This is a genomic window from Thermocoleostomius sinensis A174, from assembly GCF_026802175.1.
Taxonomy (GTDB): domain Bacteria; phylum Cyanobacteriota; class Cyanobacteriia; order Elainellales; family Elainellaceae; genus Thermocoleostomius; species Thermocoleostomius sinensis.
Genome location: NZ_CP113797.1, coordinates 115,343 through 173,013 on the forward strand (window position 1 = coordinate 115,343; position 57,671 = coordinate 173,013).

The following is a 57,671-nucleotide window of genomic DNA, read 5'->3' on the forward strand; positions in this document are numbered from 1 at the left end:
GAGTGGTCGGTTCGGTTTCCATCCGCCTTGGCAATCACAGTATTAACTGGGTTTAGTTTCTATACGCTATATCAGTACGGGTTTCCCCGTCCCAGCGACGCATCGAACTCACCTCAAGGTTCTGACGCAATCGCATTGCCATCTGCTGGGTTTGAGGGAAGCCGATCTTCGCGTTGGTTCTCGGCTTTAATTGGGTCAGCGGCGATCGGACTAAATCCGCAAACGTTCCTCTGGAGCCGCACTGGTGTTTCCGATATGCTGCTAAGTGGCTGTATGGGAGCCGCCTTGCTATCGTTTTTCTGTGCCTATGCCCAACCAGAAAAACCACCTGTGCAAGCTCGATGGTATTGGGCTTTCTATGGCTTTAGCGCGCTGGCGGTTCTCACCAAAGGTCCAGTGGGTATTGTCTTACCTGGACTGATTATCTTGGTATTTCTGCTATACATGGGCAATTGGCGAGCGGTGCTGCGGGAAATGAACTGGGTGTGGGGCAGTGTTGTGTTTTTACTGATCACACTACCCTGGTACATTGCCGTGATTTGGATTAATGGCAGCGCCTTTACTGATTCATTCTTCGGGTATCACAACATTGAGCGCTTCACCAGCGTCGTCAATAATCACTGGGCCCCCTGGTACTTTTATTTCATCGTTGTACCTGTTAGTTTTTTGCCGTGGTCTGCCCACCTTCCTGTGGCGATGGCTCGGCTGCGCGTTTGGCAGCGACAGCATTGGCAACAGCAACCCCGATCGACTCACTTAGGAATATTTGCTTTGGTTTGGTTTGCGGTCATTTTTGTCTTTTTCACCATTGCTGTCACCAAACTGCCTAGCTATACCATTCCGCTGTTGCCAGCGGCAGGGATTTTGGTGGGACTATTTTGGGCGGATCAAATGACCCGATCGCGTTCGAGTCGGGTGGTTCGGGTCAGTCACTGGTTGAATCTAATCTTATTTGTGACCTTGGCCATTGCGGCTTGGTTGGCCCCGAATTGGCTGGGCAACGATCCAGAAATGCCCGATTTACCTACATTGGTGCAACAGTCAGGGGTGTTGCAATGGGCCACAATCATTTGGGCGATCGCAGCCATTACAGGGGGGCTTTTGCTGTGGCGACGGCAGGGGCAGTGGTTATGGAGTATCAATCTTTTGGGGTTGATTGCCTTCATGTTAATGACGTTGATTCCAACCGCTGTAATTGTCGATGCCCAACGGCAACTTCCCCTACGGCAACTCGCTGCTACGATCGTCCAAGTGCAGCGACCTAATGAACCCGTGGTCATGATTGGGTTTAGTAAACCTAGCCTCGTCTTTTATACCCAACGTTCCATTCTTTACTTTCCCGACATTGATCGGGTTCATCAACAGTTACGGCGCTTGGCTAGACAAACAACAGCCGCAGATTCCTTGTTATTAGTTGGGCGATCGCTGAAGCTTGAGGAAGCAGAGCTATCACCAGACAAATACCAAGTGATTGAGCAGGCTGGCGTGTATCAATTAGTTCGAATCAACCTAGCCGATAGAAGCGGATTGAGGGCTGAGGATTGAGCCGTGCTACATCGATTTTGCTGGAGTCGAGTCCTCTTTGATGCCAGAACACGCATTTTAGCCTGGTACGTGATTTTGATGGCTACATCGGCACTACTCTCGACGGTGGCCGTACGCAAAATTTTGCTGGTACGGATGGAGGAACGAGTGAGAGCTTCGATTGTTCTGGAAATTGAAGAATTTCGCCGGTTACAGCAGGGACGCAATCCTAGAACAGGAGAGCTATTTGGCAGTAATAGTAAAGCCTTGTTTGATGTATATCTCAGTCGTAATTTGACTGAAGAGAATGAGTTTTTTCTAACGTTGCTCGACGGACAGTTGTATCGATCCAGTCCCGAAGCATTGCCACCACTTTTGCAGCCTCAGTCTGAGTATGTCCAACGTTGGGGTCAGACGACTCAAACAGAAGAAGGCACACTTCAAACTCCATTTGGCAAAGTGCTATACCTGGCTGAACCCGTTGCTTCTACTCGCTTTGACTCAACTTCAACACCTGCTGTTTTTGTCATTGTCCGGTTTCTCACAAGCCAAGAGCAAGATGTCGTTGAAGCCGTTAACGTGTTGGTTAATGTATCCTTAGCGGTGCTGGGGATTGCATCAGTTTTGGCCTGGATTGCCGCTGGTCGAATTTTAGCTCCGCTCCGATCGCTGACAGAAACGGCTCGATCGATTAGCGATTCAGATTTATCGCAGCGCATTGCAGTACAAGGCAATGACGATATTGCTGAAATGGGTGCTACCTTCAACGAAATGTTAGAGCGGCTGCAAACGGCTTTCGTCAATCAGCGCAATTTTGTCAATGATGTTAGCCACGAACTTCGTACCCCGATCACAATTATTCGCGGGCATTTAGAGCTACTGGACGATGATCCGCTTGAGCGTCGTACCACCATTGACTTGGTGACGGACGAACTCGATCGCATGAGTCGATTTGTGGAAGATTTGCTGCTGTTAGCCAAAGCCGAGCAACCCAATTTCTTGAATCTGGAAACTGTAGACATTCAAGCGCTGACCGATGAGCTTTTTAGCAAAGCCACCGCTCTAGCCGATCGCCAGTGGCGCTTGGATAATAAGGGAATAGGGCGAATGGTGGCCGATCGTCAGCGGGTGACGCAGATGATGATGAACCTGACGCAAAATGCCACACAGCATACCCAACCCGGCGATGTGATTGCTCTAGGATCAGCCGTTGTTGGCAAAGAGGTACACTTTTGGGTACGGGATACCGGAGAAGGTATTGATCTAGATCAGCAAAAGCGCATTTTCGAGCGATTTGTGCGGCTGAATCGTGCCGATCGCTCCAGCAGCGGTACCGGGTTAGGACTATCGATTGTGAGTGCTATTGCTCGCGCTCATGGAGGACGAATTGAGTTGGTGAGTGCTCCAGGCCGTGGCTCTACCTTTACGATCGTGCTGCCGTTCGATCCGCCGTAGGAGTTGAGAATTAGGGGGTGGGGATTAAGGGATAGGAAGTAGAGAACGCAAGTTTGACAACCTCGTGAAGGGTATCTCGGGAAGGGGGGCAAAGGGGTGACTAGAATTGTCCTTATGCTGCCAAGCCGCGATCGAGCTTCACAAGCTAGAATTGTTCCTGGGTTGCTACAACCCCACCCTCAAAGCACTCTATTAGCCAATCGAAGCGGTTGGTTGGTTGGTTGTTACCGATCGTGCCAAATCTTTCAACATGGTGGCGGTGGTGTCAAAATCAACACAGGCATCGGTGATGCTCTGCCCATAAACCAGCTTGCTGAGGTCAGTTGGAACCGACTGCTTGCCAGCGACTAAATGGCTTTCAATCATAACCCCCATAATATGCCGCGATCCAGCCGTCAGTTGCCCAGCAATATCATGGAGGACGATCGACTGACGGGTGTAATCTTTGCGGGAATTGTCGTGGCTACAGTCGATCATGACGCGAGGATTTAGCCCCAACCTAGTCAGTTCTTGAGCCGCCTGCTGCACATGTTCGATATCGTAATTAGGTCCACGTTTCCCCCCCCGCAACACTAGATGTCCATCGGGATTGCCCGTCGTAGTGACAATGCTGGCTAAGCCGTCTAAGTTAATGCCCAAAAATCGATGCGGCTCGCTGGCGGCCAACATCGCATTAGCCGCCGCATGAAGACTGCCATCGGTATTGTTTTTGAAGCCGATCGGCATCGACAAGCCAGAAGCCATTTCCCGGTGGGTTTGACTTTCAGTCGTACGTGCCCCAATCGCTGTCCAGGAAATCACATCGGCGATGTACTGAGGAATGATTGGATCAAGTAGCTCAGTCGCAGCCGGCAGCCCCAGATGGGCCAAATCCAGCAGTAGTTTACGAGCCAGTCGCAGCCCGGTGTTGATGTCATAGCTGCCGTCCAGATGGGGATCGTTGATTAACCCTTTCCACCCGATCGTGGTGCGCGGCTTCTCGAAATACACACGCATCACAATTTCCAACTCGTCTGCCAGTTCCTGCCGCAGAGCCACCAGCTTTTTGCCATACTCATACGCTGCCTCTACATCGTGAACCGAACAGGGTCCTACAATCACTAGTAACCGCTGATCTTCGTTTTGCATAATGTTGCGAATGCGATCGCGGGTCTCTGAAACGAGGGTAGCTGCGGCTTCAGTAATAGGAAGCTCGTTGTGGATGGTTGCAGGACTGATGAGGGGACGAGTCTCTACAACGTGAAGATCATAGGTTTTGTGCATGATGTTGGAAAAAAGTAGATTTTACTACAGCAATAAACGAGCAAATAGGGATAAATGGGAGAGGGTGGCTGTAGGCACAATGCAGCTAGACCCAAGCAACCGAGCCGATGAGGTCATACATCAACGCCAGAAACGGCTCTCGATTGCCTCGTTGAGATCGTTGAGATCAGCGAGATAGTTATCCACTAACATTGTTTGCCTAGAACATTTTACCGAACTGCGTCCCCGCTCAGGTACCAAGATGTCATCGCTTTTTTACTGGTGGGTTTGACCTACGGCTCTGGGTGTGGCTGGATCGATCGTCCAGCCACGCTAATCCTGCCCCACCTGCCTCTGCCAAGGTACTGATCAACCGATAGAGTGTCACGCTGCCCAAAATCACAGCCGCAGAAAGCTGTCCATTCAGCAAAGTGATTGCTGTCGCTTCAAACACCCCAATGCCGCCCGGTGCACCCGGAATGATCAGTCCCAGCATCCAGGCAAAGGCAAAGGTACTGAGAATCATCGGCAGTTGAGCCAACTGAAGCGGTGCTAGAACCAGAACCGTCAGCACAAATCCACTTCCGCGCAGCACTACAAACAGCAACTCTCCCAAAAGTGGACGAAGGGGATAGTGTTTAATCTGTAGCCGATTGGACGTGGAAATTGCCCCAGAAGTGTTCTCCGCAGCGGTCACTGCTTGCGATTTTCCTTTGAGACGACTGGCAACCCCAAGCAGCGGATTGAGAAATCGAGGATGAATGACCGTCAGAATAGCCAGCAGGCTCAAGCCTTGCAGTAGCCAATGGTGCGATCGCAACCCTAGCAGCGCAATCGATAAGGCCGCCGCCGCCATTAGCAACGGTTCCAGCAGCACACTCAACGTTGCCGAGGTCGCCGGAAACCCTACATTCTTCGCTGCCACAATCCGCCCATACAGATGCCAAACATTCCCCGGCAAGTACTTGGCAATGTTCGTTTTTAGATATACCAACACACCCCACGTTCCAGTTGCAGGTTGATTGAGGTCGCGCAAAATCCAACTCCAGACCCAACCTGACCAAATGTGTGCCAGCAAGGTCACCCCCAGCGCCGTCGTCAAAATTGCCCAACCGCTGGCGTCAACTCGTAGCGCTGTTACTTCTGTCCAGTGAGACCGCAGCGCACTTGCAAGAAAAAATAATGTGCCACCCAAAATTACCCAGCGTAGATAGGGTTTGAAGCGGGAAAGCAGCCGTTTAGCGTGGGAAATGGGTAATCGGGACATTGGGGGGAGGACGTAAAGGCAGATTCAGTTGCAGCGTGCCACAAAGCTTAGGGGTTGATCAACTGATTGAATCGATCGTCGTTTCGCAATGGAGCAAAATCTGGATCAGTGCGCAGAATATCACGAAATTTAGGGTGAAGGTCAATCGATCGTTGCAGATGTTCGATCGCTTGATCGATTTGTTCCTGACTCATCAGCAAGTAGGCTTTGTTGTAATACACGCCGCCGGAAGTAGGGCTGAGTTGTTCGGCTTTTTCAAAACTGGTGAGCGCATCTGGGTAACGCCCTAATTTCGTTAGCACGTAGCTTCGATATTTCCAGGTGCTGCCCTTTTCAGGGGCTAATTTAATGGACTTGTTAAAGGCTTTTAAGGCTTCGCTGTAGCGTTGCATCTCCATTAAAACAGTAGCAAGTTCAAACCAAGCCGATGAGTCTTCCGGGGCAAGTTTTAGAGCTTGTTCGCTGGCTACCAATGCTTCGTCATAGCGCTTTAAGCGCCGCAGTGCCTTTTCTTTGCCAATCCAAGCTGACACCAAAGTAGGTTGCAGGGCGATCGCTTTCTCATAGGCGACAAGAGCATCTTCCGTTCTCTGCTCGATCAAAAACGCATCTCCTTGGTGGATGTAATCATCGGCTGTGAGATAAAGCTGAGGATTCTCTGATCTTAAGCGTTCTAGTTGATTCGTTAATTCTTGAATTCGGCGTTGAACTTCTGAATCGATGAATTCTTCTTGAATGTCGCTAGAAGTAATTTTTGCAAGTTCCTGAAAAATCTGATCTTTTTCCTGCTGTGTTGCTACAAATAATGTTTGTACTTGTTTGATAAATTCTGTTTTTTGTGTTTCTAACTCTTGTTTAAACGTTGCAATTTTAGCTTGTAATTCGACTACAACTTGTTGCTGTAACTGTTGCTTGACTTCATGTTCGGTCTCTTCGCGTAGTTGTTTTTTAGTTTCGTTGACGATTTGCAATAGAATGCTGCGACGCAATGTCCAAGCTACGATCGCCATCGCAATGGGAATCGCAATCAAAATAGCAATAAGCAAATTAATCAGAGTGATTGTCCAACCAAAGGTCTCTTTGACTTCTGCCCGAATTCGATCGTCTAAAGCTTGGTTCGCCTCGGTGTCTGCTAGTGCTTGCTGAATTAACTGCTGCACAGCTTCGCGTTGTTTGTCTGAAAGCGGTGGGACTGGATCGGGTGGCAGCAGCGGAACAGGCGTTTCTTGAGCAACTAATTTAGGGGTTATGAGGGCGAGCAACAGGGTAGAAAGGACGATCGTGGTTTTGGCAGAGAGCGGCATAGAATCAAGGGGCGGATGAAATCGGAAGTGGGTGCAGTTTGCACCTTAACACAGGTAGGCTGGCATTTATAACGTGGTTATAGGCGTATCTATAACAGTGTCTATAGCTTTGTCAATTGGGGCCGACGCCATGCCTTAAATTAAGGTTGGTTTTCACTAAATTATTTCCTGATCGAACTGGGTCATCAGGAACACGATGGATTCATCCTTCACACAGCTATAAGCTGATTGACGAACAACACTCGTTTCCCCTCACCCTCAATCCCTCTTCTCGAGCGAGCCGGAGCGGGAGGTTAATTAAAACCACTCCATCACTTCGACTCCCCGTCGTCCTATCTAGGAGGAGTTGGGGGATGAGGAGGCAAAGAGTTGTCAGTCAATCAGTAGCCATGAAACACGATCGCGCTAACGCAATCACCTATGGTTAAAAGCTACACAGGTTAAAAGCTACACAAAGCAGCCCTGTTCGAGCGTGCAATCAACCAACCTCTTGATGCCTCCTTACCCTCGAAGTTTCTCCTCAGGCGTGGAGCATAGGAGTTCAATAAGTTGCTGAGTAATTGGATATCCTGTTTGCTGTTCAAAATGCAAAAACATGGGGCTGGGGTTTGCCTCTAGAAACAGATAGTCACCCGCTGGAGAAACTCGCCAATCAATGGCTGTCCATTCCAAAAAGAAGGCTTTGGCGATAGCTTGACATTGTTGCTGAATTGCTTCTGGTAGGTCGATCGAAATTAATTGTGCTTGGGCATCCGCTCGAAAATCGATCGCTTGACTGCGAATTTCAGCAGCATAAATTGATTCACCAACAACATAGGTGCGAACATTAGTTCCTGGAATATAGGCTTGAATTGTAATAGGAGCTAGTCGCAATGCTTGTTGTAGCCGTTCTGGTTCTAAATGTTCGGGAGTCACAAACTGAGTGTGAGCGCCGCCACAAACGGGCTTGAAAATGACACGAGTATGGGAACGGTGCTGGGAACGCACAAACTCATCAATTTGCGCTGGGCTGTTGCTAATTAAGGTTGCTGGGATTTTAACGCCCAATCTTTGAGCCATTGCTAACTGTAATGGTTTGGTTTGATGAAATTGGTAGGCTTGCCATGAATTGACCCAATGGGCAGGGCAGGCTTGAACAATCGATCGCAGTGTACTTGTGGCATCACGGAAAGCAATGTGCTGCTGTGTTGCATCGGCTAACATCGGAACCGATACGCCCGAAAAGTTGCGCCAGAATACGCTTCGTATGTCCTGTAGATTGAGTTGCTGTCCAGTTGATAAGGTGAGACAACCCTGTTGAGTATTAGGGCACCAAGTAAGTTGTGTCTGTGTAGGAAAGCATTGAGTATCCCAGTACGCCACCGAGATACCCATATGCGTTAAAACTCGTTCTAGATGAGCGGCGTGAATGTCTAACTCATTGCCTAAAATCAGAATCATCATTTGATCCTTACCGTTCTTACCAATCGCCGCCTTCCTCTCCTAATGCCAGTGTTGTCGCTTTGCCGCCTTCTTCCCCCCAAGCAAGGGTTGTAATTGGGGGATCGATCGGCATAATTGGACTAGGTTTCGGGGAGGAACGACGAGGAAAACGAGGACGGCGATTAGGGTAAGGGGTAGGATAAAACTCATCTCCTCCTTCTTCACCAAGCGCTAAGGTGGTGTATACCGAGCCGCCGCCAATTTGGTTGGCTTCTGAATCAGATAATGCTTCCTCAAAATCAAGATTGGTGCTGAGATCAAGTTCGGAATCGATCGCCTTGAGTTCGTTTAAAGATAGATCAAAGGGATGACGCATAAGTTCTCCTAGTTAAACACTAATGATTGTTTGATCTTTTACCAAATAATAAGACAAAAAAAGAATCTGATTAAACACAGCTTTGACTATAGCTTTGACTGCTACTGTGATTAGAATTGACTCTCGTATTTACCATTTGTTCAACGTCGATCGGCGACGATGTGTCAGAGGAAGAGCAATTATTAGACGTGACAATAACGCTTGTTGCTTGAGCCACAGCCTTACCATCTGCTGAAACTGCCTGTTGAACTACAACTCTCTTCATGCGGATCATAAACTTGTCTCCAAATGTTTCAATGTCATTGTTTTAGTATCACTATTCAGGGTGATGAGGAATGATGCAACAAATAGTTCAATTCACTGTTCAACCATTCTTGAAAGAGGTTATTGAGAATATCTTTTCGTATCTCTTCTGTCAGTTCAGCCATTGTAAATTCCTCTACTAGCAGCAGATCATAACCTTGTTCACTCTTGCAAGGGCCAATAACTTCTCCCAATCTAGCTCCAAAAATGAGGGCAGCCAGTTCAGGTTTCAACTTCCATCGGTAAAATTGTCCTTCATAACCACAATACAAACGACGTTGTTCATCCACGTCATAAAGATGAGCCGCTTCATAAAAACTGATTTCATCTTCCTCAATTTGGTAGAGCAGTTCCTGAGCAAGCTGCTCATAGGGAACAGTGATTTTGTAAAAAGACACTTGTTCAAAATCAAGCCGATGTTCAACAAAATACTTTTCAACCTCTTGCTCAAATAAAGCTTCAGCAAGTTTTTGAGCTAAAAGATAGCGACGAATTCCCATCTCCCACTCTTCTACCGTAATCATTTGATCCTCTAGCCAAGCCAAGGTTGCTTCTGCGCTTTCTAGCCGTCTCTGGTATCGCTGGCGATCGGCTTCTGCTTGAATCTCTTCAGGTGTGATGGTTATGCCTTGCTCTTGAGCCACTCGCTGAATAATTCGCTGACATAACAGTTTGTGACAGATTTCTTTGAGATACAACTCCTGCTTCAAGTACTCTACTATTTCTTCTGATTCAATCGATATGCCCGATAACTCAACCATTGCTGTGCATAGCATTGTCCATTTCTATCCAACTATTATTGTGGCGCTTACCTGCCACACCAACCATCAGAATTCATTGCCCTTTTGCAAACACCAACTTTTATGGAAACCTTACGATTCAAATACAGTCGATGTAGAGTGGCTACTACTCCATGCTCGGTTCCGAGTACCGTCACTATAGGCACTGGCGCTTGCAGTTGCATCGGCCGACGAAATAGAGAACCCACTGCCCGCCCGAACGATCGTAGAGGTGCGAGTACGAGTAGAGGCATAATCACCCGTTGCCACTGCAATAGCTTCTGCTTCGCTAAAACGTGCTTCAGTTGCGGTTCTCGCTCTTGCACTTGCATATCCTCCCTCAACCTTTGCCTCTTGCTGAGGTGACAATTCCAGATAAGCTAAGTCTCTAATGACTAAAGTATGGCTCATCTTTTTTCTTCTCTTAGAAAGTGAGCATTTCAATTGCTTGAAGGCAAGCTTTACCATACAGTAAAAAACTTTTGACACTCACAGTTGTTCAATCTCGATCATTCAATCACTGAAAGTTACAAACGAACTTTCAGTGATTGCTTGATGGACTAGCCATCTAGTAACTCAAAGCTTCAGTGTAATTAGAAGCTGATTAGAGCAGCAGAAGAACTAGAGGAGAAAGAGTTGCCGTTATAGTCCACAACAGCAAGAGTATCCGCCTTGGTATAGGAGTAAGCATAACGGTTGCCAACATCTGCTACACCTTTAGCACCAGCAGCAGCAGAAACATTATGAACATCGCGTGGTGGATTGATAATCGTCGTAAACCTGTTCGTTGTGTCAAACGTTGTGGTTACCGAGTCAACTTGAGTAAAACCTCTACCCGAAGGGCGAGTACCACCTTGAACATTGTTAGCTTCCGAAACAACTTCCAAATGATTCAGATCGGAAATAATCATTGCTTTACTCCTTGAGAATTTAATGTATTCTTGAGTCAAACAACTTGATTTCAGTTGTTAATTAAACAATAGATCTTTTTAGAAGGTTGATGTTGCCAAGTTGGCAGTTTATTGTTTATTTGAATTTTCCCAATGTGTCCGTTATTAGGAGAATATAATTGAGCAGAAATTGAGCAGTAAATTTCGACTTTAGGCTGTTAGCTGGAACCAGGATACAACCCACTATAAGTTACAAAATAGAATAAGGCTGTAGCGTATTTTAAGCGCTCTACAACCTCATTGATAATTCTCCAATTTATAGTAGTTCACAACGACTTGTAAGCCTAGCCTTGCTTAGTTTCCAGGACTAGGTAGGCTATAGGTTACAATCGAGGATGAAGTAAAGTAACCGTTATGAAATCTGCCCACGATTGTAGTTACCGTCATTCTTGAGTTATTTCGATCGTACCTGCCTTGCAGGGTAATATTCAAGCCAGGAATGTCTGAGAATGAGTAATTAAATCTTGGAGATTTTGACAAATGAGTACTAACTAATTCAGTTTCATTGAGCTTGAGAGAAAGCCGATCGCCAACTAAATTCAGGAAAAGAATATTGCGAGTTGAAGCACCAACAACCAGCCCATGTCCTTCAACGATTTCAAAACAGTCTAAATCTGAAATCAACATAGAATAGCCCCCTCTACCTTTGCAGGTTAGGATGAAACACTACGGTAAATCGATCGCAATCACAAATCCTCGAGAAATCGTCATATCTCGGTTAGGAAAATAGTGAGACTTTGTTCTGCCAATTACCCTGTCACCTTCACCATAAACAGTTACTCCAGCGGTGGAATCTTCCCCAACTGCTACAGCAAATCCGCGTCCTCTAGCAATGCCAACACCGCTTGGTAGGAGCCTCACTGTAGCGTTTGTGTCTGTTAAGGTGTGAGACGGAATGCCGGTAGCCGATGCATAAGCATCTACAACTACACCCACTTCACCAGCAATGGGGAGGCTGTCTGAAATAGTTTCTAGATAACTTAAATCCGCAATCTGCATAAATGAACTAATCCCTAGGCTTTGGTTTAGACCATACCATGTGTTCTTTCAACCATTTGCCAATTTGGCAGCTTTTGTGCAAATATTTCAGTGTTTGTTTCAGCGTATATTTTCAATGCTTGGTTTCAGCATGTAGAGCAGATTTCTTTGTAACACTATCAATAGTTAGTGATACGATCGAAGAAGCTCCAAAATTGCATTGAGGCTAATAAAATCAGATGAACGATCGCCGCCGCGTACCTGCGAATATCGTTCGTCGAGTGGCTCTAGGTAACTTAAGTCAGCAATTTGATGAGAGGGCTTGTGAGGAGCTTGAGAGCTAGAATAATCACGACTAGTTCCCTTACTTTTAGTCATGGTAGAAGCATTCTCTTTCATCAAGCGATTGTAAGTGCGATACGGAATATAATGCAATGGGTTATAACCAGCAAATCGCAAAACCAGAACACAAGCCCAAGAATATTTTCCTGCTAAAATTGCATCCACTACTTGGGTAAATTGTTCAGTTGTCATGACTTTATCCAACCGATTGTGTGTGTTAGAATGCACAACTGTTTTCCTCCTAGAATTGTTTCCACTCGATCGCCAACGAACTACCCAACGCGAATTCAAATCTTACAAGTTGATTCCCTCTTGGAGTTTCTTAATTGGATCTAGCAACACGTCAGCAATACGGCGCTGACGTGTAATAATTTCGGCACTCGCCGTTTGCCCAGCCTTGAAAGTAATCGTTTGATTGGCAGGACGCATATTGCTTTGTTTCAAAGCAATCTCGACACGGTATACGGCTCCCCGAACCTCATCTATTTCCACATCCGGAGAAATCGAGACAACCTTGCCTGGGACAATGCCGTATTCTTGGTAGGGAAAGGCATCAAACTTAATTTGTGCAGGCATTCCTGTGTGGACAAAACCAGCCTCTCGATTTGGTAGTGTCGCAGCTAACACAAGAGGAGCATGGCTGGGGGCAATTTCGGCGATTGTCTGTCCTGGTTGAGCAACCTCGCCTATATTTCGTATGGCAAGTGACGATACCATTCCCGAAACAGGGGCGTACAGATACATCTGCTCTAGCTTTGTAGTCGCCGCTTTCAACAGATTATCAGTTTCGCTAATCTTGGCTCGCAGTTGAGTCATTTCCATGTGCAACTGCTGTAAGCGCTGCTGGGCTTCCAATTCGCTCTGTTGTCCCTGGGCCTTGCGTTGAGCCATTTCTGCTTGCAATCGTTGAACCTCTGCCAGAGCCTGTTGTAGTTCACCTTGATTGCGCACAGTTGTGATGTGTTGCTCCTGTAAAGCCTGTTCTGCTTCAAAAATAAATTCTTGAGTCACGGCGCCTGCTTCTGCTAGAGGTTGCAGGCGTGATAGACGTGATTCATAGGCAATGGTTCGCCTTTCAAATTGTTCCAAAATCTCGCGATTTATGGCTACTTTGATGGCGGTTTGATTGATTGCCATTTCTTGCGTTCGCAGTTCTGCTTTAGCGATCGCTCGACGAGTATCAAGCTCCGATTGTGTTCTCTCGATTAATTCTTGTGTTTCATGTAGTTGTAACTGATATGTCACAAGGCTTTGTTTGAGACGATCAATTTCTGCCTCGGCTAGGCGATCGTCCAATACAGCAATCACTTGACCAGCCTGAATTGATTCACCTTCTTCCACGGCAATTTGAGCGATTTCGCCTTGCACAACGGGTTGTACTTTGTAAACCTCACCTTGTGGCACGAGCCGCCCTTCCGCACGACTCACCTCTTGAATCCGTCCAAACCAGGCCCACGCTGCAAAAACGCCACTAAACAGCAGTCCTGCTAGAATCAATCGACTTGGTAAGTTAGAAGGCGGTTGGTCTAGAACATCTTGTAATGTGGGACTCCACACGGCGTTTGTCGTAGCAGGCTGGATTGTCTCTAACTTACGACGTAGTGGCTTTGCAGAAGGCGGAGATGATGGGTCTGGGGGCTTTTCGAGTGGAGAAGCACTCCCACCAGAGATTACCTCTGCTTCAGAAACAGATAAAAGTTCTAGCTTCGTCTCATGAGATGAATCGAAAAGTGAACAAGAAATGACTGAAGAATCAATGACGACAGATGATTGGGAAATTAGTTTTGGGTCAGCAGATAATAAAGAATTAAAGTTTTTGAGGTAATAATGATTTGACATGAGAACAGTACAAAAAAGTCAACGTTCAGGAAAATGAAAACAATCGAGCTAACCTGAAGCTAAAGACAAGCATCAGGTAAGTTATAGAATTTGTTGATACATATGTGAAAAACCATGATTTGAAGTAGATGCATCCGAGGTCAATTGAACTTGATGAACGGATTAATAGTTAAATTCTGGGTGAATTCAGTCAAAGCCAAACAATCAACTAATCAAACAATAAAGTTTCTGGGAGCAAGCGCAAAACTGTTAGTTTCAATCAGTGAAGCCTCAATACTAGAGATCGATCGCATACGGCAACGCAGACAATGCCATGAATGATGATTGCTTAATATCCCTTGGTAAATATGCTAGGTTCGATGCATTTTGTGTTCTGCCAAATTGGCAAGTTTTTCATAGATCGATGTATTTGTTTACAAAATCTTGTTTCGTGCAAAACTTTCTCAATACGTTTCTCTAGATTCAAATCAAGTGAACAGCAAGCATTAACTTAGGTGTTGGTTCAAGTATTAGCTGTATTAGCTATAGATCAAGCTGCTGCTGGGCCAGATGATAATAAAGCCCTTGCAGTGATAAAAGATCGTTATGCGATCCCTGCTCAACTAATACACCTCGATCGAGCACTAGAATCGTGTCGGCATGGCGCACCGTTGAGAGACGATGGGCAATAATAAACGTCGTGCGATCGCGCCGAATCTGAGCCAGATTGCGCTGAAACCGTCGCTCCGATTCTGTATCTAGTGAACTGGTTGCTTCATCCAGAATTAGGATTCTGGGATCGCCCAGCAAGGCGCGGGCAATGGCAATCCGTTGTCGTTGTCCGCCTGATAGGGAACTGCCTCGTTCACCTACTTTCGTGTTGTAACCTAATGGCATCGCTTGAATAAAAGCATGGGCTTCGGCCAGCTTTGCCACTTCTACAACTTGCTCCAGTCTAAATTCCGATCGGTAGAGGGTGATGTTGTCTAAAATGGTTCCGGAAAACAGAAAACACTCCTGGGGCACAACGCCCAATTGCGATCGTAGCGATGCCGGAGAAACATGGCGAATATCATGTCCATCGACTATCACCCGCCCGTGATTAGGATGATATAGCCCCTCCAGCAGCTTCACTAGCGTGGTTTTGCCAGAGCCGCTGCGCCCCACGATCGCCACTGTTTGTCCAGGTTTGACATGAAATGAAATATTTTGCAGGGTGTTTTGCTCTTCATCTTCGCTATAGCGAAAAGTAACATCTTCAAACTGTACTTCCCCGTTCAAAGACGGCAACACTAAAAGTGGCTGCTGCACCGATTCTTCTGGAGCAGCTTCAAACACATCATTGAGTCGTTCAACGGAAATTAACACTTCCTGCAACTCGTCCCACAGTCCTGCTAGTGCTAAGACTGGGCTAATGACATAGCCAATCATCATATTGAACGCCACAAACTGACCGATCGTTAGCTGATCTTGAATCACTAACGCCGCGCCGAACCACAGCAACGCTGTGCCACCGATTGAATTAATCAACCCGCTGACAGCCTGTAAGCGGATTGCCAACTTTTGACCGCGAAATTGTGTGTTAATTTGCCGAGTTAAATGATCTTCCCAGCGCCACCGCGCTTCTTTTTCCGCTGCCACAGATTTGATGGTGGTAACGCCAGTCAGCATTTCAACCAATACCGAATTTTGATCGGAAACTTCTTTAAAGATTTCCCGCGAGATTTTTCGCAGCAACGGTGTTGCACCCAGCGTCAACAGTAAGATCGGCACAATTAGCAATAACACCAGCAGGGTAAGTTGCCAATTGTAATAAAGCATTAACCCTAAATAGACAAAGCCAGTGAGAAAATTGAGCCAAGCGAGAACCACCTGTTGAATCAAAAACCGTTGAATCTTTTGATTCTCTTGTACTCGTGTGATGATATCTCCTACTCGACGAGTTTCAAAGAACTTGAGTGGTAACATTAACGTATAGTTAACAAATCCACTAATGAGAGTTAAATCCAATCGATTGGAAAAATAGGCTAATAGATACTGACGAACAGAAGATAGAAAAATACTCCAAATACCAAACACCAGTAATCCCACCGCGAAGACATTGAGGGTAGTCAAACTTCTTTGTACGACTACCCTATCTAAGATAATTTGAGTGAATAGTGGTGTGACTAATCCAAATATCTGAATTAGAATCGAAAACAAAATATTTTGTAGGGCCGTCGATCGATAAGGCAGCAATGCATTGAAGTATCGCCCCAGAGAAGCCTGCTGAATATCAGTAGACTGCAATTGCTCTGTGGGATCTAGCAATAGCCCATAGCCAGTCCAATGCTTTTGAAATTCACCATAGGACAGCGATCGGTGACCAAGGGCGGGGTCGGCAATCACAACTCGTTTAGCGCCAACTTGATAAACCACGACGTAATGCTCGCCCTGCCAGTGCGCAATCCAAGGATTGGTTTGTTCAGCCATACGACTGAAGCTAGCTCGAACGGGACGAGCTTGAAATCCGACACTTTCGGCTGCTTTGGCCAATCCTTTGAGAGACGCGCCCGATCGCCCAACGTTCGCCCGTTCCCGCAGCACATGCAGAGGGAACTGTTTGCCCCAATATCGCGAAATCATCGCTAAACAAGCGGCTCCACAATCTGACGAACTCTGCTGTTCTACCCAAGGATAGCGATCGAGCAAATCGAGCAGATGACGACGAACGGGCTTAGGAAAGGGAACCCGCGTTGACTTGGCTTCAGCCGGGGTAGAGGCAGGCGCCGAGATAGCTTTGCGCTCTGGCTGAGGCAAGGGTTGATAAATCATGCGCCCCCGCGATCGACGTTTAACCACATCAGCTTCGTCGTTTGAGGTCGTGAGGTGGTCTGGCTCACACCGCTCAACCGTCACGTCTGATGGAGAACGCAGGGCAGCCAGTTCTTGCCACCGATCGACGGGCAGGTAATAGAGCCGCAAATCGGTTTGTGCCACCCAATCAGTTGGTGTGGGCGGCGGGTAGTTCCAATCTTGCCCAACGTGGGGCGGGGCTTGGCCGCGAATGGTTCCGGCTCTTAACCACACATGACCGGGGTTAACCGATGGAATTTCAGCCAAATGGGTTGCGGCTGGAAGCGCCTGATCTTGGATGGCTGGGACAAAGGCTGCTAACTGGTGACTGGCGATTGATTGGAGATTGGTAAGGCTGCGAAAAAAGATAAATTTTTCTCGGTTTTGCGCCTGGCTCAATAAATGCTGGTGCAAAGATGAACACTGTGACAGAAGCCGTTCCAGATTAGGCGCAGATAGGTGGGCGATTTGCACCGGGCTGGCGGCTACAGCGCGATAGGGCAAGGGGTCGGCAAGAAATAGGCCATCGGCTCCAAAGGTTTGGTTCGACTCCAACAATAGCGCCGACACCTCGCGTTGCCGATCGGCTCTGGAACACAATAGCCGCACTCGTCCTTGGCAGATCCAATACAAATCGGAAATTTTGTATTGATTGTGACTGTTCGAGCGGTTTAAGTCCTCTACTCTTTCAGTGGAAGGCGGGTAGGTAATAATTTCGTCTCCCAGACGAAAGTTGTAAACCTTCAGCGTTTCTGCATAATCCATACAAGATTCTGCATCTGGAAGGGAGAGCAGTGTCAGAAAGTTTTTGATAGGTATTTCAGTTGTCCAAGGGCGAGGAGAAAGCGGGTTTCTTCTCCCTGGATTGTCGAGACTTGTGCGCATAGTACAGCCTCTTGATATTTGGTTAGAGGTTGAGCGAAATCTGAGCCTTCTAAAGAAGCTGAGTTGTTAGTAGTCAAGATCGGTCAAGAGATGTCTTTCAAAGTGAAAGGCACAGTTGAAGGGTGGATTAGGATGTTAATCAAGTTGCCTGAAAGAGGGATTCAGACAACGTTCGGACACAAGATTCAGACAATATCGGATAAAATTTGTGAGCTATTTTGCAGGCTAGAAATCAAAGCCTATGGGCAGATTGGGACTCACAGGAACAACACTGACACAATCTACAATGACACAATCTACAATGAAGTTTATAAAAGCCTCGATCGCTTTGAGTACAAACTCACATAGAGAGAAAAATATACGTGCCTGGCAAAACACCTATTTAACGTTCAACGTAATTACGAGCACAATTGCGAACCAGCTAGCTAGCCATTGAGTATCAACAAACCTGTAAGAGTAACCATTTCGACAAACTATCGGAAAGAATCGTGACAGTTTTCTACTTATTTCTGGTTATCACGGTCGATAATAACATGGACAATCTATTCAAGCAATCAGATTTACTGAAGCAATCCTAGAACAGCATGAAATCGTTTCGTTCAACACTTACCGAACTAATCTTGATCGAACTAATCTTTCAAGAGTGAATATGTTTCTGTGAATGAGTATGTTTCTGTGAATGAATATGTTTCTGTAAAACAAATTAACCACTGAGACGAACGTCTGATCTTGAATCGGTCAAAAACTTCCTTTTCATAGGATTCTATAGAAACTCTGCGTCGATGCAGTTGTGTTCTTAGAGACTTTACAAAATTTTTATAAACAGTCGATCGTGCTGCTAATGGAGTGGTAGCGTGAACCAAAACGTTGTACCTTCCCCAACCTGACTACGAACGCCGATTGCACCTCCATGCGCCTCAATAATTTGCCGACATAGATAAAGCCCTAAGCCCAACCCAACAGATTTTGGTTTTTGACTACCGCGAAAATAGGGATCGAACAATCGATCGCACTGCTCGGGTGGAATCCCAACCCCATTGTCCGTCACCGTGCAATACAGAGCATTATCGATTGGTTTGGCATTCAGAATCAGTGTTAAACTCGGTGGGTTATGTTTCAGAGCATTGGCAATTAAGTTTTGATAGACCCGGATTAGTTGCAAGGAATCGCCCTCAATAAGCGGTAAATCAGGGGCAATATCAGACTGTAAAACAGCCTGATCTCGCTCTAAGATCGGTTGTAGATCTGCCGTGGCGTCCTCGACCAACTCATGCAGGGCGATCGGTTGGCGATGTAGCACAATGCCCCAAGTTTCGGTGGCATGAGTATCAATCAGGGAGTTAATCAGATCAAGCTGTCGTTGATTTCCCTCAATCATGCGTTCTAGCACGCGCCGCGACAATTTCACTTCGTCCCCTGGTTGCTGGCTTAACCCGTCCAACACGATCGACGTACCAATGACCGGATTTCTCAAATCATGGGACACGGCATGAAGAAACAAATTCAACTGTTTGCGCAGTTCGGCTTCAAGGGTGGCTAATTGATGATTTTTTTGTTCTAACCCGTGGGAATATTCTTCCAATTGCCGATGCGACTGTTTCAACTCTTCCCGCATATCGTTGAATGCCCGCGACAAAATGCCTAACTCGCCCGATCGCTGAATGGTAATGGGGCGATCCCAATCTCCTTTTGCCAACGCAGCCGATGCCCGGCTTAATTGCATGATCGGTTTAGTAATCCAATGGGCTGTGGCAATGCCAAATGCGATCGCCGTTCCCAATGCAACGGCACACAGCAGTAATGTGAGGCGAGTATTGGCATGAATTTGTTCCATGAAGTCGGCTTCGGGAATCACGACCACCACAAGCCAATCAATGCCACGTGGATCTTGAAACGGCATAACCTGGAGAAACTGTTGCTGTCCGTCTGCGGTTGCAAACTCCAGTTTGGCTTGATTAAGCCGAGCAAAGCTACCAAATTCTTGCTGTAAATGCTGAGCCGTGGCGCGAACTAATGGATCTTGACTTTCTACAGCTAGCAAGCGCTCTGCCTTCCCTTTTCCCAGGGAACGAAACGGAAATTCATTCGTAGAGGCGGCAATGAGGCTGCCATCTCGCTCAATGATAAAAGTCTCACCAGTTTTACCGATTTTCAGTGAATTCAGGAAATCGCGAATTGCCAACAGTGATAAGTCAGACCCAAGCACCCCGATCGCCTCTCCTCGCTGATTGTAGATTGGTTGATTCAAGGAAATAATCAATCGTTGGGGCGTAATGGCAGCAAATGGACGAGACCAGTTCGGACGATTCAATCGGAGCGTGTCTTGCCACCAAGGGCGCTGACGATGATCGTAAGTGGGGGTCGCTTCAGTGGTGCTGCGGTTGCCCTGCTGATCGATCGTCCATTGCAAAATGCCTGTTCCGCCTTTGTTCCACACATTGAATGTAAACGCCTGACGATCAAAGGTAATCACCTCGACATAATCAGGAGCATCGGTCGTGATTGCAATGCTGGTCAACTCATCAAATTGACGAATTTGTTTCAGTAAGTAATGATCAAGCTGGCTCAGGTCCGAAATATCTAGCAGCCCTTGCTCAATCAAGTTGGCATTTGTTTGGTTAACTTGGGCAGGTACCTCTAAATAACTGCGTAACCGCCCTTCAATTCGATTGGTAATTTCTCGCCGCAGTTCGTCTGCGACCTGATTAACAGCAATCTGACCATTGCGTAAAGACAAATACCCAGTTAACCCAACTGCCGTAACAATCTGTAAAACAAATGGAACAATCAGCACCGCCCGGAGGGGAACCTTGCTAGAGAGTTTCGTTAAAACGTAACGCAGGGGCATGGGTTAACGAACGTGAGAGAGGCGGATCGGATGCGTCTATCCCATACAACCATAAACTTAATTTATCGACTATAAACTTATTGATACAATTTCTCCTGAATTCAGTTTGATGCCATCGCTGGGGTTGTTTGCAGATATATTGAAGTGGGTTTCGGTTCGGCTTTCAATCTCAAGCAATCGAGTTACCTGCCCGATGAACGGAGAGAAGCCTGTGCCAACTAAACGACCACCTGAGCAAGCTAAAGTTTGGCGCGATCCCGTTTTAGGCAACACAGAAATGCTACGGGCTACCTATGTCACCCATTGTTTCACCCGGCATACACACGATGGCTATGCGATCGGGGTGATTGAGTCGGGGGTGGAAGCGTTTGCCTATCGTGGAACCAATTACCAAGCCCCAGCGGGCAGCATCGTTGTGGTGCACCCTGGAGAAGTGCATACCGGACAGGCAGGAATTCCGTCGGGCTGGTCTTACCGCATGTTATATCCTGATGTGGAGTTGGTACAAGCTGCCCTGAGCCAACTGACGGACACGTCAGGCGGCATTCCCTTTTTTGCGCATCCTGTTCTGCACGATCGTCCTTTAGCGGCTCAATTGCGACAGTTGCACATGGCGATCGAGGCAGCACATTCTGAATTAGAGCGAGAATCCCGCTTTTTGTGGACACTCGCCCAACTTATTTACCGTCATGCCGAAATTCGGACAGCAGATATTTCTTTGGGTTGCGAACATGCTGCCGTTGCTCAAGTGCGTACTTATTTGCAAACTCACTATGCTCAATCCATCTCCCTGGAACAACTGGCGCAATTGGCTAATCTAAAACCTTTACGATTGTTGCGCGTTTTTCGTCAGGAAACAGGATTGCCGCCCCACACTTACTTGTTGCAAGTACGGGTAGCCCGCGCCAAAGACCTGCTGGCGGCTGGAGTACCGATCGCCCAAGTAGCGTATGACACAGGTTTTACCGATCAAAGTCATCTCAATCGCCACTTTAAACGATTCGTGGGTGCAACGCCAGGACAATATGTGCTCGGCTGTTTTAAGGAATAGGATTATACTATTTTGTTACCGCTGGGATGATTTCAGCATGACTTATCCTGAACTCAGACAATGGCTTGCATAAAATCCAGTAGTCAAATGGAGCGGTCCCAACCTTTTTGACTGCCATATTTTCTACTGCAACATTTGAAAAAATGTCCAAGACATTTGCACAAGCCTTCTCTATGCTGAGACGTAGGGTTCACTCACCATCACTTCAACCGATCGATGTACCGCACCTCTTCAGAACTGTCCTCACCTACGGCCGAATTTTGGGCTGGCTGTCGTGCTATTTTTCCCCTCGTCGTTGGCGCAATTCCCTTTGGCATTATTTTTGGTACGCTGGCCGCCAGCAGCGGTCTATCGTTTGCCGCCACGCTAGCAATGTCGGCTTTCGTGTTTGCCGGATCATCTCAGTTCATCGCGATCGGACTAGTGGTGGCCGGAACGGCGCTTCCACTGATTATTGCTACAACATTTGTGGTGAATCTACGTCATTTGTTATATGCCATTAGTACCGTGCCCTATGTGCGCCATTTATCTCATGTTTGGAAACTGCCGTTGGGGTTTTGGCTCACCGACGAAGCCTTCGTCGTTGCCATTGCTCGCTATAGTCAGCCCGATCAATCACCCCACAAGCACTGGTATCACTTGGGCGCTTCCCTATTTATGTATCTCAACTGGCAGCTTTGCACCCTTGCCGGACTGACAATTGGACATTTAATTCCCAATGCCACTCAGTGGGGGTTAGATTTTGCCATGTCTGTCACTTTCATCGGTATGGTAATTCCCTACCTCATGAATCAACCCATGGTTGTGGCGGTTCTAGTAGCTGGCATAACGGCACTGTTGGCGCACGGGCTACCGCATCAATTGGGATTAATGGTGGCAACGGTAGCAGGCATTGTGATGGGTGCGCTGTGCGAACAGTGGCAAAAGGGAGGTGGGGAATAGGGAGTCGGGAGTGGGGAACAGGCTAAGTTCTTTAAATCGCCAATAATCACCAATCACCGATTACCGATTACCGATTACCAATGACCAATCACCGATCACTGTAAGCTGCCAATGGCTCTTTGATGAACCGAATATACAAGTGCTTGAAGGTAGATTTGATCACGCGGGGAGCGCCAAAGTCGATCGGAGCCATGCGGGTGGGCAGCTTCCAATCAGGGATTTGCAGGGATGCAGGGGTGCAAAGCGGAAAGTCAATATCGGCTAATTTGGGACATAGCCCTAATTGTTGCGCAGCGGCGATCGTTGGAATTCGGCTCGGTTCTACATTCAGTACCTCAACTATGGCGCGATCGAGGGCAAACACATCGGTGGAGGCACCCAAAATGCCCAAGAACCGAGGGTTACCACCACTGGGACCGTTACCTTCATGCCCGATAATGCCATCGAGAATCGTCAGGTTTGGGGCGATCGTCCGGGCGGTTTCTACCAGCATCTTGCCAAAGCGATCGCTATCTTTGCCAGCTTCCATATGCCACCACGCCTTCATCTTGCCGGGAACGCAGCCAAATAGGTTTTTCACGCCCAGCGTTAAGGTTAATTGCATATGCGATTTCACCTTGGGCAAATTGATCACCACATCGGCGTCCATCGCTTCTTTTGACAGCAGCAGGTGATTAAATTCTGCTCCAATGGTTTGATAGCGCTTGCCTTGAAAATCAACAATAGGCAGTTTCAGTTCGTCGAGGATGGGGCGATAACCGTTGGCAATGGCCACTCCCTTGGCACTACCAAATGCTGGACTGTCGCCCAAGAAGGGATTGCCACCCGCATCACGTACCATCTGCGCCACCACGTAAACCAACTCCCAGCGAGTGGTGCATTCTTTGCCGGGACGCGCCCCTGTCAGCAGGTTAGGCTTTAGCAACACTCGATCGCCCGCTTTCACAATCGCCCTCATGCCACCCAACGGCTCCAATAGTGTCTCTAGACTCGATCGCAAGTATTGCGGCTCATAGGACGTAGCTTGCAGCAGGCTAACCGTCGGCATAGGTAGTTCCTCAAACGTGCGAGTGCTAGTTGCTAGTTTAGAAGGTAATCTTTAAGAATTCAATTTACGCTACCGCCTACATTGCTTTTGCTTTGCGAGCCTTTCTAATCGTACTGACGATTTGTGCGGTGTACCAGCCAGTAGCTAATAGACAACGCAAAGATGGCGATCGCCAAGGCCGCCAATTCTAGCCCCCCGGCTTTAGCGAAATCAAAAATAATAATTTTACGGGCTACAGCAATCAATGACGTAGCAATCACCAATTCTACTTGAATGACATGCCGTTTTAGATACGCCATGATATTTTCTAAAACTTCGATCGCAATCAAAACATTCAAAAACAATCCAAAAATTTCAATCAACGTAACGCTAAAAAAGCCAAGAGGTTCAGAGATAATTTCTCCTAATAGGAAAGCACAAAGATCAATAACTGAAACAATAATCACTCCAATCATGGCGATCGATAAGAGCTTGGCAATCATTACCACAAAATGATCGAGTGCAGCCACAAAATTATTGTCATTTGTTGCATGTTTCACGCGTCTGAATAACCTTTGCCAAGCATTCATAAGAATTTGTTGAAAACAGTTGTCTGGGTGAACTTCGTCTAGAATTAAATTAAGCTGAGAACTGCAATTTGTACAGAGTAGAGATAGGGTTTCTGATGCCTTAATCTTGATCATCTGATTCTAGAGCGCTGGATCGATAGCAAGAATTTGAATGAGCGACTCAGTCGATCGAAACCCAATACAACATGAAATCAATTCAACGAGATTCTGAGGTTCCATGAATCGACATCAGATTAAGCAAAAAGCTTTGGAATTGGGCTTCCATAAGGTGGGAATTGCTAGGGTTAGAGAGTGGGAGCCGGTAAGTAAGGAGGGGGTGGAGAATCAGGGGGTTGAGGGTGGAGATTGGATAGAAGAAGATGCGGCTGCCTCCAAGCGGTTAAACTCTAGAAAGCAATCCTCATCAACGTTGGTTGCGGCTCTTCAAGCTTGGCTGAGTCAAGGGTATCACGCAGATATGGCTTGGATGGAGAACCCCAAGCGCCAGGATATTCGATCGCTGATGCCATCGGTGCAGTCGGTGATCTGCGTCGCCCTCAATTACTACACCCCGCACGATCGTCCGTCAGGGGACATGTATGCCAAAATTTCTCGCTATGGCTGGGGGCGGGATTATCATCGAATTTTACATAAACGCCTGAAAGCATTGGTAACCTGGCTACAGGCACAAGACAATACGATTGAAGCTCGCTACTATGCGGATACGGGCCCGATTCAAGATAAAGTTTGGGCCGAGCGGGCTGGACTGGGTTGGATCGCCAAAAACAGTAATGTGATCACACGGGAATATGGGTCGTGGGTATTTTTAGGCGAAGTGCTGACCAACCTAGAGCTACCTCCCGATCGCCCCCAGACACAACATTGCGGTACTTGCACTCGTTGCCTAGAAGCCTGCCCCACTCAAGCCATTACTCAGCCCTTTGTGGTGGATGCAAACCGCTGCATCGCCTATCATACGATTGAAAATCGCGGAGAAATCCCTGAAGCGATCGCCACTAAGCTCCAGGGTTGGGTAGCAGGCTGCGATATCTGCCAGGATGTTTGTCCGTGGAATCAGCGCTTTGCTCAAGAAACCGATGTGGCAGAATTTCAGCCCTATCCCTGGAACCTTGCCCCCACCTTAGAGTCGCTGGCAAACCTAAGCGATCAAGATTGGGACGATCGCTTTCCAACTTCGGCACTGCGCCGCATTAAACCAGCGATGCTAAGACGTAATGCTCGGGCTGCGCTTCAGGGCGTTACACCCCTCAATCAATGCTAAACTCGATCGCTCCACAGATTTCTATTCCACTTTCTACCTAGCTGTCGTCTCCTTCGGGTTCATCAATTAACCTTGGCACTCTACGGCTAGAAGTTGGCGAAGCCGCTTTATAAAGCGCATGATACTCTGCTACAAATTTTCTGGCCTCCGCCTCAGAAGACATTCGATACCGTAGTTTGAACAGAAATGGTTTCACTCGCATTTCGTCCCGCTCAATGGGTTCCCAAATTGTTAACATCACTCCGCCTGGCACAGGAGCGATACTGACTTTGAGTAGGTGAGGAACAGTAGGAGGATGCATAACAAGGTCGCTAACAAAGGCAGGGGCATTCTCCTGAGACAATCCATGTAGAGTCAGCACGATGAGCAGCGCACTGCACCCCACCCCATCGAGGCTAGAACAAGTGACACAGTGCTCAGGAGCAAAATCCTCCGATCGATATCTGTGAGTGTATCTGTGAGTGTAGATGCTGTTTGGTAGCAGCGAGGGTAAATACTTGATAAGAATATTTGATAAACACTCCAACGGCTTTAATCGAAATCATAAGGATGAATCAAAGGCACTTGAATCGTTGTTTCGCGCCGAAATGACATCTGTATGATATCTGTCAAGATTGTCACCATCTATGTCCAATTGATTGGTTATACAATGCGTATCAAATATAACAAGCGTTGGCCCAAAAATTGCTGCCAAGCCGATCGTCCTTGAATCTGTGTTACTGTCTCACCAAATCTCATCGTTGCTCCTCTTGTTCGATGCACCAGGGGTTGCGCCAAAATTCGTTTGGCTAAACAAAAATTTCATCCCCATTGTGAAGGGGCAAGGAGATTTGTGCAAGCGGTAGAAGACCCTCACAGCTAAGTTGTGTTATTCAATCACCTTCCCTAAATTGCAGAAATCGCGTCAGGATTTGCGCAAGGTTGCTCTACCCGTCTAGTCATCTCATTAGTGTTGCTTGAATTTAGTGGCTTTTTACCTCATTGAGACGGATGACTCATGGTTTCAATATTTGGGTTTGCCACTATCACCATGTCATGAAACCTATCTACTGACGAACAGATCTCTATTTGCAACAATCAACACCACGGCAAGTACTTCTTAATGCGTGTACCCTTTGCCAAGGCTTGCTAATTCAATAGCGATCTACTAAGGTTGCAAAATTGTTTTTGAGGCAATCCGAGTCTTCTTGCGATCGGACTCTGTCAACTCCTCACCTGCTTGCAGGCGCGTTGCATTATCTTGCAAGATTGTAGCGGCTCCTTGATCACCCATTTGCAGCGCCGTCTTAGCCGCCGATTGCAGCATTGTAGCAGCCCCAGCCCGATCGCCCTGTTGCAACTTTGTCTCCGCAATTTGCGTTTGTCGATATTTGGCTAAAGCTAACACGTGCTGTTGCACTTGAGGATTAACGGCCGGCTGAAAATCTTGTAGAGCGTTCGCTTCTACCGGAATCCGCTCAGAGAGCAAATCAGTCTGTCCAGTGATTGGATCGTCGTAACGGACTTGCACATGGGCAATTGCATAGGTCCCAGGCTTTGGTTGATGGACATACAAGTTAGCCAAAACAATTCTGGGAGCGTCAATCATCAAGTCGCCTAAGCGCACGATTGCCTGTCCGTTTTCCTGAATCACGGGTAGTTCGATGGTATCGGGAACCACTTGAGCGATCGGCTTTAGTTCTGCTAAGCGTACCTTGGGTGTCAAATTCAGGAGTAGATGAGCATTGATCAGCCCGACCGATTGAATCCGCGTAAACAGGCGAGCAAATTCACTGATGGCTTCTTCCGGACGCTGAATATAGGACAAACTGCCGCCACCCGCATCGGCGATTTGTTCCAGCACATCCTGATTCCAGTTATCGCCAAACCCCAAGGTATTAAGGGTAATACTGTAATCGGCAGCTAATTTTGCCAACTTCAAGCAGCGATCGTTATCGCCATGTTCATTTTCTCCATCGGTCAGCAAAAATGCTTGCGAGACGGCATCTTTTCGCCCCGTGGCCAGTTCTTCCAATGCTAGCCGCATTCCCTCATCAATGGCTGTGCCGCCACTGGGCTGAAGTTTGTTGATTTCAAGCTTAATCGCCGCCGGATTTTCGACAACTTGATTGGTGACAATGACTTTGGCTTTATGGTCGAATACCACAATCGAGAGGCGATCATCAGGAGAGAGGCTATCGACAATGCGATGAGCAGCTTGCTTGACGGTTTCCAGCGGACGCCCCTTCATGGAACCACTGTGATCCAAAATCAAGCAAAGGTTCAGTGGAGCCGTACGTCCTCCTGCTTCGGGCAAGGCCGACAGCGAAATGGCTAACTGCCGTTGACTACTTGCCTGAGTCGCATCTAAATTTTCATCGCTCAGTGCCGCTTGCAAACCCACTCTCATAACAACAAAGCTCCTGAATTTGGTGTGTGAGGTCGTGATGGGGGTAACTTCAATAACTTCATCTCTTTATTCTGAATTACGGAGTGTTCGGATTTCCCTATATTTTTGTTGTATTGGCTTGAGAAACAAGGCGATCGGCGCTCCTTAAGGAAAAGTTTAGAAATAACGCTGCTGTCATGTGGATTGGCACTGCCAACTTCGCGATCGGCACTGATTCACCTAGGGAAGTTATGTAGCTAAATCCTGTGTATAGATTGGTAGGCGTAATATCCACCTTTCAAGCGTCGGGGTTGGGGCTGTCTGGTGCTTCCAGGATCACGCTACTATGGTAGACATCCTGCCATTGTTACAGGCTGCGTGTTATGAGTTCACCGATTCAGGCTGTTCAATCAACTTACTACTATGGAGATGCGTCTTATCGTACTCCTCCACCCGATCTCCCCTCGCTGTTATTGAAGGAGCGGATTGTTTACTTGGGGTTGCCCCTAGTATCCGATGACGACCTCAAGCGGCAATTAGGAGTCGATGTCACCAAGCTGATTATCGGTCAATTGCTGTATCTGCAATTCGATGATCCCGAAAAGCCCATCTTTTTCTATATCAACTCTACAGGCACGTCGTGGTATACCGGTGACGAAATTGGCTTTGCCACCGAAGCGTTTGCCATCTGCGACACCATTAATTACATTAAGCCACCCGTGCATACCATTTGCATTGGTCAAGCGATGGGAACGGCAGCCATGATTTTGGCATCGGGAACAAAGGGGTATCGAGCTAGCCTGCCCCATGCAACGATCGTGCTACATCAGCCTCGCACCCGTGCCCAAGGGCAAGCCACCGATATTCAAATTCGGGCTAGGGAAGTGTTGGCCAACAAAGCTGCCACGTTGGATATCCTCTCGCGAACCACTGGACAACCCCCCGAAAAGATTGCTAAGGATACCGATCGCATGTTCTATATGACTCCTCATGAAGCAAAGGAATACGGCTTGATCGATCGGGTACTGGAAAGCGTCAAGGATCTGCCCAAACCAATTCCTGCCTTGGCTTAATGGGTTCTTCAAACTATCTTCCTCACTGTCAATATGCCTGTTGAACGAACAATTCGGGTCCCCTACAACATTCCTGGCAGCCCATACTGGCAATGGGTAAACATCTACACCCGCATGAGCCAGAATCGCATCTTGTTTCTAGACGATGCCATTACTGATGGAACCGCCAATGCTTTGATTTCGGCACTGTTGTATCTGGATTCGGAGGATCAAAATAAACCGATCTATCTCTACATCAACTCCTTGGGCGATCCGATCGCCGCAGGACGAGGTCCGATTATGGCTGGGATGGTGTCGGTGATGGCAGGTCTAGCCATTTACGATACGATTCAGCATATTAAGTCTGAAGTCATTACCATTTGCTTTGGACAGGCAGTTGGCATGGCCACCCTGTTACTGTCGTCTGGTGCGAAAGGAAAACGAGCTAGTTTGCCCCATGCCTCGATCGTGCTGGACAACCCACAAACGGGTACACAAGGGCAAGCGACCGATATTCAGGTGAGCGCGAAGGAAGTGTTAGACAAGAAGCATCTAATTCTCGACATCTTCTCGCGGAATACTGGCAAATCGATCGACGACATCATCAAAGATACCGATCGAACCCTATACCTCACCCCACAGCAAGCCAAAGACTATGGCTTAATCGATCACGTGCTGGAAAGTTCAAAGCTCAGCAACCAACAGCAGCCCGCTTTGACATGAGTTAACCGCTACTAGCCGGAGGTGATTGAACATTGGCTGCCCGATTATTGCTTCAATCACGGCAACCAACGCTTATCCTTCATCTTTTATCCTTTACTCTTTCTTAAGACCTATGCCTATTGGTGTTCCAAGCGTTCCCTACCGTCTTCCTGGTAGCTCCTATGAACAATGGATTAGCATTTATGAACGGTTGTTTCGGGAACGGATTATCTTTCTAGCTGAAGAAGTAGATGATGGTATCGCCAATGCCATTGTCGCTTATATGCTCTATCTCGATTCTGATGATCCCTCTAAGCCAATCTACCTTTACATTAATTCTCCCGGTGGTTCCGTCACTGCTGGCATGGCTATCTATGACACTATGCAGCACATCAAATCAGAAGTGGTAACCATTTGTATTGGATTGGCTGCCTCGATGGGGGCATTTTTGTTGACGGCAGGAACCAAAGGCAAGCGTATGGCCTTGCCTCATGCTCGCATCATGATTCACCAACCCCTAGGTGGAACTGGACGCCGCCAAGCTACCGATATTGAAATTGAAGCCCGCCAAATTTTACGGGTAAAGCGTGACCTCAATGAGCTAATGGCCTATCACACGGGTAAATCGATCGAACAAATTGAACGAGACACCGATCGGGATTACTTTATGTCGGCCCAAGAAGCGATGGAGTATGGCTTGATCGATCGAGTGATTGTGGATCAAGCGGTTTAGGGAATGGGGAATGGCTGATTGGGAATCGGTAATGGGGAATGCGTGATAGATTACTCAGTTCCAATTACCGATTCTCCATCTCCCATTATTGATAGTCTTACCCATTCCTTGATCCATCCTCAATTTCATAGAATTTATGAATTTAAAGTGATAATGGCAGAATTTGGCATAAGTTCTGCCATGATTGGTGAATGGAAATTGCAGACTGCTACCGATTGTTAGGGTTGAGGATGGGGGCATCCTATGAGGATGTGAAAGTAGCCTATCGCCGTTTAGCGCGACGATATCATCCTGATGCCAATCCAACCAATCAGCAACAGGCAAAAGAGAAATTTATCCAAATTACCGAAGCCTACAGACGCTTGACAAGTGTGATCCAACCATCACGATCGTCTGTTCGTCAATCGGCGTCTGCTTCTGGCTCTTCTCTGCCCGTGACTTCTCCGCCACCTGCTCCTTCACCAGCACCATCAGCGTCCGCTCCCCCACTTCAGAAGAAGCCATCGATTCATATCACTCCTGACTTGTCGGCGATCGATTGTGAGTTGAAGCAAGAATCGTATGAGCAATTGCAGCAGCTATTGCGTGAACAACGCTTTCCACGGGCGGTTACCCTCATTGAAGGCTTGGCGCATCGATTGCCTAAAGATATTGAGGTGCGACAGTGGCAAGCCATCACCTATCAGCGCTTTGCTCGATATTTGGTCAGCCTGAAACAAGCCGAAAAGGCCAAACGCTATTTACAAAAGGCCTTGCGGGTCGATCCCCACAATCGATCGCTCTCCCAGGAAATTGCTCGCGATTTACAGCAGATTCAACAGGTGGAATCACGATAGCGAATTACAGCCCACATCAATGAGGTCGAGCTAGGGTGAGCCAAACTATGTTGCACGATGACGGGAACTCAGCGCTTGAATGATTCGATGCCCCAAACGATTGAAGAAATGCTCAGTTGAGGTGTCTTCACCCCCATAAATTGGAATTTTCTGACCGAGGCGCGTGAATGAATCATACACGATGAATTGGGCAACTTTACCCCGCTGTCTTCCAGCCGAGTAGATCAATTGACACGGAAAGGCAATGGTCCCAATCACCGGGATTAAGCCGACAAGGAGGGCAAGCCAAGGCATCGATTTGCCTTGTGCAGTGTACTGTGTCATGCGAATGCCCGTGTAAGTCGATCGCGCAATTGGGCCATCTAGTAGAAATAAGATACCTGCACCCACTTCATTAATCCAGCCAAGAGCATAGAGTATCGGCAAAAACGTGACTTCAAAGCCATAAATCAGGAGCTTCAAGGCTACGTGCATACTGAAATCTACGAGATAATCGCTGGAGTGTTCACTGTAGAGTCGAGATAACAAATACTCGGTTTCATCGGTGGATAGTTGTTGACGAGATTGCCACTGCTTGATCCGATCGCCCACATGATCGCGGGTAAACTCTAACCGATAGGATTGAGAGATGATTAATTTTCCTAGAGTTGCAAGGAACTTTTTAAGTTGAAGTGTTTGAATTTTGTCAGCAATCTTAAGAGGAAGAGTGACAAAAAGCCCACGTAAGCCCTGACGCAGACCTCGTCCGATTTCTCGCCCATACCACGCAATTGGATGACGGGTATACCATTGAGCTTGTGTGGCTGTAATTCGTCCTTTTTTATATTGATATTGAATACTGCGATCGACTCGTCGCAAAGATTTCCATCGTCGCTGATGATGTTCTAATTGTTTGATTTTTTCTATGAGTTGGATATATTTCTTTTCACCAAGTTCGACTGTAATATCAGCGCGATCGTGCTGAATAAATTGCATGAGCTTTGCGGTATCAATATCATCAAATAAAGCTTGTTTGTGATGTAGTGATTTAGGAATATAAAAGGAAAACAGAGTCAGAATGTTTAACGGAAACAGGGCTGGTACACCGGATTCTAAATCAATCCAAACAAAGTGAGGAACGGCTCGATCGTCATTACTATTTTCATTACCATTTATATCAGCTTCAGCCGATGATTCAGTCAATAGAAAATTATTCAACGCTACTGGATTACCTTTACCAGCCTGCCACACTAAACCGTCACATCCCGATTCAATCAACTTGCGTTGCAACGGTCGCATAATATGATGAACCAACTCTGGAAACTCTTCATCCTTACCTTGCCGAAAGGGTTGACGCAGCGCGACTGCTCGACCCTGCACAAACTGGGCATCGAGTTGATAAGCCCGCTTTTGGCAATGCCAATCAACGCTCAATGCATCCGCAACTTGAAGGTAAGAACCAAACCAAACCTGGATGAGATCGCTTAGAATTTTGCGACGATAATAGGCACACCAGATCGCATCTTCGTTCCAGATATAGGGATTCGGTGCACCTGAAAAGATATAGTGAACTAGATTCGCCAGTGGATCGGCAAAAAAGATTTTTCTGGCAATTTGTTGCTCAGTTGTTTTCAGCAGAAAAACTTCGCCCGATCGCCCGGCTCCCAAGAGCTTTTGCTCGATAATATCTGGCTGGACAGTATTAAATTCAGTTGGTTCAGTAGGGTCATCTTGATCGAGTGAGCGCTTCATTTCTGCACGTACTATGGCTCCAGCTTAAGGTGCTGCTACTATACCGTTCTGTTCACTCGCCTAAACTCTATCCCGCGATTGGTCTTAATGAAATTGATCTGCCTCTTTGGTTTAACCCTGTTTTAGCGCACAACCCAAATGTACGTAACTGCTAGGGTGATTAGGGTCAGCGGTAGCCCAAAGCGCAAATGTTCCCAAAAGGAAAGCTTGTAGCCCAAGTTGGCAGCAGCTTCAGCGGTGATCAAGTTAGCCACCGCTCCAAACAAAGTTAGATTACCTGCTAGGGTTGAACTCGCCGCTAGCAAGAGCCACGATCGAGTATCGTCCGGTTGAATCAGTGGTTGCAACAGTAAGACGGCTGGCACATTGGAGATGAGGTTAGACAGCACTGCTGTGATACCAATCAGTGATAACGGCGGCCCCACCCAACCAGACAACCAGCTTAAGAGGTCTAGCTTTTGCGTGCAGCGCGTTAGAATGAACAGCCCTGAGAACAACACCAACAGATTCCAATCTACCTCCCGTAACACTCGCTGGGGTTTGATGCGGCGCGTAATCAACAGGAGAGCAGCGGCAACAAAGGCCGCTGTTGCCACCGGAACACCTGCCACAAAGGCAATCAGCAACGCACTCGTAATAATGACGGTTTTCGTAAACAGGGGTTTATATAGGCGCGGACGAATCAGTGGGCAATTATCAGCAGGCCCGATCGATCGCACGGCTGGGTACAATAGCCACAGCAAGCCAATTTGCACCAGCAACCCCACGACCGCTACAGGCATTAGCACACGGGCAAAATCAGCATAAGCAATGCCAGAAAAAGAGCCAATCAAGATATTTTGAGGATTGCCGCTGAGAGTGGCCACCGAACCAATATTCGTGGCTCCTGCAATTGCCAGCAGATAGGGAATAGGATTCAATCCCAACGTTTGTGCCAAGCTAATGGTAAGGGGGGTGAAAATAATGGCGATCGTGTCGTTGAGAAAGAAAGCAGAGAGCAGACCGGTTCCCACCGTCAGCACGGTCAAAATTCCTAGCGGACTGCGCGTTAGTCGAATTAACGCCGCCAGTGCCAATTGAAAGAAACCTGAATAGGACAAGTTGGCATTGACCACCATCATGCTCAGCAGAAAAATAATGGTAGTAGGGTCGATTGCTTGCCATGCGGCTTCTAAATCTAGGACGCCTAATCCCACCAACAGCGCCGAACCCACCAGTGCGATCGTGGCTCGATTCATGCGCAGTCCTGGTAAATAGCCCAGTGCTAATCCAACATAACTGATGCTCAGCACTCCATAGACGATCGCTTGGCGAATTAGCATAAACTGCTGTCTTGCGATGGATTTGTCACACGCTGCATCTCCTTGACTAAGTGGAAGGGCATATGGGTAACTCGGTCGCGTTGTTGATGTAGCGCCCCATCAGTCACTCTCTAAAACGTTTTTACTGATCGAAGCGACTCCTGTTCGGACTGAGGGTAGAGCGGGCATTCTAGCATCAGTTCATCTCAACCACGCAGTTAGAATTTAGTTGGCCATGAATTATACCTTGAAACCGCTCTACTACTTAGGAGCGTTGCTGGTTAGCACGGTATTATCGGTGTCAACTAGCAGTATTGTTCAGGCAGTCACTCCTGAAACTCTACCACCCAAAGAAACGTGGCTTGTCGGCAGTGAACTCGACTATCCGCCCTATGCTCTTGTAAACGAACAAGGAGAAGCAGATGGCTTTAGTGTAGATCTCATTAAAGCAGTGGCAGAGGTTATGGACGTGGAGTTGCAGTTTACGGTAGGGCCGTGGAGCGAAGTGCGCACTGCCCTAAAACAAGGAGAAATTGATGTGCTGCCACTGGTGAGTTATTCCAAAGAGCGCGATCGACTATTTGATTTTACAGTTCCCCATACTGCTTCCTATGCAGCCATCTTTACTCGCAAAGGTAGTCGCTCGGTGCAATCTCTAGAAGATTTGCGCGATCAAACGGTGGTTGTGATGAAATCAGATGCAGCCCACGATTACTTACTTCAGCAAAACCTATCTGTCAATTTAACCTTAGTTACAGAACTGGCAGATGCGTTGCGCTTGATATCCTCTGGAAAGTATGAATATGCCTTTGTTCCCATGTTGCCTGGATTGCTGCTGACTCAGGATTTGCAATTGACAAACCTGGAAGTAGCAGGCAAACCAATACAGATTAGCGAACGTGGCTTCTCGTTTGCGGTGAAAGAAGGAGACACAGAACTGCTGCTGCGGCTGAATCAAGGACTCGATATTATCAAAGCCAATGGCAAGTACGATGAAATTTATGATCAGTGGTTTGGGGCGATCGATCCGTATAGCCAAGCGAGAGAAGAAACGTTCCAATTGATTCGGAAAGTTGGTCTTGCTGGGGCGATCGGGTTACTCGGTATTCTGATGTGGTCGCTTACTTTAAGAAAGCAGGTCAATCGACGCACTAGGGAACTACAGAAAGAAATCGCAGAACGAAAACAGATTGAATTAGCATTGCGCTCTAGTGAGACAAGAGAGCGCGAAAAGTCTGAACAGTTAGTCCAAACTCTACAAGAGCTACAGCAAATTCAGTTACAACTTATACAAAACGAAAAGATGTCGGCGTTGGGCAATTTGGTAGCCGGAATCGCTCATGAGATCAATAATCCACTGGGGTTTATCATGGGCAACTTGCAACCAGCCCATGAATACATTCATGATTTACTGCATTTACTTGATCTCTATCAACACACGTTTCCAGAACCCGGAACTGAGATTGTCAGGGAAATGGCGGCGATCGATCTTGCCTACTTGAAAGAGGATCTACCGAAGCTGATTCGGTCAATGCAAGAAGGTGTGACTCGGATTCAAACCATTAGCACCAGCCTTAGAATTTTCTCTCGTGCAGATAATAATCAACTAGTACGCTTTAATATTCATGAAGGGCTAGACAGCACACTGCTAATTCTGAAACATCGTTTGAAGGCCACAGCCAACCGAGCACCCATTCAGATTATCAAAGACTATGGCGACATTCCTGACATTGAGTGCTATGCTGGGCAACTTAATCAGGTATTTATGAATATTTTGAGCAATGCCATCGAAGCACTAGAGGCAAGCGATCGGAGTGACCCGATTATCTGGATTCAAACAGACTGTCTGCCAATCAATTTTGGAAAAATTGCACCATCCGTAGACTTGCAACCCACTGACAAAATTCGCATCTGCATTCGCGACAATGGAGTCGGTATGACTGAAGCTGTGCAGCATCAGATATTCGACCACTTATTCACAACCAAAGAAGTGGGCAAAGGCACCGGATTGGGACTAGCGATCGCCCATCAAATTGTCGTTGAAAAACATCGTGGTACGTTGACCGTAACCTCGCAGTTGGGACAAGGCGCAGAGTTTATCATTACGTTGCCAACCTGGAATTTCTGCCAACTTCAAGCCGCCTAGACGTAACCGTCTTGAGGACTAGGCACTGAAGTACTTGGCGGCGGGATGATAGGCTACGATCGCGGTTGTCGATTGCTCTGGGTAAAGCTGTTCGCTTTCGTCCATGTGCAAGCCAATTTGCCCAGCATTCAATAGCTCCAGCAAGGTGTACTGATCCTGAATATTGGGACAGGCTGGATAGCCGAAGCTATAGCGAGAGCCTTGATAGCGCTGAGCCAAAATATCACGGATGCTGGTGGGTTCTTGCGCTGTATAGCCCAACTCTCGCCGGATGCGAGCATGAGTCCATTCTGCCAGGGCTTCGGCCATCTGCACCGCTAACCCGTGGTAATAGAGATAATCGGTATATTGATTGGCCTCAAACAACTGCTTGGCGAACTCGGTAGCAATCTCACCCACCGTCACTGCTTGCATAGGGAATACATCAAACGGCTTGTCGGTGATCGGGCGAAAGAAATCGGCAATGCAGAGGCGACGTAAGGACTTTTGGCGTGGAAAGTGGAAGGTAGCAATCGGAGATTGGGGGGTTGGGGTTGAGGGATCATAGAGGTGCAGGGAGTTGCCGTCGGCTAGGCAGGGGAAATAGCCATAAACGACTTGTGGGTGCAGCAGATTTTCATTCACAATCCGTTGCTTCCACTGCTCCAAAACTGGGTACACTTTCTCTTGCAAAAAGGCGTCATAGTCTTCGCGAGTCTGTTCCTTGGGTTTGCGGAATTGCCATTGTCCAGCAATCAAGGCTTGCAGATCAAGATAGTCGAACACCTCGTCGATCGGAATGTCTGCCGGTTGCAGAACTTTCGTGCCCCAGAAAGGCGGTGTGGGCCGATCGATCTCCACAGCTACAGCATCCGAGCGGGTGGTGTCAGTTGCGGAAGCTTGCAGGCTCAGGGCTTCTGTGTGCTGGGCCATTTCCTCGATCACCTCAGCGGTGGTCTCTGACCGCGATCCGTTGGTTTGGGCAGGTTCTAGCTCTGCTTCATGCAGAAATCCCGTCAGATCTTCCCACTCGCCCTTAGCTTTGGCGGCCATCAGCTTGTCCATGAAGTGCAGATCGGAGAAGGCATCTTTGCCATAAATCACGCGGCCGTTGTAGGTGTTTTGGCAATCATCGTAGACGAATTTAGGAGTGAGGGCGGCTCCACCCAGAATGACGGGAACCGTGATGCCTCGATCGTTAAACACTTGCAGATTTTCCTTCATGAACGCCGTTGATTTCACCAGCAGTCCACTCATGGCAATGCAATCGGCGTTGTGTTCGTAGTAAGCATCAATGATGTTATCAACGGGCTGCTTAATGCCCAGATTAATCACGCGATAGCCATTGTTGGTGAGGATGATATCCACCAGGTTTTTGCCAATGTCATGTACGTCACCCTTCACCGTGGCAATGATGAAGGTGCCCTTGGCATGGTTGCCCGACTCGGACTTTTCCATGTGCGGCTCTAGGTAAGCCACCGCTGCTTTCATCGTTTCCGCCGATTGCAACACAAACGGCAACTGCATTTGTCCAGAACCAAATAATTCACCGACTACCTTCATGCCATCCAACAGAAACGTGTTAATGATATCTAGCGGCGGATACTGTTGCAGCGCCACACTCAAAGCATCTTCTAAGCCAATGCGCTCACCGTCAATGATGTGGCGCTTCAAGCGTTCTTCGATCGGCAATTCGGCCAGCCCATGTTTTGATCGGGTGTCTTTAGCGGAAACCCCTTCAAACAGCGTCGTCAATTCCGTCAGCGGATCGTAGACACAGACATCGCCTTCAAAACGGCGTTGATCGTAGATCAGTTGCCGACAGACTTCTTGATGGGCTGGCTCAATCTTGGCCAGCGGCAAAATCTTAGCCGCACTAACAATCGCCGCATCCATGCCCGCTGCCATAGCTTCATGTAAAAACATGGAGTTCAGCACAATCCGCGCCGCCGGACTCAAGCCAAACGACACATTAGAAACGCCCAGAATGACATGCACACCGGGCAAGTGTTCGCGAATTAAGCGAATGGCTTCGATCGTCTCCTTTGCGTTCACGCGATCTTCTTCGATCCCTGTTGAAATTGGTAACGCCAGCGGGTCGTAGAAAATCTCATAGGCGGGAATCCCATATTCCAGTGCATCGCGATAGGCTCGTTGGGCAATGGCAAATTTGCGTTCCGCCGATCGGGCCATGCCGTCTTCGTCGATCGTGCCGACAACAATGCCTGCTCCGTATCGCTTGGCCAATTCCAACACCCTGAAAAAGCGATCGTCGCCGTCTTCATAGTTAGTAGAATTGAGAATGCACTTGCCGCCAGCCACCTTCAGCCCTGCTTCCATCTTTTGCCACTCGGTCGAGTCCAGCATCAGTGGCAAATTGACATTGGTGACAAGTCGCGATACCAACTCTCGCATATCGCGCACTCCATCACGCCCCACGTAGTCTACGTTCACGTCCAAAACATGCGCCCCTTCGCGGACTTGCGATCGAGCCAGCGCCACCAAACCGTCCCAGTCTTCGGCATTCAGCATCTCGCGACACTTTTTTGAGCCGCTGGCATTGAGACGTTCGCCTACAATCAGGAACGAGTTGTCTTGATCGTAGGGTTGAGCCGAATAGATAGAAGCGGCGGAAGGCGTGTAGTTGAGGGCTTGGCGAAGGGATGAGGGAATTGAGGAAGGTGAGGAAGCTGGAGAGGATGGGGACGGTAGCGACGAATAGTCTGCCCTATCTTCCCCACCCCCTCCAATCTGCGGCTTGCGAACCGGGCGGTCTTTGGGTTTGAGAGTAGGGGCAATCTCGGCTAGTTCCTGAATATGAGTAGGACGAGTGCCACAGCAGCCACCAATCACCTGTACACCCAAATCTTCGACAAAATGCATTAATGCCATTCGCAATTCCATCGGCGTTAGCTTGTAGTGGGCATGGCCACCAATGTTTTCGGGAATGCCTGCGTTGGGAATGCAGGAAATCACAAACGGCGAATTAGTAGAGAGATAGCGAATGTGATCAGCCATGCGATCGGGCCCAGTGGCGCAATTTAGCCCCAATATATCGATGGGGTAGGGTTCTAAAATTGACAGCATTGCTGCCGCATCGGAACCCACCAGCATAGTTCCAGTGGTTTCCATCGTCACCGATACCATCAACGGTCGGCGATCGCCCTTGTTGGCAAATACCTCCTCGATCGCATTCAGTGCGGCTTTAATTTGCAATACATCTTGACACGTTTCCACAATGAACAAATCGACCCCACCGTCATACAACCCAGTGGCTTGCTCAATGTAAGCCGCTTTCAGCGTATCAAAGTCGATGTGCCCCAACGTGGGCAGCTTTGTACCCGGGCCCATTGAACCCGCCACAAAGCGCGGTTTTTCAGGAGTTGAAAATTCTGTGGCGCACTGCTTGGCCAACTCGGCTGCTGTTTTATTGAGGTGATAGGCGTGCTCGGCTAAGTCGTATTCTGCTAGCACGATCGAGGTAGCACCAAAGGTGTCAGTTTCGATGACATCGGCTCCGGCGGCCAAGAAATCACGATGTACCGTGGCAATTGCGTCTGGCTTTGTGATGACAAGATATTCATTGCAACCTTCATAGTTGGCCCCACCAAAGTCGTCGGCCGTGAGGTTTTGAGCCTGAATGTTAGTGCCCATGGCTCCATCAAAGACAATCACAGGACGATCGGAACTATGCAGACGAGCAAGGAAGAGACTATTCATGAGCAGGCAACTAAGCGCTAGCGGGGTACGTTAAGAGGTGTGTCAAGAAATGATTGTATTCTTAGATTACATCCTCTACTTAATCTGCGCAGTTTAATCGCCAGCGTAGACTTCCCACGACTCTAAATTTACTTGTCTGTCTTTAGAGGGATTTTGGAGATATGGCTGGCCCTAGCTGGGCAATCTAGATAGGATGAAATATGACCGATGGCACCCGCTGCAATACACCGCAGATAAGTAGTCCTATGAGCAAATTTGATAAAGAAGAACGCAACAAGTTTTTTTACCCTCGCAGTCGCTATTATGGCAAGTTCACCCCACCTAATTTAGTGTTTAATGCCAACTTACAGGAATTTGCTCAGCGGGTGTCTTATATCTGTAGCCTAGAAACGGGGGGGAAACTAAGCCCTGAAGAAGCGTACCAAGAAATTAAACAACTCTATAAGCAACTGAAAAAAAGCCGAAAGCAACTGGGAATCGGCACAGACTCTTCAGACGAGAAATAAAGCGAGAAATGAAGATAGAGTGAGAGAAACCATTCAAGCATCGAGTGGGAAACGATCGCACGCCAGTGATACCTAGTTCCGTGGGGTTTTACAAACCTGATTTGTCGCCTACACACTCATCGAAGCAAGCGAAATTCATCTGGAGACAAGGATAAAACCGTCGCTTCAGCCTCTTCCTCAACTTGAATTAACCACCGATCGCTAGGTTGGCCGTCTCCAAGCACTTCGGGACCAAGAATGACACCAATTTTGCCCACCATCGTCTCTGGGTACAGAATCTCAACTCTCGTTCCTGCCTGAAAATTTTCTGGAGATATCATCCTCATCCCTGCTCAGCACCTGGTTAATTTCTTAACCTTTTCTTAACCATAAATCATCATACCGCTGTTCTTGCCTCTGCACTTAAACTCTTGCTAGTTTAGGGAAATCGGCAGCTATTTTGTTATGAAAGCAAGCTGAAGGCCAAATCTAACTGATTTATCTGCATCAGGGGACGAAATGAAGTAAATCCACAGTTTCTGCTAAACAATCAGGAAGCTAAACTGTCGGATCACGTTACGCAATGTGACCTTGCTTCACCCACCATCAGCAATACTGTTTAATCATTCAAAGATCAATTAAATGCACCTAAATGCACCTAAATGCACCGCTAGTGGGTCAGATCCATCCAGGTAATCCCTATCCCTGCATCTCGCTCATCTGGTGCACGATCGAGTTTTATTTTTGTAAATAAGAAAAAACCCCCCAATCTGAGCAGAAAGACTGGGGTGGCGTGGGGAGTGCATGAGGCATGTAGGCTAATCTGAAATGCGCTTAAGCACTCGACTTTAATGTAGTGGTTGAATGTTGGAAACTTGGGAGAGAATCGGGAGGAAACCGGGAGTTTACAGTTGTTTTAATCGATAGCCCAGTCCATGAACCGTTTCTATTAGATCATCGGGTGCGCCCACGCTGCGGAGTTTTTGTCGTAGGGTTTTGATGTGAAATTTTACAGCTTCCTCGGTTGGAGAATCGTCCAGTGCCCACAGGCGTTCGATGATTCCTGGGCGGCTGAGCACGCGGCGGCCATTGGCAATCAGTAATTCTAGCAATGCATATTCTTTGGGGGTTAAGTTCAACAAGCGATCGCCATAGACGACTTCATAGGTGTTGGGGTTAAGGCACAAATGGCCCCAGCAGAGGTTAGACCGCACCGTTGAACTGCCGCGCCGCAGCAACGCTCGAATTCGCGCCATTAGTTCCTCAAGGTCAAATGGTTTCACCATGTAATCATCGGCCCCTGCATCTAAGCCAACAATTTTGTCGGCAATGGTATCACGTGCCGTTAACATCAAAATAGGAATCGAGAAATGTCGATCGCGCAGTTGTTGGCAGAAGCGAATGCCATTGATTTTAGGTAGCGTAATATCCAGAAGAATAAGGTCATAGTCCAGCATTTCTATCCAATCCCAGGCTTCTTTGCCATCTTGAGCAATATCGACTTTATATTGACGATTAATTAATGCTTCTGCCAACATATCAGCAATTTGAGCATCATCTTCAACGACTAAAATTCGCATTGCAATATCCTGGAACAATGAGGTCTTAATTGTCTATCTTTATCCAAGTCTACCCCTCCCCTATTCACTCAGGCTGCGCTGATGATTTGAGATGACATTGAAATGGTTTTCTGCTGAAAAATGGATTACAGGTGGCTTTGTGGCAGCGATCGCATTGATGAGTGCGGTCAGTATTACGTCTTATCAAAATGCGGCCCAATTAGTGAAAAGCGCTACCCAGGTGCGACAAACTAATGAAGTCCTGGATCAACTCACCGATTTGTCGGCAACGTTGGCAGACATTGAGTCGCGACGCTGGGGCTACGTTTTATTTGATGATTTGACGGAACTAGAGCAGTACAACCGGGCGATCGAAAATCTTGACCAAATTTTGGCAGCCTTGCGATCGCCACTTGAGGATACCCCTATTCAACAGCAGCGATTTGATCAACTTGAAGCTTTAATTAATGAACGGGTTCAATTACTGAATCAGTCGATTGAATTTTATCGGCAGAAAAATGTCACCGTTCTAGCGAACGATCCGCTGATTACTCAGAGTCGGCAAAATCAAAACGATATTCGCCAATTAATTAAAGCACTGGAGTCAAAAGAAGAAGAATTATTACAACTTCAACTTGAACAGTCTCAATCTAATCTTCAGATCAGAATGTTGATTGAGCCATTGGGAACGCTGCTAACCTTCGGAATTCTCTTGGGTGTCTATATTCTGCTTTACCGTCAAATGCTTAAGCGCCAAGCTGCAGAAACTCGGCAACGAACTCTATCTCAGGAAAAAGAATTGAGCGAATTGAAGCTGCAATTGTTTTCGTTAGTCTCTCATGAATTTCGTACCCCCCTGAGCCTAATTTTGGGATCGGCGCAACTGCTTGATGAAAGCCTCAAATCTCAAATCGAGCCTAGCAAACTCAAGAATCTCTATCGTATTCAGTCTTCTGCCAAGATGATGACGCAGCTACTCAGCGATATTCTCACCCTGGCGCGGGCCGATGCTGGCAAGTTAGAGTATCGACCCGAATGGGTGGAGGTGCAAACGTTTTGTCTCAATTTGGTCGAAGATTTTCAGCTTGTTGGGGAACCGAAACGATCGATCGCCTTTCAACAGCAGGGGACTTGCACTCATGCCTATGTAGATGAGAAGTTGCTGTACTCTATCCTCAGCAATTTACTGTCCAATGCGATCAAATTTTCTCCGGCTCACAGCCCGGTACAATTGACGCTCCGGTGCGAACCAGAGGCGGTTACGTTTCAGGTGCAAGATCAAGGCATTGGCATCGCCACCGAGGAACAAGGTCACATTTATGACTTGTTTACCCGTGGGCAAAATGCCCGAGACGTATTGGGAACGGGGCTTGGATTAGCTGTGGTCAAACGCTGTGTTGAACTGCATGGAGGGGACATCAGGGTAGAAAGTCAGATCAACGTGGGCACAACCTTTACGGTGAAACTGCCTCAGCCTGCTCCCCCTGAAACAAAATCAGGCGTTGCTGAACAGAAGCATGATTCTCGTGCTGGAGCTTCTCGCATCCCTCACCCTAGCCCTCTCTCAAAGGAGCGGGAACAAGAGTCCTAGCTTCTCCCTCGGGAGCAGCGTTGGAGATGAGGGCAATTCCTATCTGCGTTCAGCAACGCCCGGACTCATAAATATATCAAGGTTAAATATACAAGGTTAGAGATTTATGAAGCCGTTGCCACAGGTTCCATGCCAATTTTGGCTAACAACCGATCGACGTTGAAATAGTCAGCCATCATCTGGCGAACGGTTTGCACTTTGATTGGTTCGTGAAGCCGTACTTGCCCAAAGGTGCGATCGATAATTTCTACGGTGGTGAGAGTATCTAAATCTACTGATAGGATTGGAATTTCCAAATCTTCAGCACGGCTTAAAACCGCCGAGTTTGGAGTCAGTCGCCCCGTCAAAATTAAGCACTGGGTCGATGTTTCAAGGGCCGCCAGTTGAATGTCGGTGCGATCGCCGCCCGTGACCACCGCCATATTGTGGCCTTTCCGCAGGTACTCTAGCGCTGAGTTGACGTTCATTGCTCCAATTTTCAGGCTTTGCACCATCAGATCTAGCCGATCGGGTCGGCAGACCACCTCCGCATTGAGTTGATGTACCAATTCCGCCACGCTGACACTGCGCAAAATATCGTTGTAGGGCAAAACCCCCAATACTTCAATCTCGTGCCTTTCTAGGAAGGGTTTGATGTACGAATCTATCGTTTCTAGATGGGTAGGTGGCACATCGTTAATTAGTACTCCTACCAACCGATCGCCCAACTGCTGCTTCGCAGACAACAGCGACTCTACTACCAAACTCGACCGAAACCGCGCCACCAGCACAACCGAGGCATCGATCGCCTCCGTCATCTGCAACAGGGATAAGTTGAAGAGGCGCCCTTCTTCTAGCGTCCCTGCCCCCTCTAGCAACACTAGATCGCCCGTTGAAGTATGCAAACTCTCTTGAAGCTGGTGGTAATAATTAACGTGATCGATTCCACTCAACCGTCGGGTAATAGTTGCTTCGTCCAAGGACAACAGCGTAGGCAACACCTGCTGCTTTGGTAAGCCGAGCGTTTGTGCAATGAATCGAACATCCTCGTCAATATTGTCTGTTTTCGACTCACTCAGACAGGTTCCGATTGGTTTGCCATAGGAAATTGACAGCCCTTTTTCCTTAAGCTGATGTGCCAACCCCAGGATGACGGCGGATTTACCACTGTAGGCTTCCGATGAGCCAATTAACAGATGCTTTGCGGACTTTGGCACACCTTCACTCCTAAACTGAACGCTGTTATGCTGAACTCAACATCATTAAGCTTCGTTCTGTGCATTTCTATCATTTTAGTGATGTGGTTTCACTGATCTTTACCAAAGTTTTACAAGTTTTTATAAAATCTCATTGATTGCGTTCGATCGGGGGCGATGGCCAGTTAAAGCGGGTTGCTCTCCACTCCGCAGCGCCGGGGACGACAATAATTGCCCTCATAGTCAACTTCTTAGCCTGGTGTATGAGAGTTGTTATGAGCGAATGTAGCGAATTTATTTTTCTCAAGTCTGTCACAATGGACACGGGACAGGGAGCAGGGAGAAGGATTCTACAACAATTCCTCACATGCTATTCCGTCACGATCGCCATAAGGCTCTAAAGGTACCAATCCAGCCATTGCCAAGCTTTCATTTCGTTTGAACCTGAGAACCTCTGCACCTTTTGCCCCGTTTGGGCTTCAGGCGATGACAACCTGAAATCTTTTCCCGCCAAAGCTTTCTGAGACTTTTGTGTAATGGATTGCATAGAAGCAGTCCGGAGAACAGAGCGATTTCGCTCCTCCTTTCAGTTCTGCACACACTCGTATCACTGTCAGGGCGCTTCGCGAAGCGCCCTCAGCGGAACAAGTTATCTGTGCTGATCTGGGTCTTGGATCAGGCGCTAGCAATCAGCAATCGCTGAACTCGCGGTCATGGCTTGAACCACTGTGTGAATGATGTAATCCACCTCATCGTCCGTGAGTTCTGGGTAAAGCGGCAGACTGATGATGTCACGCCTTTGTTGCTCGGTGATGGGAAGATAGGTTCCCTGATCACGATACTCAGAGTAGGACGCTTGTAGGTGCACTGGAACCGGGTAATGAATGATGGTGCCGATGCCTTTCTCTGCCAAGAACGCTTGAAACTGCTCCCGTTGGGGGACTCGGATCACATACAAATGGTAGACGTGAACCCGATCGGGTGCTTCTACGGGGCAGACCACATTCAACGATGAAAAGGCTTGATCATAGCGGCTAGCAATCTGCCGTCGCCGATCGTTCCATTGATCCAAGTACGGTAATTTAGCGCTTAAGATCGCGGCTTGCAGTTCATCCAAGCGGCTATTAAATCCTTTAATGGCATGGTAGTAGCGCTTTTCCTGTCCATAATTGCGTAGCTTCGTCACCCGATCGGCAATCGTGGCATTGTTAGTGAGCACCAAACCACCATCGCCAAATGCTCCCAGGTTTTTGCTGGGATAGAAGCTAAACGCACCTGCATGACCCATTGTGCCAGCCATACGCCCTTTATATTTAGCTCCTGTGGCTTGGGCACAGTCCTCCACAACCACCAACCCATAGCGGTTGGCAATTTCCAGAATCGGGTCCATGTCGGCACACTGCCCATACAAGTGAACTGGTACGATCGCCTTAGTTTTCGACGTAATGCGTTCCTCAATGCGGGCTGGATCAATCGTGTAAGTCGTTTCGTCAATATCAACAAATACGGGAACTGCACCCGCAAATGAGATGGCTGACAGCGTTGGAACACAGGTGTTGGATACAGTAATCACCTCATCACCCGGTTCAACCCCGCAAGCCAGCAGAGCCAAGTGAATGGCTTCGGTTCCAGAGCCAACGCCAACCCCATGCATTGCACCACAGTAAGTTGCAAATTCTGCTTCAAAGCGTTGAACGTGTTGCCCTAACACAAACCAGCCACTGCTGTATACTTCCTGTGTGGCGCGATCGATCGGTTCGCGAAGCTGATCATATTGCCGCTTCAAATCGCCAAATGGAATTTTCATCACTGCTCCAAATACTTAGGTAAATGTTCTTTGTAGTACGACAGCATGGCGGTAAAGCCATCTCGTAGCGGGGTCTTAGGTTGCCAACCAGTTAGCTCCGAGAACTTGCGACAGTCGCCATAGTAATCACCGATATCAATGCGTTTTTTCTCTGGCGGAAACGGAACAATCTCGTATTCACCGCCACCATTTAGTTCAACTAATAATTTCACTAAATCGAGCAAACTGATCACTTCTGAGCCACCTAAGTTAAAGATGTCGCCATAACATTCTTCTTTGGCTCCAGCTAATAACAGAGCATCGACGACATCATCGACATAATTCATATCTCGCAACTGCAACCCATCACCAAAAATACGAATCTTCTCGCCCTGAATGATTTGCCGCACAAACACACCAATAAATCCTTGACGATTATGTTTGAGCAATTGCCGCGGTCCAAATGTGTTGGTGAGTCGTAAAGAAACCGTATTCAGTCCATAGACGTTGTGGTAAAGAATGTGATACCACTCGCCTGCCAAGTTGTTGATGCCATTAACATCAGTGGGATAGATTGGATGTTTTTCATCAACCGGTAGATAGTGTGGCTTCCCATAAATTTGGCGCGTTCCGGCGAATACCACTCGCACAGTTGGATTGAACTTGCGACAAGCCTCCAGAATAAACACTTGCGCTCTAGTGTTTATGTCTAGATCCGTCAGCGGATCGGTCATGCTATCGATATGGCTAACTTGTCCTGCTAGGTTAAATAAATAATCTTTTCCTTTGACCAGATACTCCATGCTATGAGAATCTCGGACATCGGAGAAGTTGATGCGAACTTTATCTTTGATTGGTTCAATATTAAATACATTACCGCCGTAATCTGGAATCATCGAATCGACAATCGTCACGTCGGCTCCCATATGGGTCAGGCGAATGGCTAGATTGCTGCCAATAAAACCGAGTCCTCCAGTAATGAGAACTTTTTTACCAAAATAGACTTCTTCTAGCATTTTGAAGTTACATCTACAATCGTTTTTCTGGAATTGATGCGAAATTGATGTGGTAGTGCCCTCAGGTGAAAGACCAATCACACACAATGTAATCAGCCTGTTGCGTCACTTCAGCGTTACTGCTCAACCAAGTTGGATTTGTTCCAAGTCAGTGACGGTCGATAGGAAACAGATGAATTCTTCTTTTGTGCTGCCAGTGTTTCCTCAAAGATTTCCACAATCCGATCGACTTTGGAATCCCAATCGAGATAATTACTGCGCACTCGTTGCAGGCTAGCTTCACCCATCTGCAACCGCAATTCTGGAGATTCCGACAGCCGAATCATCGCCGCCGCCAGTCCATTGATAAATTCTTCCTGGGTATTTAAGTCTACTAAAATGCCACAGCTAGGATCAGCGTATTCGCCCGGGCCAGCCCAATTAGCAGCAATCACCGGCATTCCGATCGCCATCGCTTCTAGCATGGCACAGCCACCACAATCGCGAATGGCAGGAACCATATACACATCGCATTCGCGCACCAACTCGGCGGCGGTTTCTAGAGGTAAGCGTCCGTGGAAAACCACTCGATCTTGTAGTCCTAGGGCTGCCACTTGATTCTTGATAGATTGATACAGTTCGCCATCTCCAATTAGTTCTAGAACTGAGTTAGTTTTAGCAGCCACTTGCTTAAAGGCTTCAATCAGAAACGGAATACCCTTTTGATCGACAAACCGCGCCATGTAAACAAAACGAGTGGGTTGGCTAGCGTCTTTAATGGGACGAGGCGTGGGTTTCCACAACGACAAATCCACACCGCTTTCAACCACCTCGTAGATTTTTCCCCGACAACCTTTGGGCAATGCCTTAGCGGTGCGTTGATTAGCCACTAGCAGCACTTCTGCTTGCACTTTGCCAGGTACAATCCGATTCACGATTTCCGACATCACCCGCCCAAGTTGCGTTGAAATTCGACCGATCGGAGATTCGAGATGCCGAAAAGCTGGCGGAAAATCCATACCACCACACAACGGACCAATGGCGACAGGGGCACCCACATCATACATGCAGCTTAAGGCTTTAGGAGAAATGGGAGCGGGTTCAAACACAAGCTGAATATCAAATTTCTTCACTAGATCTTTAACGAGAAGGCGCGCTCTGCTTTGAGTAATCCAATGTACCCATTGACCTAGAATCAGATCGCGAACGCGGAAGGGAATCCATTCACCAGCGTTATTAATTTTCTTTTGCAACGACGTGTCTTCGATGAAGTAAAATTTCTGAAAATCTTCATCGTTAGGATAACGCTCGCGTAGTTCTTCGCGATTGCGCTCATGACAAACCATCCAGACATCCACACCGCGTTGCCGCAGGCGCTCAAAGTAATAAATTGGCAGGGCTGCTTCTCCACTCATCCGCATCGATGCATTCTCAGTGGCAATTAGTACTTTCATCCGGGCTATACCTTCTCGATAAAAATGATGGTTGTTATTGACTGTCTTGGCGCACGTAACGACACACCCAAATTTGGGCATCCAGTTTCGCCAAACTCGTTGAGAGACACGGCTGGCGAACTGAAATACCCTTGCTTCTTTACATCGGGCTATTCACAAATCCGCAAACGTTCAAGCCAATTAGACCCAACGGTTCACAGGGGTGTAATTGACTGAAAGAATTGAACGCGACGGTTGGCTACAGGAGACTTGTAACACCACGAGTGGCAATTATTTGCAGCAATTGTTGAGGGCTATTGCGTGGCTTTGGGCAGCAACAAGTGCGCAATTGGTTTAGAACAAGCGATGCTCATCATTCCCCTTTGTTCAAAAAAACTAGTTCAAACTGGACTATCTTTTGAACGATCGCAGCACGAAGAATTCTGAAAAACTGGTAGAAATGCACTGATACTAGAATTTTCATTCTATTTATAGGAGATAGTCAACAAATTCTGACATATCCTGTTCAAGCCTTCTTAAAATGATTAAATTATCATCAAGAACCATAAGACTGACTGAGAAAGTGGCAAGCAATTGTTTTAGTGCTGTTTACAACATTGGTGAGTTTAAGAAACGTTACAGCCGATTGTTGATTAAACCATTACTTGGGTTTTAAGAAAGGTTAAGCACCGCTCTAGGACATTGGGTTAACTAAATCATTCTCCTAGTGCTTTCTCGATTATTTAACTTGATTATTTAAACTCAACCATTTAAGTAGATAGACCCTATTAGAGCGATCGTTGCCTGATCGATCGCTGAATCATCCAACTAATTTCGAGATTTTTGATTGTTCATCTCCTTCATGCCTGTATCACCCAATTAATTCTAGCGAAGCTTCTAATTGATTCGTGGTGCAATCTATGGGACTTATGTGTAAAGTGTCTATGAAGAAGTCAATTTATCATTTGCAGCACCGTTATCGGCGTCTTTATCGTTTTCGAAGATATCAGCACGGTCACAGCTTATGAACTGAGTCTTAATCATCTAACCGGAGCAATTTTCGGTAAAACGCCTGCGAGAAATCAGGACTGCGGTTGGATTTGAAGTAGAACAATACTTCAATTAAGAAATCAACAAACTCAAAGTTTGCCAGCGTCACTTCATAGCTCAATTCGGCATTGCCATCAAACTGCAATCGGCAGCGCGTGAGATCGGCTGGCAATGATGAGACACTCCAACTTGCCACGAACGAAATACTATCTCCGCCTTCAATTTTGCGAGTACCCTCTAAGTTGCCAGTTTGATATAGGCTGATGGCTAAAGGTAGGGCACTGCGTTTACGTCCTTGATAGTAGGGAGCATAGACATTAACGTCGCGAGGATTTGCTGGTTGGAGTTTCTCAAGAGACATAGTGCTTTTCTTTGCAGGATTACCGAAGCGTGCTGCTATGGATGATTCGGCATGGTGTTTGTGTTTTAGTATTCCCAGAGATCAGGGTTGAGTTTCAAAGAGACAGGAAATTTCGGCACAGGCTGAGTCAAATTTGGCATGATCAATAGCAGCGGGACCGTGAGGACAATTTGACTCGTTCAGATCTATACCCAATAGGTAGCGAACTCAAGAGATGGTCGTAGCTGTTTTGGCTATGGCTATAGAAGTTACACGATAAACAAGCCAGACCAGATCAAGACACGAGACGAGGGTAGTGAGATTGCAGAAATTAGAGCAAGGCTTACAGATTGTGGTAGTGGGTGGCGGAGCCGCCGGGTTCTTTGCCGCGATCGCTTGTGCAGACGCCCATCCTCACACTCGCGTGGTGGTATTAGAGGCGAGTCAGCATCCCCTAGCAAAGGTGCGAATTTCTGGAGGAGGCCGCTGTAATGTCACCCATGCTTGTTTTGACCCAGCGCTGCTAATTCAGCACTATCCTAGAGGTGGCAAAGCCCTACGAGGAGCCTTTACCCGATTTCAACCCCGCGATACGATCGCCTGGTTTGCGCAGCGTGGGGTGGACTTGAAAACCGAAGCCGATGGCCGCATGTTTCCTGTCACCGATGAGTCGAGTACGGTGGTGAACTGTTTGCAGGAGGCGGCTGATCGGGCAGGGGTAGTGGTGAAAACGTCTGCGCCAGTGATGACGGTGAAACAGCAGGACGGCAAATTTATGCTGAAATTGCGATCAGGCGAAGACCTCTTGGCAGATCGACTGCTGTTAGCAACTGGCAGCAATCCGCAAGGATATCGATTAGCGCAATCCTTGGGACATTCGATCGAGCCGCCCGTTCCGTCTTTGTTTACCTTGAATATCGCTGACACGCAATTGCGAGAATTAGCCGGAGTGTCTGTGCCGCTGACACAGATTAAACTATTGCTGCCAGATGAGAAACCACTGGAGCAAACCGGACCCCTGCTGATTACCCATTGGGGCATGAGTGGACCTGCCATTCTCAAACTTTCAGCTTGGGGAGCACGGTTACTGCACAAAGCTCAATACAGAGCCGATCTTCAGGTCAATTGGTTACCGCAACACAACCTAGAGCACCTTCGCCAAGTTCTGATGTCGGTTAAGGCAGAGCAAGGCAAGCGATCGATTGCGATGGCGTCTCCGTTTGAGCTATCGCGACGATTATGGCAATATTTGCTCAACCGGGCTGGTATTAGGGCGGGCGATCGCTGGGCAGATTTATCCAAAAAAGCACTCAACCAACTGCTGCAACAACTGACCCAGGGACGCTATGCCGTTCAAGGCAAGGGCGTGTTCAAAGAAGAATTTGTCACCTGTGGCGGCGTGCGCCTCAAGGACGTTGATTTCAGAACCATGCAGAGCCGCTGCTGTGAGCATCTTTATTTTGCAGGCGAACTTTTAGATATTGATGGCATTACAGGAGGATTTAATTTTCAAAGCGCCTGGACAACTGGCTGGATTGCCGGTCATGCGATCGGTGAGGAGTAGGGAATAATCAAACCATCAACTTATTGCCAAGCCGGATGAGACAGCAGGGCGTTGATCACCCGCACTCCTCGCAGTTGATTCGAGAGAGGCAAGTGTCCTTTAGGAGCCGCCAAGCTCCAGGTAAATTCATTGGGGTATCGAGTCCAGTTGTTTCCCGATTTCCAGCCAATTTGCGTCCACAGCTTTTCCCAATCCTTGCCTGCGCCCAGCCACACATCGCGCTGTACCGAGTAGCCAAACTTGCCTTCGGAATGAACGCGCCAGAGCGTATCGATTGTCTGCAAATCCGTGATAGGAAAGCGCTCAACTTCGGTAAAGTAAAGCCATTTGCGTTGAATGGCTAACTCGCCGGCCAACTCACATAGCTTTTCCAGCGTGAGCCGATCGGCTGTCAGGAAATCTTGCTTGGCCAGCGCTTGTTGCAAAGGAGTATAGTCAATGTCTCGCTCAGAGTGTAAGGGCACGATACCCTGAGGGAAATGCGCTTGTAAAAAGGTTTGAGCCTCAGCCGTATTGTCTGCATAAAGAATTTGATAGGCGGCTCCTTCAATCATTCCCATCGATTGAGATGACCGCTCCAGCAAAAACGTCATGAGTCCTTTCCGACCCGTTTCACCCGACTCAGCCAGTTGTTTGACTAATTGCAGTTGATTGCGCACAGACTCCGACTTGAGCCGATCGAGCAGGTCAGTCATATAATCTACGGTGTTTTGTTCGGTAGAGCGGCTTTCAGGCGTGTTGGTGTTGGGTGGCTGCACGTCAGGCATGAACATTTTGTAAACGGCACATTTCCCACTTTAATACGTTGAGGGAGAAGGCGGAAGAATGAGCGTTGTTGTAGGCACTCTTAATGGTGGATGGGCTAGTTGACTGACAAACCCTGGCTTCCTCATCCCCCACGCTTCTCCATGGGCTGTCCATTGAATGAGTTGCCCTAGCTGCCTGTTTCCCGCTCGGCGGGGGGGTGATAACCGCGCTCAAAGGCATAGCGAATTAGCTGCGATCGGCTCTCTAGGTTTAATTTGCTGAGAATGTTGCTGAGATGGGTTTGGACGGTACGAGGGCTGACAAATAGCCGATCGCCGATTTGCTTGTTAGTGTAGCCTTGAATTACCTGCCAAAATACTTTTTCTTCGGCGGGTGTCAATGGCAGCGGCTCAGGGCTTTGAACTAGGTCAGGAGGTTGAGGTTGGGCGGGTTGTTGCTGTATGAGGCGGACAATTTCGGAATGAATGCGGCGCGATCGCTCTAGTTGAGATTCAATTTTGGCGACTAATTCTTTAGGGTCAAACGGTTTAATGAGATAGTCATCGGCTCCCATCTGGTGCCCTTGAATGCGATCGTCTAATTCTTTACGACTAGATAAAAAAATAAAAGGTACTAATTGTCCGGACCGGCTTGCTCTCAGACGCCGGCAAAATTCCAACCCATCCATTTCTGGCATCATCACATCCGACACAATCACATCGGGCGGGTTTTGCTCAACCATTGCCAACGCCTCAGCCCCAGAACTCGCTTCTAGAACTGAATATCCACGATTTTGTAGATAGCGGATTAGAGCAGTTTTGAGGGTGATATCGTCATCAACGATCAGGATCCTTTTCATTCAAACTTCCATCTAACCTCAAACGAACAACGCCTAATGCACTCTGCTTCTACGAAAGCAACTCATGTCACTATCTACTACCCATTCATACCGCCAGATTGTAAGGATTTTATAAATCCAATCTATACAATTCTTAAAAATCAAGGGTTCGAATTTCTTCACTTTTGCTTATGGGCAAGACGATTTGAAGGTGAAATCCGCTAATCTACTGAAATCTGAATTGACTAACCCAACAGTCCTGCAATACCACAGGAGAACTCATTAGTGATGTACGAAAAAATTACGCCCCCTGAAGTTGGATCACGGATCACCTTTGAGCAGGGCGAACCGGTTGTTCCTCATGATCCTATTATTCCCTTTATTCGGGGAGATGGAACGGGAGTTGATATCTGGCCAGCGGCTCAGCGGGTGTTTGATGCAGCGGTGGCGAAAGCGTATGGAGGCGATCGCAAGATTGTTTGGTTCAAGGTATATGCGGGTGATGAAGCCTGTGAGGTGTACGGAACCTATCAATACTTACCAGAAGACACCTTGACGGCGATTCGTGAGTATGGGGTGGCTATTAAAGGCCCATTGACCACGCCGATTGGAGGAGGCATTCGCTCGTTGAATGTGGCACTGCGGCAAATTTTTGATCTCTATGCCTGTATTCGTCCGTGTAAGTACTATGCCGGAACGCCTTCTCCGCACAAAACTCCGGAGAAACTGGATGTGATTGTCTACCGGGAAAACACAGAAGATATTTATCTGGGAATTGAGTGGAAGCAGGGCAGCGAAGTGGGCGATCGCTTGATCAAGCTGCTGAACGACGATTTGATTCCGTCTACGCCAGAGCACGGCAAGAAGCAAATTCCCCTCGATTCTGGCATTGGCATCAAACCCATCAGTAAGAAAGGCTCTCAGCGGCTAGTGCGTCGAGCAATTCGCCATGCGCTACGATTGCCAAAACCCAAGCAAATGGTGACGTTGGTGCATAAGGGCAACATCATGAAGTACACTGAAGGCGCATTTCGCGATTGGGGCTATGAGTTGGCAACCAGTGAGTTTCGCCAGGAGTGTATTACCGAGCGAGAATCTTGGATTTTGGGCAACAAAGAAAAAGATCCAGACCTCAGCATTGAAGATAATGCTCGGCAAATTGAACCAGGTTTTGATGCCTTGACCGAAGAGAAAAAGCAGAAAGTGTGTGATGAAGTTCGCGCGGTGCTCGATGCGATTTGGTCTACCCACGGTAACGGGCAGTGGAAAGACAAGATTATGGTGAACGATCGCATTGCCGATAGCATTTTCCAGCAGATTCAAACCCGCCCCGACGAGTATTCAATTTTGGCTACCATGAACCTAAACGGCGATTATCTCTCGGACGCGGCGGCGGCGATCGTGGGTGGTTTGGGCATGGGCCCTGGAGCCAATATTGGTGATGCTTGCGCTATTTTTGAAGCGACTCACGGTACAGCCCCCAAACATGCCGGACTCGATCGGATTAACCCTGGTTCTGTGATCCTTTCGGGTGTCATGATGCTGGAGTATTTAGGCTGGCAAGAAGCGGCAGATTTAATCAAGCAAGGGATTGGAACCGCTATTTCTAATCGCGAAGTTACCTACGATCTGGCACGACTGATGGAACCCCCGGTGGAACCGCCTCTAAAGTGTTCGGAGTTTGCCGAAGCGATCATCAAGCGATTTGACGGTTAGGTTGGGGAGTAGGGAATAGGGAGTTGGGGTTGGGGGTTGAAGAGTAAGCTTTCTCCTTCCTCTTTCTCTCTTCCTTCTTCTCTATCCGTGCCCCTAGATACAGACGAATCGAGTGATTTGCTGAGAAATGAAGAAACAGCAAATTGAAGCGATAGGGGGCTAGTGATGCCAAAAACGATCGTTGTGTTGGAAGGAGATCAAACCGGACAAGAGTTGTTGGAGGAAGCTCTGCGCGTCTTGGAGCCGGGGGTGACGGGCGTTGAGGTTGACTTTAAGCGGTTTGACCTCAGCTTGGAAAATCGTCGAGCAACGCAAAATCAAGTGGTGGTGGAAGCCTCAGAGGCGATGGTAGAGTCGGGGTTGGGACTGAAGGCTGCCACGATTACGCCGGAGGTTAAGGGCGATGTAGGTAGCCCCAACGCCATTCTGCGAGAGAAAGTGGATGGTACGGTGATTGTGCGAACTGGGCGACGCATTCCGGGTGTGTTGCCCGTAGCAGGTGTCAATGCCCCCATTTCCGTGATTCGCATGGCGGTTGGGGATGCCTATGGCGCTAAAGAGTGGCGCGAGGGCAATGGCATGGATGAGGTGGCTTACCGCACTGAACGCATTACGCGCAAACACTGTCGGGCTGTGGCAGAATATGCATTTCTTCATGCGCAAAAAACGAAAGCCAAAGTCTTCGGTGGGCCTAAATACACCGTCAGCGCGGTGTACGAGGGTATGTTGAAAGAAGAAATGGACGAAGCTGCCCAACGCTATCCCATGGTTCGCTATGAGCCACAGTTGATTGATGCCACCTATGCGTTGTTGATGAATAGCGTTGGTGAAGCCATGGTGATTCCGGCTTTGAATCGGGATGGTGATTGTTTGAGTGACCTTGTGTTGCAAATGTTCGGGTCGATCGCTGGATCTGAGTCTCTGCTGATCAGTTTCGACGAAGAGTGGAATCCACGGGTGGTAATGGCAGAAGCACCTCACGGTACAGCCCCGTCACTATTTGGCAAAAATTTAGCGAATCCAATGGCGATGATTTTGGCAGGGGCGTCATTGTTTACCTATATGGACGGAAATGGCTCAACCGTAGCTCGAGCTATCTCTGAGGCGGTGTTTGAAGCGGTTTATGATGGCATTCGCACTGCCGATTTGAAGGGGCACGCCACCACCACCGAATTTACTGATGAAGTCATTCGTCGCACCAAGACTAAGCTAGCAGTTTGGACTTCCTTGGGTTGATACTCACATCTGTTCCCTCTTCCTGTTCCCCTCCCTCAACTCCTAACCGTCGCACTCATGGACTTTATACGCTATTTCAATAAGCGTTGGATTTGGGCGTGATGTTTGGGTTGAATCACTCGTTCTCCTTTAATCCAGCGGGTAATCAACGATCGATCGACACCTAGTTCTTTTGCTAACCTTGCTTTTGACCAGTTTTTTGCTTCCAGCGCTGTTAGCAATTCCATGCCAGTCATGGGTCGCCATCGCTCCGGGAAATGTTCTGAACTCAAGTGTTCCATCCGTTCTGTTTTTGACGATCGCCCAACTCCAAGTTTTTCCTGAATCAACGCAGTGGGTTTAATGGTAACGATCGCTTTCAGCCAAGTTGCCAACCAATTACGCGGTCGAGTTCGAGCTTGATCGCTATCATCTTGAAGACTCCAGTCTGGACGAATACAGTCCGGATAGGTTTCAGGATCAAATTCGATTTGCCAGCCTAGTTCGTGTAGCGTCAATAAAGAATTATCCCATTGAGTAATCAGAGCATTCCGTCGTTGTTTACTAGTTTGAATAGCTGTGATTAACTCTTTGGGTTCTAATCGTTCTAATAACGTCCCAACTTCATAGCGACCATCCTGACGGATGCGGCTCATAATTGTCAAGAAAATTGCCAGTTTAGAAGCTAGTCGTTGGCGATAGGGATTGATCTGTAATGTACTTTTTGCCAAATACCCATACTGGCACAGCGCATCCTTCGCGCTAACATCCTTTGCATTGAGAAATTTTTCAGCCCAACTACCCGGACGTACTTTGATATGCAACTCATCCGGATCACCTGCTTCATACTTCAAGATACCGGGTTGATCCGCATCCATCGTCAATGCCAGTTGTCCTGAATATTCTAATTCTTCCAAGAGCCACATGGCACTACGCGCTACGTTATAGCGACTTGCCCCTACATTGATGTTGCTGATCAGTACCGACAAGCTGCAAACTAGTTCTACCAATCGCCCGATCTTCTTCAGCTTTTGCCCAACAGTGATATCGGTACGTTTGTCCCAACCAAAGAGTCGCACCAAATCTGTGCCGCGCAGATGAATTTGCTGTTCCCAAGGGCAATCAGTTTCAGTAGCATAGGAGGAAAAAATCAGTAGCACGTAGGCCGCTTCCGGCCCAAATTGCTGAATAATTTCCCAAGCTGCTTTGCCTGGAACTAACTCAATTTGCTGAGTTGATGGGCTTTGCCGCACGATATTGTGTTGAATGAAGCCCTCACCCACCAACTTTTTCCAGTAGGGATATTCGCCATCTTCCCACTGGTTATTGATTAGCGCTTGTGCTCCCGTCAAGATGGGATAGCCCGTTGCCACTCGTTCAAACTCTCGGTTCTCAAATAAAGCTGGTTCT

Annotated in this window: 45 protein-coding genes and 2 pseudogenes (2 of these 47 running past the window's edge); 16 read left to right on the forward strand and 31 right to left on the reverse strand. The window is 47.7% G+C overall.

Annotation, left to right across the window (positions count from 1 at the left end):
* Both OXH18_RS00435 and OXH18_RS00440 read left to right on the forward strand, forming a co-directional pair.
* Nucleotides 1–1,545 carry the 3' portion of an ArnT family glycosyltransferase gene (locus OXH18_RS00435; protein ID WP_268610415.1) on the forward strand. The gene continues 276 nt to the left of window position 1, outside the view, so 1,545 of the gene's 1,821 nt are visible here — the last part of the coding sequence; its start codon lies off the left edge, out of view; the stop codon is at nucleotides 1,543–1,545.
* Between the two features lie 3 nt (nucleotides 1,546–1,548).
* The gene (locus OXH18_RS00440; RefSeq protein WP_268610416.1) at nucleotides 1,549–2,979 is read left to right on the forward strand and encodes a sensor histidine kinase; all 1,431 of its coding nucleotides are present in this window, start codon (nucleotides 1,549–1,551) and stop codon (nucleotides 2,977–2,979) included.
* Nucleotides 2,980–3,171: 192 nt separating this feature from the next.
* On the opposite strand, the gene OXH18_RS00445 is transcribed toward OXH18_RS00440, so the two are convergent.
* From OXH18_RS00445 to OXH18_RS00510, 14 genes are all read right to left on the reverse strand, one after another.
* Nucleotides 3,172–4,242, reverse strand: a complete 1,071-nt coding sequence (locus tag OXH18_RS00445; protein ID WP_268610417.1) for a 3-deoxy-7-phosphoheptulonate synthase — start codon at nucleotides 4,240–4,242, stop codon at nucleotides 3,172–3,174.
* Nucleotides 4,243–4,486: 244 nt separating this feature from the next.
* On the reverse strand, nucleotides 4,487–5,488 hold the full coding sequence (locus OXH18_RS00450) for a lysylphosphatidylglycerol synthase domain-containing protein (protein ID WP_268610418.1): 1,002 nt from the start codon (nucleotides 5,486–5,488) through the stop codon (nucleotides 4,487–4,489).
* 47 nt (nucleotides 5,489–5,535) lie between these two features.
* A complete protein-coding gene (locus OXH18_RS00455; protein ID WP_268610420.1) occupies nucleotides 5,536–6,792 on the reverse strand; it encodes a tetratricopeptide repeat protein in 1,257 nt (418 codons plus the stop codon).
* 501 nt (nucleotides 6,793–7,293) lie between these two features.
* On the reverse strand, nucleotides 7,294–8,235 hold the full coding sequence (locus OXH18_RS00460) for an ATP-grasp domain-containing protein (protein WP_268610421.1): 942 nt from the start codon (nucleotides 8,233–8,235) through the stop codon (nucleotides 7,294–7,296).
* Between the two features lie 16 nt (nucleotides 8,236–8,251).
* Complete coding sequence (locus tag OXH18_RS00465; protein WP_268610423.1) at nucleotides 8,252–8,590, reverse strand: hypothetical protein; 339 nt, start codon at nucleotides 8,588–8,590, stop codon at nucleotides 8,252–8,254.
* Between the two features lie 320 nt (nucleotides 8,591–8,910).
* Nucleotides 8,911–9,654: a peptidylprolyl isomerase gene (locus OXH18_RS00470; protein WP_268610424.1), complete on the reverse strand. Its 744-nt coding sequence runs from the start codon at nucleotides 9,652–9,654 to the stop codon at nucleotides 8,911–8,913.
* Between the two features lie 111 nt (nucleotides 9,655–9,765).
* Nucleotides 9,766–10,083: a hypothetical protein gene (locus OXH18_RS00475; RefSeq protein WP_268610425.1), complete on the reverse strand. Its 318-nt coding sequence runs from the start codon at nucleotides 10,081–10,083 to the stop codon at nucleotides 9,766–9,768.
* Nucleotides 10,084–10,265: 182 nt separating this feature from the next.
* Nucleotides 10,266–10,583: a hypothetical protein gene (locus tag OXH18_RS00480; RefSeq protein ID WP_268610426.1), complete on the reverse strand. Its 318-nt coding sequence runs from the start codon at nucleotides 10,581–10,583 to the stop codon at nucleotides 10,266–10,268.
* Between the two features lie 333 nt (nucleotides 10,584–10,916).
* Nucleotides 10,917–11,249, reverse strand: coding sequence for a hypothetical protein (locus OXH18_RS00485; protein WP_268610427.1), 333 nt, complete (start codon nucleotides 11,247–11,249; stop codon nucleotides 10,917–10,919).
* 39 nt (nucleotides 11,250–11,288) lie between these two features.
* A complete protein-coding gene (locus tag OXH18_RS00490; protein ID WP_268610428.1) occupies nucleotides 11,289–11,621 on the reverse strand; it encodes a hypothetical protein in 333 nt (110 codons plus the stop codon).
* Nucleotides 11,622–11,786: 165 nt separating this feature from the next.
* The gene (locus tag OXH18_RS00495; RefSeq protein ID WP_268610429.1) at nucleotides 11,787–12,170 is read right to left on the reverse strand and encodes a HetP family heterocyst commitment protein; all 384 of its coding nucleotides are present in this window, start codon (nucleotides 12,168–12,170) and stop codon (nucleotides 11,787–11,789) included.
* A gap of 66 nt (nucleotides 12,171–12,236) precedes the next feature.
* Entirely contained in the window at nucleotides 12,237–13,781 is a 1,545-nt protein-coding gene (locus tag OXH18_RS00500; RefSeq protein WP_268610430.1) for an HlyD family efflux transporter periplasmic adaptor subunit, read from the reverse strand.
* 522 nt (nucleotides 13,782–14,303) lie between these two features.
* The gene (locus tag OXH18_RS00505; RefSeq protein WP_268610431.1) at nucleotides 14,304–17,360 is read right to left on the reverse strand and encodes an ABC transporter transmembrane domain-containing protein; all 3,057 of its coding nucleotides are present in this window, start codon (nucleotides 17,358–17,360) and stop codon (nucleotides 14,304–14,306) included.
* Between the two features lie 958 nt (nucleotides 17,361–18,318).
* Nucleotides 18,319–20,328 carry a sensor histidine kinase gene (locus tag OXH18_RS00510; protein WP_268610432.1) on the reverse strand — a complete coding sequence of 670 codons (2,010 nt, stop codon included), beginning with the start codon at nucleotides 20,326–20,328 and terminating at the stop codon, nucleotides 18,319–18,321.
* A gap of 211 nt (nucleotides 20,329–20,539) precedes the next feature.
* Here OXH18_RS00510 and OXH18_RS00515 point away from each other — a divergent pair, with 211 nt between their 5' ends.
* Together OXH18_RS00515 and OXH18_RS00520 are read left to right on the forward strand one after the other, a co-directional pair.
* A complete protein-coding gene (locus OXH18_RS00515) occupies nucleotides 20,540–21,379 on the forward strand; it encodes an AraC family transcriptional regulator (protein ID WP_268610433.1) in 840 nt (279 codons plus the stop codon).
* A 216-nt stretch (nucleotides 21,380–21,595) separates the two neighbouring features.
* Nucleotides 21,596–22,321 (forward strand): AzlC family ABC transporter permease, encoded by a 726-nt coding sequence (locus tag OXH18_RS00520; protein WP_268610434.1) that lies wholly within the window; start codon nucleotides 21,596–21,598, stop codon nucleotides 22,319–22,321.
* Nucleotides 22,322–22,409: 88 nt separating this feature from the next.
* Here OXH18_RS00520 and OXH18_RS00525 read toward each other — a convergent pair whose 3' ends face one another.
* Together OXH18_RS00525 and OXH18_RS00530 are read right to left on the reverse strand one after the other, a co-directional pair.
* Nucleotides 22,410–23,369 (reverse strand): DUF362 domain-containing protein, encoded by a 960-nt coding sequence (locus OXH18_RS00525; protein ID WP_268610435.1) that lies wholly within the window; start codon nucleotides 23,367–23,369, stop codon nucleotides 22,410–22,412.
* Between the two features lie 104 nt (nucleotides 23,370–23,473).
* A complete protein-coding gene (locus OXH18_RS00530) occupies nucleotides 23,474–23,908 on the reverse strand; it encodes a phosphate-starvation-inducible PsiE family protein (protein WP_268610436.1) in 435 nt (144 codons plus the stop codon).
* Between the two features lie 247 nt (nucleotides 23,909–24,155).
* Between OXH18_RS00530 and queG the strand changes: the two genes are divergently transcribed.
* Nucleotides 24,156–25,199, forward strand: coding sequence for a tRNA epoxyqueuosine(34) reductase QueG (gene queG, locus OXH18_RS00535; RefSeq protein WP_268610437.1), 1,044 nt, complete (start codon nucleotides 24,156–24,158; stop codon nucleotides 25,197–25,199).
* A 37-nt stretch (nucleotides 25,200–25,236) separates the two neighbouring features.
* Here queG and OXH18_RS00540 read toward each other — a convergent pair whose 3' ends face one another.
* Both OXH18_RS00540 and OXH18_RS00545 read right to left on the reverse strand, forming a co-directional pair.
* On the reverse strand, nucleotides 25,237–25,560 hold the full coding sequence (locus OXH18_RS00540) for a hypothetical protein (protein ID WP_268610438.1): 324 nt from the start codon (nucleotides 25,558–25,560) through the stop codon (nucleotides 25,237–25,239).
* Nucleotides 25,561–26,346: 786 nt separating this feature from the next.
* Nucleotides 26,347–27,588 (reverse strand): vWA domain-containing protein, encoded by a 1,242-nt coding sequence (locus tag OXH18_RS00545; RefSeq protein ID WP_268610440.1) that lies wholly within the window; start codon nucleotides 27,586–27,588, stop codon nucleotides 26,347–26,349.
* Between the two features lie 362 nt (nucleotides 27,589–27,950).
* On the opposite strand from OXH18_RS00545, the gene OXH18_RS00550 reads away from it, so the two are divergent.
* The 4 genes from OXH18_RS00550 to OXH18_RS00565 all read left to right on the forward strand — a co-directional run bounded on the left by OXH18_RS00550 (nucleotide 27,951) and on the right by OXH18_RS00565 (nucleotide 30,890).
* A complete protein-coding gene (locus OXH18_RS00550) occupies nucleotides 27,951–28,640 on the forward strand; it encodes an ATP-dependent Clp protease proteolytic subunit (RefSeq protein WP_268610441.1) in 690 nt (229 codons plus the stop codon).
* Between the two features lie 33 nt (nucleotides 28,641–28,673).
* Entirely contained in the window at nucleotides 28,674–29,342 is a 669-nt protein-coding gene (locus tag OXH18_RS00555; protein ID WP_268610442.1) for an ATP-dependent Clp protease proteolytic subunit, read from the forward strand.
* A gap of 112 nt (nucleotides 29,343–29,454) precedes the next feature.
* Entirely contained in the window at nucleotides 29,455–30,054 is a 600-nt protein-coding gene (locus OXH18_RS00560; protein WP_268610443.1) for an ATP-dependent Clp protease proteolytic subunit, read from the forward strand.
* A gap of 191 nt (nucleotides 30,055–30,245) precedes the next feature.
* Nucleotides 30,246–30,890 (forward strand): J domain-containing protein, encoded by a 645-nt coding sequence (locus tag OXH18_RS00565; RefSeq protein ID WP_268610444.1) that lies wholly within the window; start codon nucleotides 30,246–30,248, stop codon nucleotides 30,888–30,890.
* Between the two features lie 45 nt (nucleotides 30,891–30,935).
* Here the strand turns inward: OXH18_RS00565 and OXH18_RS00570 are convergent, their stop codons facing one another.
* The gene (locus OXH18_RS00570) at nucleotides 30,936–32,621 is read right to left on the reverse strand and encodes a hypothetical protein (protein WP_268610445.1); all 1,686 of its coding nucleotides are present in this window, start codon (nucleotides 32,619–32,621) and stop codon (nucleotides 30,936–30,938) included.
* A gap of 122 nt (nucleotides 32,622–32,743) precedes the next feature.
* Nucleotides 32,744–33,943 carry an anion transporter gene (locus OXH18_RS00575; RefSeq protein WP_268610446.1) on the reverse strand — a complete coding sequence of 400 codons (1,200 nt, stop codon included), beginning with the start codon at nucleotides 33,941–33,943 and terminating at the stop codon, nucleotides 32,744–32,746.
* A 214-nt stretch (nucleotides 33,944–34,157) separates the two neighbouring features.
* On the opposite strand from OXH18_RS00575, the pseudogene OXH18_RS25410 reads away from it, so the two are divergent.
* Nucleotides 34,158–34,880: pseudogene (locus OXH18_RS25410) on the forward strand (transporter substrate-binding domain-containing protein); the annotation flags it as partial.
* 243 nt (nucleotides 34,881–35,123) lie between these two features.
* Nucleotides 35,124–36,068 (forward strand): annotated as a pseudogene (locus OXH18_RS25415) (sensor histidine kinase); the annotation flags it as partial.
* Between the two features lie 18 nt (nucleotides 36,069–36,086).
* Here the strand turns inward: OXH18_RS25415 and metH are convergent.
* Nucleotides 36,087–39,767 carry a methionine synthase gene (gene metH, locus OXH18_RS00585; RefSeq protein ID WP_268610448.1) on the reverse strand — a complete coding sequence of 1,227 codons (3,681 nt, stop codon included), beginning with the start codon at nucleotides 39,765–39,767 and terminating at the stop codon, nucleotides 36,087–36,089.
* Nucleotides 39,768–40,012: 245 nt separating this feature from the next.
* Here metH and OXH18_RS00590 point away from each other — a divergent pair, with 245 nt between their 5' ends.
* Nucleotides 40,013–40,273: a DUF7219 family protein gene (locus OXH18_RS00590; RefSeq protein WP_268610449.1), complete on the forward strand. Its 261-nt coding sequence runs from the start codon at nucleotides 40,013–40,015 to the stop codon at nucleotides 40,271–40,273.
* A gap of 116 nt (nucleotides 40,274–40,389) precedes the next feature.
* Here OXH18_RS00590 and OXH18_RS00595 read toward each other — a convergent pair whose 3' ends face one another.
* Together OXH18_RS00595 and OXH18_RS00600 are read right to left on the reverse strand one after the other, a co-directional pair.
* Nucleotides 40,390–40,593 carry a hypothetical protein gene (locus OXH18_RS00595; RefSeq protein ID WP_268610450.1) on the reverse strand — a complete coding sequence of 68 codons (204 nt, stop codon included), beginning with the start codon at nucleotides 40,591–40,593 and terminating at the stop codon, nucleotides 40,390–40,392.
* Nucleotides 40,594–41,157: 564 nt separating this feature from the next.
* Nucleotides 41,158–41,832, reverse strand: a complete 675-nt coding sequence (locus tag OXH18_RS00600; RefSeq protein WP_268610452.1) for a response regulator transcription factor — start codon at nucleotides 41,830–41,832, stop codon at nucleotides 41,158–41,160.
* Between the two features lie 91 nt (nucleotides 41,833–41,923).
* On the opposite strand from OXH18_RS00600, the gene OXH18_RS00605 reads away from it, so the two are divergent.
* Complete coding sequence (locus OXH18_RS00605) at nucleotides 41,924–43,402, forward strand: sensor histidine kinase (RefSeq protein WP_268610453.1); 1,479 nt, start codon at nucleotides 41,924–41,926, stop codon at nucleotides 43,400–43,402.
* A gap of 104 nt (nucleotides 43,403–43,506) precedes the next feature.
* Here the strand turns inward: OXH18_RS00605 and OXH18_RS00610 are convergent, their stop codons facing one another.
* From OXH18_RS00610 to ebsA, 5 genes are all read right to left on the reverse strand, one after another.
* Nucleotides 43,507–44,598, reverse strand: coding sequence for a phosphotransacetylase family protein (locus OXH18_RS00610; protein WP_268610454.1), 1,092 nt, complete (start codon nucleotides 44,596–44,598; stop codon nucleotides 43,507–43,509).
* Nucleotides 44,599–45,259: 661 nt separating this feature from the next.
* Entirely contained in the window at nucleotides 45,260–46,384 is a 1,125-nt protein-coding gene (locus tag OXH18_RS00615) for a DegT/DnrJ/EryC1/StrS family aminotransferase (protein WP_268610455.1), read from the reverse strand.
* Nucleotides 46,384–47,379 carry an NAD-dependent epimerase/dehydratase family protein gene (locus OXH18_RS00620; RefSeq protein WP_268610456.1) on the reverse strand — a complete coding sequence of 332 codons (996 nt, stop codon included), beginning with the start codon at nucleotides 47,377–47,379 and terminating at the stop codon, nucleotides 46,384–46,386. The genes OXH18_RS00615 and OXH18_RS00620 overlap by 1 nt, the downstream gene beginning before the upstream one ends.
* Nucleotides 47,380–47,495: 116 nt before the next feature.
* Entirely contained in the window at nucleotides 47,496–48,812 is a 1,317-nt protein-coding gene (locus OXH18_RS00625; protein ID WP_268610458.1) for a glycosyltransferase family 4 protein, read from the reverse strand.
* A 1,015-nt stretch (nucleotides 48,813–49,827) separates the two neighbouring features.
* Nucleotides 49,828–50,202: a type IV pilus biogenesis protein EbsA gene (gene ebsA, locus OXH18_RS00630; RefSeq protein WP_268610459.1), complete on the reverse strand. Its 375-nt coding sequence runs from the start codon at nucleotides 50,200–50,202 to the stop codon at nucleotides 49,828–49,830.
* A gap of 295 nt (nucleotides 50,203–50,497) precedes the next feature.
* On the opposite strand from ebsA, the gene OXH18_RS00635 reads away from it, so the two are divergent.
* On the forward strand, nucleotides 50,498–51,745 hold the full coding sequence (locus tag OXH18_RS00635; RefSeq protein ID WP_268610460.1) for a BaiN/RdsA family NAD(P)/FAD-dependent oxidoreductase: 1,248 nt from the start codon (nucleotides 50,498–50,500) through the stop codon (nucleotides 51,743–51,745).
* Nucleotides 51,746–51,765: 20 nt separating this feature from the next.
* On the opposite strand, the gene OXH18_RS00640 is transcribed toward OXH18_RS00635, so the two are convergent.
* Both OXH18_RS00640 and OXH18_RS00645 read right to left on the reverse strand, forming a co-directional pair.
* Nucleotides 51,766–52,512 (reverse strand): GUN4 domain-containing protein, encoded by a 747-nt coding sequence (locus OXH18_RS00640; RefSeq protein ID WP_268610461.1) that lies wholly within the window; start codon nucleotides 52,510–52,512, stop codon nucleotides 51,766–51,768.
* Between the two features lie 167 nt (nucleotides 52,513–52,679).
* Complete coding sequence (locus tag OXH18_RS00645; protein ID WP_268610462.1) at nucleotides 52,680–53,351, reverse strand: response regulator transcription factor; 672 nt, start codon at nucleotides 53,349–53,351, stop codon at nucleotides 52,680–52,682.
* A 267-nt stretch (nucleotides 53,352–53,618) separates the two neighbouring features.
* On the opposite strand from OXH18_RS00645, the gene OXH18_RS00650 reads away from it, so the two are divergent.
* Both OXH18_RS00650 and OXH18_RS00655 read left to right on the forward strand, forming a co-directional pair.
* Nucleotides 53,619–55,046 carry an NADP-dependent isocitrate dehydrogenase gene (locus tag OXH18_RS00650; protein ID WP_268610463.1) on the forward strand — a complete coding sequence of 476 codons (1,428 nt, stop codon included), beginning with the start codon at nucleotides 53,619–53,621 and terminating at the stop codon, nucleotides 55,044–55,046.
* A gap of 165 nt (nucleotides 55,047–55,211) precedes the next feature.
* Nucleotides 55,212–56,282, forward strand: a complete 1,071-nt coding sequence (locus OXH18_RS00655; RefSeq protein ID WP_268610464.1) for an isocitrate/isopropylmalate family dehydrogenase — start codon at nucleotides 55,212–55,214, stop codon at nucleotides 56,280–56,282.
* Between the two features lie 71 nt (nucleotides 56,283–56,353).
* Here OXH18_RS00655 and OXH18_RS00660 read toward each other — a convergent pair whose 3' ends face one another.
* Nucleotides 56,354–57,671: the 3' portion of a helix-turn-helix domain-containing protein gene (locus tag OXH18_RS00660; protein WP_268610465.1), read on the reverse strand. The gene runs 587 nt beyond the window's last position; the window shows 1,318 of its 1,905 coding nt (coding positions 588–1,905); its start codon lies beyond the right edge, outside the window — the gene reads right to left on this strand; it ends in the stop codon at nucleotides 56,354–56,356.

Excerpts from the sequence above, each read along its gene's own strand:
- OXH18_RS00555 (WP_268610442.1), top strand. The coding sequence starts at position 28,674 with ATGCCTGTTGAACGAACAATTCGGGTCCCCTACAACATTCCTGGCAGC.
- OXH18_RS00460 (WP_268610421.1), bottom strand. The coding sequence starts at position 8,235 with ATGATGATTCTGATTTTAGGCAATGAGTTAGACATTCACGCCGCTCAT.
- OXH18_RS00570 (WP_268610445.1), bottom strand. The coding sequence starts at position 32,621 with ATGAAGCGCTCACTCGATCAAGATGACCCTACTGAACCAACTGAATTT.
- OXH18_RS00475 (WP_268610425.1), bottom strand. The coding sequence starts at position 10,083 with ATGAGCCATACTTTAGTCATTAGAGACTTAGCTTATCTGGAATTGTCA.
- OXH18_RS00520 (WP_268610434.1), top strand. The coding sequence starts at position 21,596 with ATGTACCGCACCTCTTCAGAACTGTCCTCACCTACGGCCGAATTTTGG.
- OXH18_RS00465 (WP_268610423.1), bottom strand. The coding sequence starts at position 8,590 with ATGCGTCATCCCTTTGATCTATCTTTAAACGAACTCAAGGCGATCGAT.
- OXH18_RS00510 (WP_268610432.1), bottom strand. The coding sequence starts at position 20,328 with ATGCCCCTGCGTTACGTTTTAACGAAACTCTCTAGCAAGGTTCCCCTC.
- OXH18_RS00650 (WP_268610463.1), top strand. The coding sequence starts at position 53,619 with ATGTACGAAAAAATTACGCCCCCTGAAGTTGGATCACGGATCACCTTT.
- OXH18_RS00505 (WP_268610431.1), bottom strand. The coding sequence starts at position 17,360 with ATGGATTATGCAGAAACGCTGAAGGTTTACAACTTTCGTCTGGGAGAC.
- OXH18_RS00565 (WP_268610444.1), top strand. The coding sequence starts at position 30,246 with ATGGAAATTGCAGACTGCTACCGATTGTTAGGGTTGAGGATGGGGGCA.
- OXH18_RS00645 (WP_268610462.1), bottom strand. The coding sequence starts at position 53,351 with ATGAAAAGGATCCTGATCGTTGATGACGATATCACCCTCAAAACTGCT.
- OXH18_RS00560 (WP_268610443.1), top strand. The coding sequence starts at position 29,455 with ATGCCTATTGGTGTTCCAAGCGTTCCCTACCGTCTTCCTGGTAGCTCC.
- OXH18_RS00445 (WP_268610417.1), bottom strand. The coding sequence starts at position 4,242 with ATGCACAAAACCTATGATCTTCACGTTGTAGAGACTCGTCCCCTCATC.
- OXH18_RS00600 (WP_268610452.1), bottom strand. The coding sequence starts at position 41,832 with ATGCGAATTTTAGTCGTTGAAGATGATGCTCAAATTGCTGATATGTTG.
- OXH18_RS00620 (WP_268610456.1), bottom strand. The coding sequence starts at position 47,379 with ATGCTAGAAGAAGTCTATTTTGGTAAAAAAGTTCTCATTACTGGAGGA.
- OXH18_RS00590 (WP_268610449.1), top strand. The coding sequence starts at position 40,013 with ATGAGCAAATTTGATAAAGAAGAACGCAACAAGTTTTTTTACCCTCGC.
- OXH18_RS00485 (WP_268610427.1), bottom strand. The coding sequence starts at position 11,249 with ATGTTGATTTCAGATTTAGACTGTTTTGAAATCGTTGAAGGACATGGG.
- OXH18_RS00655 (WP_268610464.1), top strand. The coding sequence starts at position 55,212 with ATGCCAAAAACGATCGTTGTGTTGGAAGGAGATCAAACCGGACAAGAG.
- OXH18_RS00605 (WP_268610453.1), top strand. The coding sequence starts at position 41,924 with ATGACATTGAAATGGTTTTCTGCTGAAAAATGGATTACAGGTGGCTTT.
- OXH18_RS00615 (WP_268610455.1), bottom strand. The coding sequence starts at position 46,384 with ATGAAAATTCCATTTGGCGATTTGAAGCGGCAATATGATCAGCTTCGC.
- metH (WP_268610448.1), bottom strand. The coding sequence starts at position 39,767 with ATGAATAGTCTCTTCCTTGCTCGTCTGCATAGTTCCGATCGTCCTGTG.
- OXH18_RS00490 (WP_268610428.1), bottom strand. The coding sequence starts at position 11,621 with ATGCAGATTGCGGATTTAAGTTATCTAGAAACTATTTCAGACAGCCTC.
- OXH18_RS00480 (WP_268610426.1), bottom strand. The coding sequence starts at position 10,583 with ATGATTATTTCCGATCTGAATCATTTGGAAGTTGTTTCGGAAGCTAAC.
- OXH18_RS00640 (WP_268610461.1), bottom strand. The coding sequence starts at position 52,512 with ATGCCTGACGTGCAGCCACCCAACACCAACACGCCTGAAAGCCGCTCT.
- ebsA (WP_268610459.1), bottom strand. The coding sequence starts at position 50,202 with ATGTCTCTTGAGAAACTCCAACCAGCAAATCCTCGCGACGTTAATGTC.
- OXH18_RS00595 (WP_268610450.1), bottom strand. The coding sequence starts at position 40,593 with ATGATATCTCCAGAAAATTTTCAGGCAGGAACGAGAGTTGAGATTCTG.
- OXH18_RS00470 (WP_268610424.1), bottom strand. The coding sequence starts at position 9,654 with ATGGTTGAGTTATCGGGCATATCGATTGAATCAGAAGAAATAGTAGAG.
- OXH18_RS00625 (WP_268610458.1), bottom strand. The coding sequence starts at position 48,812 with ATGAAAGTACTAATTGCCACTGAGAATGCATCGATGCGGATGAGTGGA.
- OXH18_RS00550 (WP_268610441.1), top strand. The coding sequence starts at position 27,951 with ATGAGTTCACCGATTCAGGCTGTTCAATCAACTTACTACTATGGAGAT.
- OXH18_RS00545 (WP_268610440.1), bottom strand. The coding sequence starts at position 27,588 with ATGAGAGTGGGTTTGCAAGCGGCACTGAGCGATGAAAATTTAGATGCG.
- OXH18_RS00455 (WP_268610420.1), bottom strand. The coding sequence starts at position 6,792 with ATGCCGCTCTCTGCCAAAACCACGATCGTCCTTTCTACCCTGTTGCTC.
- OXH18_RS00450 (WP_268610418.1), bottom strand. The coding sequence starts at position 5,488 with ATGTCCCGATTACCCATTTCCCACGCTAAACGGCTGCTTTCCCGCTTC.
- OXH18_RS00525 (WP_268610435.1), bottom strand. The coding sequence starts at position 23,369 with ATGCCGACGGTTAGCCTGCTGCAAGCTACGTCCTATGAGCCGCAATAC.
- OXH18_RS00500 (WP_268610430.1), bottom strand. The coding sequence starts at position 13,781 with ATGTCAAATCATTATTACCTCAAAAACTTTAATTCTTTATTATCTGCT.
- queG (WP_268610437.1), top strand. The coding sequence starts at position 24,156 with ATGAATCGACATCAGATTAAGCAAAAAGCTTTGGAATTGGGCTTCCAT.
- OXH18_RS00575 (WP_268610446.1), bottom strand. The coding sequence starts at position 33,943 with ATGCTAATTCGCCAAGCGATCGTCTATGGAGTGCTGAGCATCAGTTAT.